The 57,671-nt window shown below is 35.8% G+C and carries 56 protein-coding genes and 1 rRNA gene (1 of these 57 running past the window's edge); 8 read left to right on the top strand and 49 right to left on the bottom strand.

Annotated elements, in window-relative coordinates; genetic code table 11:
- The 11 genes from BMY85_RS02655 to BMY85_RS02605 all read right to left on the bottom strand — a co-directional run.
- Positions 1 to 322: the 5' portion of a response regulator transcription factor gene (locus BMY85_RS02655; RefSeq protein WP_092476099.1), read on the bottom strand. The gene continues 407 nt to the left of window position 1, outside the view; 322 of the gene's 729 nt are visible here — the first part of the coding sequence; it begins with the start codon at positions 320 to 322; its stop codon lies off the left edge, out of view.
- Positions 323 to 450: 128 nt separating this feature from the next.
- On the bottom strand, positions 451 to 2,256 hold the full coding sequence (locus BMY85_RS02650; RefSeq protein ID WP_092476096.1) for a hypothetical protein: 1,806 nt from the start codon (positions 2,254 to 2,256) through the stop codon (positions 451 to 453).
- 251 nt (positions 2,257 to 2,507) lie between these two features.
- Entirely contained in the window at positions 2,508 to 3,026 is a 519-nt protein-coding gene (locus BMY85_RS02645; protein ID WP_092476093.1) for a hypothetical protein, read from the bottom strand.
- A complete protein-coding gene (locus BMY85_RS02640; protein WP_092476090.1) occupies positions 3,016 to 5,229 on the bottom strand; it encodes a peptidase domain-containing ABC transporter in 2,214 nt (737 codons plus the stop codon). Before BMY85_RS02640 ends, BMY85_RS02645 begins: the two co-directional genes overlap by 11 nt.
- Before the next feature lie 89 nt (positions 5,230 to 5,318).
- Positions 5,319 to 5,534, bottom strand: a complete 216-nt coding sequence (locus tag BMY85_RS02635; RefSeq protein ID WP_092476087.1) for a hypothetical protein — start codon at positions 5,532 to 5,534, stop codon at positions 5,319 to 5,321.
- Positions 5,535 to 5,761: 227 nt separating this feature from the next.
- Positions 5,762 to 6,496: a sensor histidine kinase gene (locus tag BMY85_RS02630; protein WP_092476084.1), complete on the bottom strand. Its 735-nt coding sequence runs from the start codon at positions 6,494 to 6,496 to the stop codon at positions 5,762 to 5,764.
- Positions 6,493 to 7,233 carry a LytR/AlgR family response regulator transcription factor gene (locus BMY85_RS02625; RefSeq protein ID WP_092476082.1) on the bottom strand — a complete coding sequence of 247 codons (741 nt, stop codon included), beginning with the start codon at positions 7,231 to 7,233 and terminating at the stop codon, positions 6,493 to 6,495. Before BMY85_RS02625 ends, BMY85_RS02630 begins: the two co-directional genes overlap by 4 nt.
- 37 nt (positions 7,234 to 7,270) lie before the next feature.
- The gene (locus BMY85_RS02620) at positions 7,271 to 7,432 is read right to left on the bottom strand and encodes an AgrD family cyclic lactone autoinducer peptide (RefSeq protein ID WP_092476079.1); all 162 of its coding nucleotides are present in this window, start codon (positions 7,430 to 7,432) and stop codon (positions 7,271 to 7,273) included.
- Positions 7,429 to 7,974 carry an accessory gene regulator B family protein gene (locus tag BMY85_RS02615; protein ID WP_092476076.1) on the bottom strand — a complete coding sequence of 182 codons (546 nt, stop codon included), beginning with the start codon at positions 7,972 to 7,974 and terminating at the stop codon, positions 7,429 to 7,431. Before BMY85_RS02615 ends, BMY85_RS02620 begins: the two co-directional genes overlap by 4 nt.
- A 133-nt stretch (positions 7,975 to 8,107) precedes the next feature.
- Positions 8,108 to 8,752 carry a hypothetical protein gene (locus BMY85_RS02610; RefSeq protein ID WP_143066306.1) on the bottom strand — a complete coding sequence of 215 codons (645 nt, stop codon included), beginning with the start codon at positions 8,750 to 8,752 and terminating at the stop codon, positions 8,108 to 8,110.
- 143 nt (positions 8,753 to 8,895) lie between these two features.
- Complete coding sequence (locus BMY85_RS02605; protein ID WP_092476070.1) at positions 8,896 to 9,606, bottom strand: LytR/AlgR family response regulator transcription factor; 711 nt, start codon at positions 9,604 to 9,606, stop codon at positions 8,896 to 8,898.
- Between the two features lie 175 nt (positions 9,607 to 9,781).
- Between BMY85_RS02605 and BMY85_RS02600 the strand changes: the two genes are divergently transcribed.
- Positions 9,782 to 11,083, top strand: coding sequence for a sensor histidine kinase (locus BMY85_RS02600; protein ID WP_092476067.1), 1,302 nt, complete (start codon positions 9,782 to 9,784; stop codon positions 11,081 to 11,083).
- Positions 11,084 to 11,202: 119 nt separating this feature from the next.
- Here the strand turns inward: BMY85_RS02600 and BMY85_RS02595 are convergent, their stop codons facing one another.
- The 17 genes from BMY85_RS02595 to BMY85_RS02510 all read right to left on the bottom strand — a co-directional run bounded on the left by BMY85_RS02595 (position 11,203) and on the right by BMY85_RS02510 (position 27,910).
- Complete coding sequence (locus BMY85_RS02595) at positions 11,203 to 11,487, bottom strand: hypothetical protein (protein WP_092476064.1); 285 nt, start codon at positions 11,485 to 11,487, stop codon at positions 11,203 to 11,205.
- A gap of 130 nt (positions 11,488 to 11,617) precedes the next feature.
- Complete coding sequence (locus BMY85_RS02590; protein WP_092476061.1) at positions 11,618 to 11,950, bottom strand: hypothetical protein; 333 nt, start codon at positions 11,948 to 11,950, stop codon at positions 11,618 to 11,620.
- A gap of 42 nt (positions 11,951 to 11,992) precedes the next feature.
- Positions 11,993 to 12,217 (bottom strand): hypothetical protein, encoded by a 225-nt coding sequence (locus BMY85_RS02585; RefSeq protein WP_092476058.1) that lies wholly within the window; start codon positions 12,215 to 12,217, stop codon positions 11,993 to 11,995.
- A complete protein-coding gene (locus tag BMY85_RS02580; RefSeq protein WP_092476055.1) occupies positions 12,217 to 12,966 on the bottom strand; it encodes an ABC transporter permease in 750 nt (249 codons plus the stop codon). Before BMY85_RS02580 ends, BMY85_RS02585 begins: the two co-directional genes overlap by 1 nt.
- A gap of 7 nt (positions 12,967 to 12,973) precedes the next feature.
- Entirely contained in the window at positions 12,974 to 13,888 is a 915-nt protein-coding gene (locus tag BMY85_RS02575) for an ABC transporter ATP-binding protein (protein WP_092476052.1), read from the bottom strand.
- A 39-nt stretch (positions 13,889 to 13,927) separates the two neighbouring features.
- Positions 13,928 to 14,650, bottom strand: a complete 723-nt coding sequence (locus tag BMY85_RS02570; protein WP_092476049.1) for a SagF family protein — start codon at positions 14,648 to 14,650, stop codon at positions 13,928 to 13,930.
- Positions 14,643 to 15,305, bottom strand: a complete 663-nt coding sequence (locus tag BMY85_RS02565) for a CPBP family glutamic-type intramembrane protease (protein ID WP_177180589.1) — start codon at positions 15,303 to 15,305, stop codon at positions 14,643 to 14,645. Before BMY85_RS02565 ends, BMY85_RS02570 begins: the two co-directional genes overlap by 8 nt.
- Positions 15,280 to 16,638: a YcaO-like family protein gene (locus BMY85_RS02560; protein WP_092476043.1), complete on the bottom strand. Its 1,359-nt coding sequence runs from the start codon at positions 16,636 to 16,638 to the stop codon at positions 15,280 to 15,282. The genes BMY85_RS02565 and BMY85_RS02560 overlap by 26 nt, the downstream gene beginning before the upstream one ends.
- A gap of 57 nt (positions 16,639 to 16,695) precedes the next feature.
- Positions 16,696 to 17,799, bottom strand: a complete 1,104-nt coding sequence (locus BMY85_RS02555; RefSeq protein WP_092476040.1) for a hypothetical protein — start codon at positions 17,797 to 17,799, stop codon at positions 16,696 to 16,698.
- Positions 17,799 to 18,734: a SagB/ThcOx family dehydrogenase gene (locus BMY85_RS02550; RefSeq protein WP_092476037.1), complete on the bottom strand. Its 936-nt coding sequence runs from the start codon at positions 18,732 to 18,734 to the stop codon at positions 17,799 to 17,801. Before BMY85_RS02550 ends, BMY85_RS02555 begins: the two co-directional genes overlap by 1 nt.
- 336 nt (positions 18,735 to 19,070) lie before the next feature.
- Positions 19,071 to 20,969 (bottom strand): asparagine synthase (glutamine-hydrolyzing), encoded by a 1,899-nt coding sequence (gene asnB, locus BMY85_RS02545; RefSeq protein ID WP_092476033.1) that lies wholly within the window; start codon positions 20,967 to 20,969, stop codon positions 19,071 to 19,073.
- Positions 20,970 to 21,238: 269 nt separating this feature from the next.
- On the bottom strand, positions 21,239 to 21,718 hold the full coding sequence (locus BMY85_RS02540) for a BACON domain-containing protein (RefSeq protein ID WP_092476030.1): 480 nt from the start codon (positions 21,716 to 21,718) through the stop codon (positions 21,239 to 21,241).
- Positions 21,719 to 21,898: 180 nt separating this feature from the next.
- On the bottom strand, positions 21,899 to 24,337 hold the full coding sequence (locus BMY85_RS02530) for a GH36-type glycosyl hydrolase domain-containing protein (RefSeq protein WP_092476024.1): 2,439 nt from the start codon (positions 24,335 to 24,337) through the stop codon (positions 21,899 to 21,901).
- Between the two features lie 149 nt (positions 24,338 to 24,486).
- Positions 24,487 to 25,170 (bottom strand): ABC transporter ATP-binding protein, encoded by a 684-nt coding sequence (locus BMY85_RS02525; protein WP_092476022.1) that lies wholly within the window; start codon positions 25,168 to 25,170, stop codon positions 24,487 to 24,489.
- Positions 25,170 to 26,390, bottom strand: a complete 1,221-nt coding sequence (locus tag BMY85_RS02520) for an ABC transporter permease family protein (protein WP_092476019.1) — start codon at positions 26,388 to 26,390, stop codon at positions 25,170 to 25,172. The genes BMY85_RS02525 and BMY85_RS02520 overlap by 1 nt, the downstream gene beginning before the upstream one ends.
- 3 nt (positions 26,391 to 26,393) lie before the next feature.
- Positions 26,394 to 27,464, bottom strand: a complete 1,071-nt coding sequence (locus tag BMY85_RS02515; protein ID WP_092476016.1) for an ABC transporter permease — start codon at positions 27,462 to 27,464, stop codon at positions 26,394 to 26,396.
- An 86-nt stretch (positions 27,465 to 27,550) separates the two neighbouring features.
- Entirely contained in the window at positions 27,551 to 27,910 is a 360-nt protein-coding gene (locus BMY85_RS02510) for a hypothetical protein (RefSeq protein WP_092476013.1), read from the bottom strand.
- A gap of 212 nt (positions 27,911 to 28,122) precedes the next feature.
- Between BMY85_RS02510 and BMY85_RS02505 the strand changes: the two genes are divergently transcribed.
- From BMY85_RS02505 to BMY85_RS02490, 4 genes are all read left to right on the top strand, one after another.
- Positions 28,123 to 29,442, top strand: coding sequence for a uracil-xanthine permease family protein (locus BMY85_RS02505; RefSeq protein ID WP_092476010.1), 1,320 nt, complete (start codon positions 28,123 to 28,125; stop codon positions 29,440 to 29,442).
- A gap of 144 nt (positions 29,443 to 29,586) precedes the next feature.
- The gene (locus BMY85_RS02500; protein WP_092476007.1) at positions 29,587 to 29,925 is read left to right on the top strand and encodes a P-II family nitrogen regulator; all 339 of its coding nucleotides are present in this window, start codon (positions 29,587 to 29,589) and stop codon (positions 29,923 to 29,925) included.
- 187 nt (positions 29,926 to 30,112) lie between these two features.
- The gene (locus BMY85_RS02495; RefSeq protein WP_092476005.1) at positions 30,113 to 31,348 is read left to right on the top strand and encodes an ammonium transporter; all 1,236 of its coding nucleotides are present in this window, start codon (positions 30,113 to 30,115) and stop codon (positions 31,346 to 31,348) included.
- 205 nt (positions 31,349 to 31,553) lie between these two features.
- Complete coding sequence (locus BMY85_RS02490; RefSeq protein WP_092476002.1) at positions 31,554 to 32,369, top strand: hypothetical protein; 816 nt, start codon at positions 31,554 to 31,556, stop codon at positions 32,367 to 32,369.
- Positions 32,370 to 32,427: 58 nt separating this feature from the next.
- Here the strand turns inward: BMY85_RS02490 and asd are convergent, their stop codons facing one another.
- The 19 genes from asd to rho all read right to left on the bottom strand — a co-directional run bounded on the left by asd (position 32,428) and on the right by rho (position 50,666).
- Positions 32,428 to 33,513, bottom strand: coding sequence for an aspartate-semialdehyde dehydrogenase (gene asd / locus BMY85_RS02485; RefSeq protein ID WP_092475999.1), 1,086 nt, complete (start codon positions 33,511 to 33,513; stop codon positions 32,428 to 32,430).
- Between the two features lie 257 nt (positions 33,514 to 33,770).
- Positions 33,771 to 34,997 carry a 6-phosphofructokinase gene (locus BMY85_RS02480; RefSeq protein ID WP_092475996.1) on the bottom strand — a complete coding sequence of 409 codons (1,227 nt, stop codon included), beginning with the start codon at positions 34,995 to 34,997 and terminating at the stop codon, positions 33,771 to 33,773.
- Positions 34,998 to 35,015: 18 nt separating this feature from the next.
- A complete protein-coding gene (gene dusB, locus BMY85_RS02475; RefSeq protein ID WP_092475993.1) occupies positions 35,016 to 36,002 on the bottom strand; it encodes a tRNA dihydrouridine synthase DusB in 987 nt (328 codons plus the stop codon).
- Positions 36,003 to 36,007: 5 nt separating this feature from the next.
- Entirely contained in the window at positions 36,008 to 36,775 is a 768-nt protein-coding gene (locus tag BMY85_RS02470; protein WP_092475990.1) for a type III pantothenate kinase, read from the bottom strand.
- Between the two features lie 11 nt (positions 36,776 to 36,786).
- The gene (locus tag BMY85_RS02465; protein WP_092475987.1) at positions 36,787 to 37,092 is read right to left on the bottom strand and encodes a Dabb family protein; all 306 of its coding nucleotides are present in this window, start codon (positions 37,090 to 37,092) and stop codon (positions 36,787 to 36,789) included.
- 26 nt (positions 37,093 to 37,118) lie between these two features.
- On the bottom strand, positions 37,119 to 37,469 hold the full coding sequence (locus BMY85_RS02460; RefSeq protein WP_092475984.1) for a DUF6145 family protein: 351 nt from the start codon (positions 37,467 to 37,469) through the stop codon (positions 37,119 to 37,121).
- A gap of 69 nt (positions 37,470 to 37,538) precedes the next feature.
- Positions 37,539 to 38,330 carry a biotin--[acetyl-CoA-carboxylase] ligase gene (locus BMY85_RS02455; protein ID WP_092475981.1) on the bottom strand — a complete coding sequence of 264 codons (792 nt, stop codon included), beginning with the start codon at positions 38,328 to 38,330 and terminating at the stop codon, positions 37,539 to 37,541.
- 34 nt (positions 38,331 to 38,364) lie between these two features.
- Positions 38,365 to 39,711 (bottom strand): citrate/2-methylcitrate synthase, encoded by a 1,347-nt coding sequence (locus BMY85_RS02450; RefSeq protein ID WP_242939661.1) that lies wholly within the window; start codon positions 39,709 to 39,711, stop codon positions 38,365 to 38,367.
- Between the two features lie 89 nt (positions 39,712 to 39,800).
- The gene (gene argF, locus BMY85_RS02445; protein WP_092475975.1) at positions 39,801 to 40,739 is read right to left on the bottom strand and encodes an ornithine carbamoyltransferase; all 939 of its coding nucleotides are present in this window, start codon (positions 40,737 to 40,739) and stop codon (positions 39,801 to 39,803) included.
- A gap of 200 nt (positions 40,740 to 40,939) precedes the next feature.
- Positions 40,940 to 41,869 carry an SPFH domain-containing protein gene (locus tag BMY85_RS02440; protein ID WP_092475972.1) on the bottom strand — a complete coding sequence of 310 codons (930 nt, stop codon included), beginning with the start codon at positions 41,867 to 41,869 and terminating at the stop codon, positions 40,940 to 40,942.
- Positions 41,866 to 42,318, bottom strand: coding sequence for an NfeD family protein (locus BMY85_RS02435; RefSeq protein ID WP_242939657.1), 453 nt, complete (start codon positions 42,316 to 42,318; stop codon positions 41,866 to 41,868). Before BMY85_RS02435 ends, BMY85_RS02440 begins: the two co-directional genes overlap by 4 nt.
- Positions 42,319 to 42,467: 149 nt before the next feature.
- Entirely contained in the window at positions 42,468 to 43,250 is a 783-nt protein-coding gene (gene rlmB, locus BMY85_RS02430; RefSeq protein WP_092475967.1) for a 23S rRNA (guanosine(2251)-2'-O)-methyltransferase RlmB, read from the bottom strand.
- Between the two features lie 17 nt (positions 43,251 to 43,267).
- Positions 43,268 to 43,927, bottom strand: coding sequence for a potassium channel family protein (locus BMY85_RS02425; RefSeq protein ID WP_092475964.1), 660 nt, complete (start codon positions 43,925 to 43,927; stop codon positions 43,268 to 43,270).
- 13 nt (positions 43,928 to 43,940) lie between these two features.
- Positions 43,941 to 45,314 (bottom strand): TrkH family potassium uptake protein, encoded by a 1,374-nt coding sequence (locus BMY85_RS02420; RefSeq protein WP_242939656.1) that lies wholly within the window; start codon positions 45,312 to 45,314, stop codon positions 43,941 to 43,943.
- 186 nt (positions 45,315 to 45,500) lie between these two features.
- Positions 45,501 to 46,574 carry a peptide chain release factor 1 gene (gene prfA, locus BMY85_RS02415; protein ID WP_092475958.1) on the bottom strand — a complete coding sequence of 358 codons (1,074 nt, stop codon included), beginning with the start codon at positions 46,572 to 46,574 and terminating at the stop codon, positions 45,501 to 45,503.
- Between the two features lie 19 nt (positions 46,575 to 46,593).
- Positions 46,594 to 47,424, bottom strand: coding sequence for a peptide chain release factor N(5)-glutamine methyltransferase (gene prmC / locus BMY85_RS02410; RefSeq protein ID WP_092475955.1), 831 nt, complete (start codon positions 47,422 to 47,424; stop codon positions 46,594 to 46,596).
- The gene (locus BMY85_RS02405; RefSeq protein ID WP_092475953.1) at positions 47,424 to 48,593 is read right to left on the bottom strand and encodes a DUF1385 domain-containing protein; all 1,170 of its coding nucleotides are present in this window, start codon (positions 48,591 to 48,593) and stop codon (positions 47,424 to 47,426) included. The genes prmC and BMY85_RS02405 overlap by 1 nt, the downstream gene beginning before the upstream one ends.
- Before the next feature lie 110 nt (positions 48,594 to 48,703).
- Complete coding sequence (gene rpmE, locus BMY85_RS02400; RefSeq protein ID WP_092475950.1) at positions 48,704 to 48,907, bottom strand: 50S ribosomal protein L31; 204 nt, start codon at positions 48,905 to 48,907, stop codon at positions 48,704 to 48,706.
- A gap of 130 nt (positions 48,908 to 49,037) precedes the next feature.
- Positions 49,038 to 50,666 (bottom strand): transcription termination factor Rho, encoded by a 1,629-nt coding sequence (gene rho, locus BMY85_RS02395; protein WP_092475947.1) that lies wholly within the window; start codon positions 50,664 to 50,666, stop codon positions 49,038 to 49,040.
- Between the two features lie 215 nt (positions 50,667 to 50,881).
- On the opposite strand from rho, the gene BMY85_RS02390 reads away from it, so the two are divergent.
- From BMY85_RS02390 to BMY85_RS02380, 3 genes are read left to right on the top strand one after another with little or no spacing between them, the layout of a single operon-like run.
- A complete protein-coding gene (locus BMY85_RS02390) occupies positions 50,882 to 52,030 on the top strand; it encodes an NAD(P)-dependent malic enzyme (RefSeq protein ID WP_092475944.1) in 1,149 nt (382 codons plus the stop codon).
- 24 nt (positions 52,031 to 52,054) lie between these two features.
- Positions 52,055 to 52,993 carry a TIGR01212 family radical SAM protein gene (locus BMY85_RS02385; RefSeq protein ID WP_092475941.1) on the top strand — a complete coding sequence of 313 codons (939 nt, stop codon included), beginning with the start codon at positions 52,055 to 52,057 and terminating at the stop codon, positions 52,991 to 52,993.
- A 1-nt stretch (position 52,994) separates the two neighbouring features.
- The gene (locus BMY85_RS02380) at positions 52,995 to 53,516 is read left to right on the top strand and encodes a DUF4364 family protein (protein WP_092475939.1); all 522 of its coding nucleotides are present in this window, start codon (positions 52,995 to 52,997) and stop codon (positions 53,514 to 53,516) included.
- A 69-nt stretch (positions 53,517 to 53,585) separates the two neighbouring features.
- Here BMY85_RS02380 and BMY85_RS02375 read toward each other — a convergent pair whose 3' ends face one another.
- A complete protein-coding gene (locus BMY85_RS02375; protein ID WP_092475936.1) occupies positions 53,586 to 56,447 on the bottom strand; it encodes an AMP-binding protein in 2,862 nt (953 codons plus the stop codon).
- Positions 56,448 to 57,361: 914 nt separating this feature from the next.
- Positions 57,362 to 57,671: ribosomal RNA gene (locus BMY85_RS02365) — 23S ribosomal RNA — on the bottom strand; the annotation flags it as partial.

The following is a 57,671-nucleotide window of genomic DNA, read 5'->3' as shown; positions in this document are numbered from 1 at the left end:
CAACTGGCTTTAATACATAATCAAAACCAGACTGTTGAAAAAAAGACCTGACATTTTCAAACTCGTCATACGCACTAATCATTACGAATTCACATTTTACCCCTGATGACTGCACCTGCCTAATTAACTCATTTCCATCCATCCCAGGCATTTTAAGATCACAGAATACAACATCTGGTTTCAGATTCTGTATCTTACCTACTGCTTCTTTGGGATTGGTTTCACTTCCTATAATCTCAAATCCATTATCCATCCATGGAATTTGATTAATAAGTTCTTCCAGTATAAACTGGTCATCATCCACAAGATATGCACGAAACATCTTTTTCACCTCTCATTCCATATAACACACTATACTACACTATAATTGCTAAAACAAGAAATAACTACCGCATCAAATTTGATACGATAGTTATTTTTCCATAAACCTATTGCATTATATAAAGATTTCTATCTGGTAATCTTAAATGTCTTCTTTACTTTTCCTTTAAAATCACCTTTTCCTGTAATCGTGACACTAGCCTTGCCTCTTCTTCTATTATTTGAGTAAACTAAGGTATAGTCTATATTTTTCTGAAGTGTCCTTCCATTATACTTCACTGTTACAGGTGCTTTTCTTGCGAAACCTGTGTATTTCATATTTTTAACCGTAATTTTGCACTTTTTCATGTCTACTCTAGGGTCTTTCAGCAGGACACTGTAATTCATATCCTTTTCTTCCCCTAGCTCTGGATTTCCATTTATTTTTACATAATATTTTTTTCCTTTTACTGTGGCAAAAGTCATGCTCTCCGTAAATTGTGATGTTGTCCCAGACGTAACAAACGTTCCATTGCTGTCATAAACGGATGTCCACAGATTCCAGCCATTATCCTTTTTGGAAGAAACAATAGTTGTTTTGCTTCCTGTCGCTTTAAAGAACATCCAGTCTTCTTCGTAATAAGCTGCCATGGAACCTTTATAAGTTTTTGACATGGACAATTGAATCTCAACATCTGCCATGCTATCTGTTTCTGGATCCTTTACCGTATTCAATGTAAATCCATAATAATTGTCATCACTAAGACTTGATGAACAATATACATTTACATAATAAACAGAATCTGGTTTTAACCTTTTCTGTTTTCTCTTGCTGCCTGTACTTACAGACATTACAAAATTCCCCTCTGTATCCAGAATCTGAACGGTCATGGCATCCTTCGCAACAAGCCTGTTAAATACCAGATCATAATAATAATCATCCGTTGCTTTTGTGGTAAACTGATACCAGTGCTGTTTGCTTCCTTCATTCTTATCAATTGTTGCCTGATATTCTTTGCCAAACACGATAGTTCCTGCAGACTGGATATTCGTACCATATCCATTATTGCCGTTTGCTTTTTGCGTATTCTCAGTCTTTTTCGTATTCTCTGCATTTTCTTTATTTTCTTTATTCTCATTCTTACCAGTAACCTGACTGTCTTCCTTCTCTTTTTGACTGCCAGCCAGAAGAATACTGTAATTCATATCTTTTTCTTCTCCCAGCTCTGCATTGGACTGAAGCTTTACATAATACAGCTTTCCTGGTTCCGTATCAAACGTCATACTGCCTGCAAATTGTGATACCGTACTTGATTTAATCTGGTTTCCATTGGCATCATAAATAGATGTCCATAGATTCCAGCCATTGTCTTTCTTAGCCAGATTTATGGTTGTTAATTTTGTCTCTGCATAAAATGTCAGCCAGTCTTCTTCATAATAAGCCGCCATGGAACCATTATAAGCGTCTCCAGAAATAAGCTTAATCTTGGCTTCAGCCATATTATCCGTTTCTGGATCATTTACCGTATTCAAAGTAAATCCATAATAATTGTCATCACTAAGGCTTGACGAACAATATACATTTACATAATAAACAGAATCTGGTTTTAACCGCTTCTGTTTTCTCTTGCTTCCTGTACTTACAGACATCACAAAGTTTCCCTTTGTATCCAGAATCTGAACGGTCATGGCATCCTTTGCAACAAGCCTGTTAAATACCAGATCATAATAATAATCATCCGTTGCTTTTGTAGTAAACTGATACCAGTGCTGCTTGCTTCCTTCATTCTCATCAATTGTTGCCTGATACTCTTTGCCAAACACGATGGTTCCTGCAGATTGCACATTTGTTCCATATTCCTTGGCAGCCTTTACTTTCATTTGATTTGCAAAGAACATGAATGCTATCATAACCACTGGCAATAATACCCGCAACTTACTCCATTTGCTTTTCATAAAAGCCCTCCTTGTTTTCTGCCTTCTTTTTACCAAATTTCGGTTTATTATACTATATATAATCCCCTCAAAACATATACTGGGTTAAGATGTTTATATAAAATATTATGATTTTATATAAACATCAAAATAAGGTTTTATAAGTTACAAATCCTCTACTTATAAAACCTTATTTTAGACATTTCCTAAAAGAAATTCTATATTTATCATTATTCTGAACAATAAAACCAGTCTTTCCTTCTAAATTTCCACTACCTTAACTTATCTAGCAGATACGCAAAATACGTGGTCTTTCTGCAGATAATACTAACTCTGGCATCCATCCCATTTTTAAGTTTGACCTGCTCGCCAGTTTTACTTGTCATACTCTTTTTTTCCAGAGGACACATCGCTGTATAAAACTTTCTGCCACTACCCGAATCTGTTATCACGTCATCACTAACCTTTGCAATCTTAGAAGTCAGCACACCGTATTCGTTTCTTGATAAAGATACTACTTCTAAACGAGCTTCTTTTCCAGCTTTGATATTCCCAATATTTGTATTTTCAATATAGATTTCACATACTTCATTTTTGGCATCTATCACACCAAATGCATGCACGACAATATCCTTTTTCGCAAACCGTGACCAGATGATAAGCGTACCTAAAGTCAATATAAACAGATACATACTATATTTTAAAAGTTTATAGGAACAGGCTGTTTTGTACTGGTGCATAAAGCTTTTTGTATCTTCTATATCTGCTAGATTTTCTATCTTATACCGCACGTCCAAAGCCCTCCTTTCCCTCTGTTACTCCACTGTCTTCGCCGCTTAGACACTGCTCGGACCAGAGTTTATAGTAGTAGCCTTTCTTATGAAGAAGCTGGCTATGGCTGCCTTCCTCAATAATCTTTCCTTTATCCATCACGAAAATCTTGTCACATTTTTTTATTGTACTTAACCGGTGCGCAATGATAATTGTAGTAACATTTTCTGTACATTCTTCTAAAGTCTTCTGAATAGCACTTTCTGTTATGGAGTCCAGATTGGAGGTTGCTTCATCCATAATTAAAATCTCAGGATTACGAATCAAAGCTCTTGCAATCGCCAAACGCTGTCTTTGACCGCCTGAAAGATTGGAACCTTTTTCTTCTAATGGAGTTTGAAAGCCCATTGGCTGGCTTTTGATAAACTCATAAATATGTGCTTTTTTACAAGCATCCATCATTCTTTCCTTCGTTACTCCCTCTGCTGCAAACTCCAGATTTTCCTGAATCGTTCCTGAAAAGAAAAATGGATGCTGGGAAATGTAACTGATCTTGCTTCGCAGCACTTCTTTGCTTATCGTATTGATATTATCATGGTTCACCGTAATCTTTCCTTCTTTTACATCATAGAATCCCATAAGAAGTTTGGCGATTGTGGTTTTGCCTGATCCACTTTCCCCTACTAAAGCAATCTTTTCACCAGCTTTAATATCCATATGAATATCATGTAAAATATTTTCCCGAAGCCCATAGGCAAAATTCACATGTTCTAAGGAAATATCTCCATATAAGGTATCTGGTTTTATGTCATCTTCACTGGCTTTTTCTAATTCCAGATCCAGAATTTCCCCTAACCGGTCACTGGCTACAATGGCTTCCTGCAACTGTGGCTGCAAGTTAATTAATCGGCTGACTGGCTCAATAAAGTATGCTAGTAACGCATTAAAACTAATTAATTCTCCCATGGAAAGTTCCCCTTTTAAAACAAGGCTTCCTCCGAACCATAGGATAGCAATGCCAAATACGCCACTTACTATGCTCATAAAAGTTCCTTGCACGTTATAAGTTACTCCATGTTTCAAACAGCATTTCATAAATTTCAAAAACTTGTTTTCTGTTTTCTGCTGCACGATTCCTTCACCGTTAAATGCTTTTACCGTTTCAATTCCCTCTAAAGATTCTACTAAGTAGGAAGAAAGCATGGCGTTAGCTTCCATAACCTCCTGGTTGACTTTCTTTAACCTTTCTTTGAAGCCAAATACTAAACCAAGATATAATACGATTGGAATAAAGCAGGTAAAAAATAATTTTGCATTTTGTAAATATAAAATCACTCCGCCCGCAACTGCCATAATAATATCAATCATTAAGGTTAAGGTAACCGACGAAATGGCATTTCGTATTTTATCTCCATCATTGAATCTGGAAATGATTTCTCCGACTTTTCTTGTACCAAAAAAATGCATTGGAAGTTTTACAACATGATTATAATATCCTAGAAGCAGTGGTACATCAATGTTCTGTGCCATATAGATAAATAAAATCTGCCGGAAGAACTCGGTAAATATCTTGAACAGAAGCAGAACCAGCATTGCAATGGATAGGGAATGAAGGTTTGCACCTAAGTTATTTGGCAAAATATCATCTATTAAAAATCTATAATAAAAAGAGCCTGCAATTCCTAAAAATGTAATAAGGAACGATGCAAGAAAGATATTGATTAAGAGGCCTTTCTGAACTTTTATCAGTCCCCAGAATCTTTGAAACAAGCCCTTTGTATAGTCCCCTTTTTCAAATTTTGCAGTTGGTGTCAGCAATACTAAAATGTCATCCCAGATTTTGAAGAATTCCTCTGGTTTGTATTTCATCATGCCCCTGCCTGGGTCTGCTACCAGAATGCAGTTTTTTGTTATTTTATGTATCACTACGAAATGAAGCAGCATTCCCTCCATGATTACATGAGCAATGCATGGAGTAGGAAGGTTATCAAATATTTCTTCCTTTTTTTCTACCTGAACAGCTCTGGTACTGAATCCTAATTTTTCGGCTGCTTGAACAATGCCATAAACGGTAGAACCTTGCAAGTCCGTTTGAGCTAATTCTCGAATTTTGGAAATTGGCATCTTTAGGCCATATTGTTTGGAGATTGTAGCAAGACAAGCTGGACCACAGTCTTGGATGTCTTGCTGTCTGATACAGTAGTATTGCTTGAACATACTCATTTATCCTATCCCTCTTACTCTAATTTTTGAAACTTAAAATCAAGATAAAGCCAGTCCTGAAACCAGCTTTATCTCGATTTTCTTAATTTTTAGTCTTCAGAATTATACACTTCTTCTCCTGTATTCATATTAAAAATAAATTTATGATATAAATACTTACTATATGGCGATAAACCTGTTTTTGCATAACCATATGTATCAAAATCCCACTCAAAAACTAACTGATGTGTTTCATATGACCAAGCTTGTGCACGATATTTTCCACCTGCAATCCTTTTCTGTTCCATAACGGATAAATTCTTCATAATTCTTTTCCTCCTAAAATTATATGTTTCTATTTTTGTTTTAATAGCGCTATTTACAAATACTATTATAGTAGTGAAATGTGTATCCTACAATTCACCCAAGCCTCCATCCCTTCCCTTAAAATGACCAAGTATTCCTTCCTCTTATGCAGATTGTCAAGAATGTCAAAAAATAAAGGTAACTTTATCCTCTACCCCAGATAAAGTCACCTTTCTCACAATTTCTTCTATGCCGTTTTTCCCGCCTGAACTCTCAAACTACACTTGAGCTGGAACACTCCATTCTCAACCCTATAGCTTAGTATTCCATCGTATTTCTTAACGATTTCCTTTATATTCTGAAGCCCAAATCCATGCTCCTCCCGGTTTTTTTTCCTTGTAAGCAGACCTCCATTTTCTTTTTCCGTCACACCGGCACATGGATTCTCAAAATAAAAATTCAAATATCCCATCTGGACATTTACAATGCACCGGATATACCGTTCTCCCTCTGGAAGCTTCTCACAAGCCTCTATTGCATTATTCATAGCATTATTTATAATCACAGAACTATCATACTCATCCACAGGAATATCCTGACATAGTACGATTTCCCGAGAAGTACGAATTCCCCTTTGTTCTGCCTCTTCCATCTTATAATCCAATAGAAGCTGAACAAAATTGCCACTCTTACGAATCAGCTGATCCATATGGGTATTTTGCTCTAATAATTTTGCCATGAAACACTGGGCTTTTTCCACATCATGTTCTACAAGTAATGCATTAATATTCCCAATATTATTCTTATACTCATGCTGTTTTTTCCGAATCCGTTGAATGGCTTCCTTCTGCTTATATAGAATCTGCCTCTGCATATTCAGTTCAGCCCGAACCTGTAAAAATCCCTGTTCCTTCTTATGCAGATACCATATAAAAAAGAGAACTACTGGCACAAATAGCTCCAACACAAACATCGCTTTCATAACACATTCTCCCACAAATGCTTTTCTAACATATTTACCACTTTAGAAATATTGGCCTTGCTGACTGGAATGCACATTTCCTGCTCTCCTACATACACCTCTGTTCGACGATAAGAAACAATACGGTTAAGATTTACAATAAACCCATTATGGCATCGAGTAAACTTCTCTGGATCCAGTCTCTTTTCCAAATCCTTTAAATTATCCGTATATTCATACTCAGAATCATCGGTCACCACAACCACATTTTTTCCTTTCTTCTCTATATACAGAATATCTTCCTGTCTAATACAACTAGTTGTTCCTTTGTACTTTATTTCCAATTTTGCTCCACCATAACGTTCTAAAAGCTGTTCTTTTTGCCTTGCCACAAAAACTTTATCTAATTGCTCATACAGTTTCTTTTGTTGAAGTGGTTTGAGCATATATGCAAATGCCTCGATTTCAAATGCGGAATATGCAAATGAATCATAATTTGTAACAAATATGATTTTACAAACTGGATTTTTCTTCAGAATTTCCTTTGCAACGTCAATCCCTGATTTCCTATCTATTTCAATATCCAAAATGGCTAGATCTACTTGATTAACAGCAACATACTGTAATGCATCTTTTGTAGTCATTGCCGTATAGATCCGGAAAAGTGCCTGCTTCTTCTTGGCCTGGTAATCCAGAACTGCTTTTTTTTCTAAAATAATCTGCTTTCCTGAATCATCACAAATCAATACATTTAACATCCTGTCCCTCCACTCTTTCTTTTATTGTTTGGTTACTCTATGAAAACAAATCCTTTTTATCTGCGTTCTTTAATCCCTTAGGCCTCTTTGGCTCATAAAGAAAAAAGGTACAGCCAGCAGATAAATCTTCATCTATCGCCGCACAAGTCAATGCTGCTAATAAATTCAGCACAGTTCTCTTCGTAAATATTTTTTTCATTTTCCTTCACCTCTTATTTTTATTCGCAACAACACAGTCTGTGTAATCAAAGCAAAGGTAGCACAAATTCCATTGGTATAGCTCCCACTTACCAAATTAAGCCACAAAAGTACTACTATTGATGCCACAAAACATGCCACACTTTTCACTATACTTGCATGCTTTCCATCATGATAATTTATGAAATTAGCGACTATAACAGCAATCCATTCTATTACTAGCATAATCCCTGTAACGGGTATCTTCCTAGCTACATAAATGTTCACAAGCATGCTCACAGCAAATGTAGCAATACATCGTACATGTGTTTTTGCATGAATTCCCCCAAATAAGAAACGGTAAGGGAGAAAAAAAAGGATATACCAGAATACATTGCTTTCTATCCCTAGAACCAGTGCCAATCCAATGCTAATCAAAAAATTGGCTACTGTGGAAAGAATGATTTCCATGCTATAGTCATAAAATTCCCTATATTTTTTCTTATCCTCATTCTGAAGCAATAACCAGTCTACCAGACGGATAGACAACGTATGAATTTGCATGATTTGATTCTCCCCCTTTTGCCTTTCTTTCTTTTTTATTTTACATCAATCCCATAATAACTGCTATATTTCCTATTTATCTTACCCAAAAATCATACTATTTGTACTTTTCCTAACACTTTGTTCAGTGAACTCACTTATTTTCTTCATTTTCTGTATCATAAATTACATCTGCTAATGCTTCTAATTGCTTCCTGTTGGTAGATAGCAGCAGGCCGATTCCCTTTTCTCTTTTAAACTGCTCGAAAACTCTTTTCAAATCCCTTGCTTCCTTGCTATTTTCAAAAAAAATTTCATTCTGTGCAATAAGTAACCGAATCCCTATTAACTGATCCGCAATACATCTTATCATTACTTGAAAACCGAATTTTAACTCCTCCAATTTCATTTTGCTAAGATATTCTATATGCAGCTCCTTTAACCGCTTCTCAAACTTTTCTCCTATTTCATTACAAAATTCATTACGAAGCATGCAATACATATACACATATTCCTTACAGCTTAAACTGGATTCTATTTTTTCTTTTGGCAACACATCCACTTTCCTTTTGTATTCCCTTAAGTTTTCTTTTGCACGTATCCCATCCAATTCCACACAATTGTCTTTCACAATGTCTAAAAATGCACTGATCATTTTCTTATCAGAAAAATGTACCCCTATTAAAACTCCTTCCTGAACAGCCATTACTATATTTCTTAATTCTAACGGAACTTTATCCATTGAACTGATATCAATAAAAAGGATACCCCCCACCTTCTTTCTTATAATAAAGTCCAATTTTAAGACAATTCCTCTATAAAAACAACAAAGTTTCATTACTTTACATAATTATTTGATTATTTGTACAGATTTTTGCAGATAATAAGGAAAATGATTTGCTCTTCCCAAATAGCATTTTTCATTTTCCTTATTCTTTTCGATTAATTATTAAAATATGTATTCATTACAGATTTCCGATACGTTCGGCCTATTGATATGCTCTTTCCACTTTTTAGAATCACGTTATTCTCCCGTATTTCCTCAATTTCTTTTACATTTACAATTTCGCTTTGATTCACTCTCAAAAACGCAGGACTAAGGCGGCCACATAAAGAAGTTATTGTTTCATAAACTTTATAATCCCGATCTTTTGTATGTATAATACTTTTTGATAACTGTCTTTCCACCGTAATAATATCTTCTTCTGGAACCTTCTTTTTTATATTTTCTTCTGTGATGACAATTTCATGAGAAGCACTTTGCCCTTTCATCGCCATCACCTGCAGCATTGCCCTTTTTAGAACCCTTTTCATTTTCTGTTCCTCTACTGGTTTTACTAGATATCCGATTGCTTCTACATCAAATGCTTCACAAGCAAATTCCCTATGGCCAGTTATAAAAATAATTACAAGATCTGGATATTCTTTCATCAGTTCTGCTGCCAGAAGAATTCCTGAATCACTTCCTAAATCTACATCTAAAAACAGAAGATCCAGCTTTTCCTTTCTTAAATACTCTTTCAGCTGATTCGCCTTTGTAAATCCTGCTACCACAATGTCATAATTTTCCCGTTTCGCAATTTCTTTCACAAAAACTCCATTTATTTTTACATGCAATACTTCGTCATCGCATATTCCGACCTTATATTTCATAAAACCACCCTATTCTGTGTAATTACTACTTTTTTTATAATACAATACCTGAACCATTTTCGCAATAAGACAAAGACTATTTTTACACTATATCTTATTGACATTCTATGTCTGCCCTTGTAAACTGAATTCAGATTCATTAATCTTACATTTGCATACGAATGGAGGCTTTTTCATGAAATTATTAGTAAATATTATTTCACTTTTAATTGAATCTTTCTTAGCTTTTCGCATTACAGATTCAAAACTAGTCTTTAAATATAATCCTAAAAATCATGTCATTCCATTTTTTTTATTTCTTATGATTAATTCCATTCGATATCTTGCCATTCGGAATATTACGTTCCTTTCTTCTACCGCTATGCGTATAACTGCTTTATTTTTGATTTTTCTTGTAATAATGCTTTTTTACCAAGATAAACTCTATTTAAAACTCTGGTGGTATAGTTATAACTATTTACTCAACATTGCACTAGAAGTAGTATCCATACTAATCGTATCCACACTCCTTAGAGTAAATCAGGAATACATATTACAAACCTTTTCCACCTATACCTATTGTCTGATTATTAGTAAGTTTTTAAATATCTTAATTGTGGAATATACAGCACGAAAGTTTCAGTATGCTGTTATTGTACCAAAATCCTTTAAGTTCGAGCTTATCATCATTTTATTGCTGGATTTTATGCTGATTCTCTTTAGCCTGCTGTTTACAACGAAACCGTCTATGCTTCAGCTCCACGGATCCGATTATGTAACTCTGATACTTATCATCATTTTATTTGTATCTGCCCTAATGATTTTGCTTTGCTATAAACTTACCAATCTGGCCAATCAGGAATTAGAAAACCAGTTAAAACTGCAACAGGTTGAATTAGAAAATAAATTAAATGATGATTTAAGTGCTGTAGTCCAAAACCTTCGCTCTCTTAGACATGACATGAATAATCATATTGGAATTATCAAAGGTCTAGCAGACACAAAAGAATATGATTTGCTAAATCAATATTTAAACGATATTTGTGATACGGTATCAAATGCCAATGATTTTATATTTGTAGAAAATCAGCCTTTGCAGATATTATTAAACAGCAAAATCAGCAAGGCACAACAGAAAGGCATCCACATAGAAAGCGAAATTGAAGTCAATGAAATTAAAATTCCAGATAAAGAAATGTGTACTCTATTGGGAAATATCATTGATAATGCGCTAGAAGCTGCTGAAAAAGCCTCCTCTGCTAAATTTGTACAGCTTATCATAAAAGAAAAAGGAAACGCCTGTTTTATTTCCTGTAAGAATACATTTCAAACAGCACCTGTTATTGTTGACGGAAAATTTCTTACTACGAAACGTACCTCTATTGATCATGGTATTGGAACAGAAAATATAAAATCAATTGTAGCTAAATATAAAGGAAGTATCAACTATACCATCACAGAAAAATTTTGTCTAAGCATTGTGATTCCTTATAAATAAAAAAACACTCTTTGAACTATCAGCTTCAACAGCGAAAAGCAAAGTAGACGCGTTTGTCATTTTTCTGATCCCCTTTTTTATTCCTTAATTGTTTCTTCGTGTTTCCTGTTGTCTTTACTTTACCATAGCCCTACCTCCTGTATTGTAAAAAACGATACAGGAAGTAAATTTTCTTTATTCATAATAAACAGTTCATTGCAATGCACACCCCTTTCTTCTATAAATCTCATAGAACCTTCTTGTGTAATCATGTGAGCATTGGGCTGCACTGCTCGACTGCTTTTTTCATATTCCATCTTAGCTAACTCAATCATTCTTCCAATAGAATTACAATTGATTTCCTTATCCAGATTCAGATTTTCCAAGACCGGATGGTTTCTTAATAGATTCAGTCCTTGTTCCATCTAATGTAAAATCCTTATTCTTATGCACCGAGTCTGGGATTATAGATCTTCCTTCCTTTTCCATTCTTCCTGTTCAAAAACAGTTTACCTAAAAATGGGGCGAAGAAAAACACTTCTCCCCATTATCTTTTTATATGATTTTTATTTCTTTAATTTTCGAGTCAATCCAGTCAATCTGTTCGTCTTCTGTCATTTCTTTTGGAACATCTATAAAATGTAACTCAAAATCATGAATAAAGCCATCTTCTGTTCTAGTATCGTGGACTAATCCCAAAACACAGTTCACATAGTCACTATCTCTTTTTACCCCTTCATAGATTGAAAAAATATAAATGTCATTCTGACGGTTTCCAAATGAAACAAAAACAGTATCATCCCGAACAAATTTACCTTTTTCAGATCCATAGCATAACCATTTTTCAGAATCCTGTAAACGTAAAATTCTTTTTAACGTATATTCCATCGTGAGAAATCATCCTTCTTTAATATTTTATACAATTTTAGATCAAATGCTTTTTGCCATTTTCACCATTTTTTCCACTGAATCAAAATTCTCTATCTCCAGTACCGGGTCAGGAAATGCAATTCCAAAATAATCTTCTAGCATGATGATTAAATAGGTAAAAAACTCTTGTCCTATCTTTCCAGACGTAAAAAGCAGTTCCTTATCCGACTCTATTTTTATTAACGTCTGTTCTTCTATAAACTTTCTGATATCCTCTCTTTCCATTATTCCCACCTAAATGCTACAATCGAGATTCCAAAACAGATAACAGTTATTGCCAAAAGAACTATAATGTTTACTAAGTAATCGTTTATATCTTTATTTAGCCATGCTCCCTGCATTGCCTTTACAACATGCGTTACAGGAAAAAATTTTGATGCCTGCTGCATGCCCTTTGGCATGATTTCTAAAGGTACTGTTGCTCCTGTCATAAATAGCATTGGGAAATAAACAATATTGGCAATTGCACTTCCTGCTTTCATATTAGGAGCTAAACTTGCAATTAAAAACCCAATGGAAAATACACTAAATACAGATAATACAAACACTAGGATAACTGCAGGATAAGAACCTTGAAAGTTCAAATGAAATACAATTCTGGAAATAACAATCAATAAAATCATTCCCACAATAGTCATAAAGAAATTTACTGCCAGCTGTGCACTTATCACGTTGCTAGGACTAACTGGTGTAGCCTTAAATCGTTTTAAAATTTTCTTTTCACGGTACTCACATAAAGTAAGAGGCAGATTCATAAGCCCTGTTACTGAAATAATCATTCCTGCATAGGCTGGAACCGACACATCTACCATTCCAAACCCATGATAAATATCCTGAGGCTTATTGCCATAAATTCCTCCAAACATAAGAATCATCATGGTTGGAAACAGCAATAAGAAAAATACATTTATAAAATTGCGAAAAAACAGCTTAAATTCAAAAGTCGTTAATTTTAAAAGAGCCTTACGTTTCATTTAGTTCTCACTCCATTTCTTCATTCTCAAATGTTCTGCCAGATAAATATAAAAATACTTCTTCCAGATCCGGCTTTTGAATATCCAGACTGCTATATTCCATCTTCTGACTGTCTAACCAACTTACTACAGAAGCAACAAAGTCATCTCCCTTGCCATAAACAGTACATTTGCCAGCCTCCTGCTCCACTTTTTCAACTGCTGGAAGCTTTTCCATTTCAAAAATCTGCTTACTTTGACACTGAAAATGCATCCTTTGGGTTAAATTATACTTTTTCAGAATCTCATCTATAGTCCCTACAATTAGAATTTTTCCTTTATCCATAATTGCGATTCTATCACATACTGCCTGCACTTCATCCATAAAATGCGAAATCAGTACAATAGTCATGCCTTGCTCTTTTAATTCTTTTAACAAGTCCCACATCTGATGCCGTGAATTCGGATCTAATCCCGTTGTTAATTCATCTAAAAACAGTACTTTTGGTTTCCCTATCATTGCTAGTACAATAGACAGTTTCTGCCTTTGTCCACCTGACAGTTTTGCAACCATATTCTTTCTCTTTTCCCACAGGCCCATTTTCTCAAGCAGCTGTTTATATGGAACAGGTTCCTTATAAAAAGACGAAAATAATTCACATAATTCATATACTCTCGCATTATTCTGATAGCTCGTATCCTGTAACTGAATTCCTATTAATTCATGAACCTTTTTTCTGTCCCTAATAGGATCCAGCCCTCCAATTCTTATTTCTCCGCTTTCGTATTTTCTTAAACCTTCTATACACTCTACAGTAGATGTCTTACCAGCACCATTCATTCCTATGATGCCATAAATCTCATTCTCTCTAATATGTAATGATATTCCATCGACTGCACAAAAATCTTTGTATTTAACATAGAGCGAATCAACTTTTATCATTCAAACATCCTCCATTATGAAATACTTTCTCTTATTATACTATTTCTTTCCACTTGTGTAAAACCCTGCAAAGGATGCATGCATAATCATAGACGGAATAATACTGCCACATGCTAGAAATGCTATGCTGCCTATTGCTGAAATTGCGAAACTTGATATTCCTAGAATCAGCTTTTGTACTTTCGTATCTGCAAGAATACACTGATTAATAACAAACGCAGCCGTCACAATACCCACTGCTGCTAACGTATTCATGCCACTTACCATTAACCCTTTTAAAAATGCTCCCCGAAAAAATACTTCTTCGAAGCATGCACTGCACATAGGCAATAGCCAGGCAACTTTTGCAGGTACCATAAAAATACCTTCAATCCACTTTATTTTTGACATTTCTTCTTGAATATTCATTTTTGGTTTTATTGTTAAAATCACCATCAAGAATACTGCCATCACCGACATTACACCAATGACCGCCATCATAATTACAAGAAGAAGCATTCCTCCATAGGAAAAAGAAAATAGCTGTAAAAAATGGAAACCAGCAGTTTTACCAAGAATAAAGCAGCTAATAAGCGGAAGAAGACAGTAAATAATTGTTGCAAATATGGAATATGCATAAGAAACAGGCAGACCAAATGCCGAGGACATAAGTAATGTCAGCTTATTTTTTATATACATGTTGGAATAAGATAACATGTAAAGAAAAAGCCATATTGCAAGGCAAAGTACGCCCACCAGCAATACTACAAGACTTTTACTCAATTTTTCTGCTCCTTCCCATAATAATAATCAATACATTCTGCAAAACATGTGCCAGAACAGGAATTAAAATAACTTCTCCGCTAAACACATATAATAGTGCCAAAATAAATCCTGTTATCAGCTTTTGCAGAAAAGTTTCAATACCAAAATAGAGATGGTTCATTGCATAGAACACACCGCTTAACAGTACAAATATGCACACTGGAAGTCCTATCTGTTCCACTAAAGTCTCGTTCCAGACTAGTCGGAAATTCCATTCTTCCAATACTGCCAGCACGATAGTAGAACCCGTTACAAAAGCACTTGCATTCTGCCAGCTGGAATTGACAGCAAAGCCCTTCACCTTTTTCCCTTGAAGCATCATAATTCCTTTTCCTATCAGATACTCCAGGTAAATCACCACAGCACCTGTTATGACTGCCGCCAGATACCATAGTGCAGAGGCAGGCAGCAAAACAGGTAATCTTTTTGGCAGTACCATCAAACTAATTACACATAATATGACATACAGAATATTACACATACATAAATAAATTGCATTGCCCCTTTTTCCTGCATATCTAGCCAGATATGGAAGCATAATCTGTGGAATTGCAGTTGGATAACAAGTTGCAGTAAGTAACAAGACATTAAGGCAAAGGATGTGGATACTCATTGACAACACCACCATATTTCTTTAATCTTGGATGATTCTTAAACGGAAACCCTGGCAAACACATAGCACACAACTCTGGAACCAAGACTCTCATAACACTCCAGCCCTTTTCCATTACCTCGGGAGGTGTAATATCCAGATACACTGCATATTCACTTACTTTTGAGATTTCTTTTACTAAGTGTGAAATCTGTCCTTTGGTATCATGTTCAAAACGAGATGGAATTTCTGAAAGCAAAATGGTCTGATCCATTAACTGATCCAGAAGATTGTTAATCTCATCTGCTTTATCTGGAACTCCATAATACAATACATTGGTATCCAAATCAGAGAAAATGGATTCTTTATTAGAAAATTCTATTTTTTCTGGATCAAATAGTGCATGAAACATATGCATGAAAATAATTGCAGTTGCCTCCATAGTTCCTCTCAATACACCATTTGGTGCATTCAAATCACCTTGGGTCCCAACAATTAAATACGGAAATTTATCATCTTTTCTTCTTAATACAACCGTATAAATCGGAAAATCCATATCTGGCAATGTAACATACAATGGAATAATCTCATATGGTGAATCTTTTCCAAAACCACAACGTTCCAAACATTCCAGTACATCTGGATTGTCAATAATTACTCGCTTAGACTTTTGCATGGTATACCATGAGATAACAAATGAGTCAATCTGCACATATTCAATTAATGCATTTAACAATGCCTTTTCAACCGATTTATGCGAAGCAGTACCCGTTGAGAATGCTGGTGCAAAATACTTTTCCCCCGCTTCCTGGTTTTTGATAAAACCAGTAAGAAGAAGCTGCATTGGCACATAAGTATTTTCTCCAGGATGCACTAAAGATGGACAGCTTATCCAGCCAATAATATCATCCTCTGTCGCCATTTCACTTGAATAAGAGGGCATAATCTGTGCAATCATTTTCTGCTGCTCAGGTGCAAATATATTCAAATATTCCAAAGGCATCGTTCTTCCCTTTTTGGATATTTCCTTATAACTTGCATACTCGACCTTGTCACGAAACAGTTTTTCAATTCCAATTGGTGCGTAACGTTCAACACTTTCTCCCATTAAACGGATCATGGCTTCTTCATTAAAAATACCATAACCACTTAAGTGATACTCTACATTCTTTTCCGGGTCATGAAATGTTTCTTTATGATAATGAGGCATCCTGCCTGTCATAGACTTTAAATTAGGTTCTGGTGGCATATGTACCATTGGTGCAATTACACCATGCATAAGTCCTGTAAGGTTGCCACCTACATATTTGAATTCATTCATAATATGATCGAATGATGGATAAAACTTAAGCATATCTTTTCCCCATTTCTATTTGAACCAAAAGTAAACTTGTTTACTTTTGGTTCTTATTTACATTGTCAATGCGTTCTTTACCATTTCATCTACTAATGCCCTAGATGAAACATTTTTCTCCTCCAATGCTGCTTTCGCTATAGCTCCACATGCCGGACAATAAGGTACTCTTAATAAATCTTGTACCTGAATTTCCATAGTAGGCATGTAAATGGTAAGCAGTCTTCCTGTAAATTTGGAGACACCAATGCGCTTAAATGTATACGCTTCTGAAACTGCAATATTTACAAGCATATTAAGCAGTGGTATTTGGCCAATATTGGTCTTTTTCTTAGTTTCTTTTGCTTTTCTTTGTATTTTTACAAAATTATGATAGGATACATGATCCTCTAATCTTGCCAATGTTCTTAATTCAAAACACTCAAGACAGCCCGTATAGTAAGGATTTGTAGCGAGGGCACCTATAACTGGTCCATCTATAAATGTATAGATGACTGGTATCTTGAATTCTACCGAAATACGGTTTATATTACGCATATTTACTACATTTAAATTCTTTACGCACATAATAATTGCATCATATGGCTTAAACCTCTCTCCAAACCGATTAAGAGCCTGAACCGTAGACAGACCATCTAAATTAGAAGTTAAATCCGCTTCCTTAATTGCCTGCATTTCGCTTTCTTCTAAAATATCCATAGACATTTTAATATCTGCTGCAAGGGTTTTTGCTGACTGGATAGCGTATGCATCATCAGAATAAAAGATAATCTTTTTCTTTTCTGAATCCTCTTCCGATTCTAATTCATCTTGTTCTAAATATCCTAATAAAGATAATGTTAATTCTTTTCCTACACTATTTTCATGTGGTGTTACCAAATAATTCGTTTCATGGAGCTCATTTATTATAGTTTCCACAACTTCTTTCTCATATGGTTCTAAAAGTTCTTGTGAAAGGCTTTCTAAATCATATCCTTCTTCCGTCTGTAACTGTTCCATTACATCCCTTAAATAGTCAGCTGTTGTTTCAGAAACTGTAGACATATCTAATGATACTTCCTCAAAATTGAATACACCCATACGAATTCTGATTTCATCTGAACCATTATCCCATATTCTTACACTATCTCGAAACGCATACACTCTATCTTTGTTTCCCATTAGATAACTCCTCCATTTCCAAATACAGTAAAATGAATAACTTGTTTGCTAACGCCGTCTAATCCCAGCAATTCTTCAATAAACTGCTTATCATATCCTCCAATATCACAGGCTCCATATCCAAGTCCTGTAGTCGTAAGCTGTGCATTTTCTGCTATTTCTCCTGCTTCAATAAACGCATATGCCATTCCAGCATCTCCATATTTATGGGAGTTTAAATACATATCATATACATAAGCAGCACAGAACGCACTTGTAGTAATATCCATATCTCCAAATCCAGCTAAACTTTCTAAATCTTCCTGTTTAAACCCTTCTGATATAAGTCTAAGTGTATGATGGTATGGATAATATTCATATATTCCTCTTTCTAATCCAGTTACATTCCAGATAATCAAATAAAGCTTTACAGAATAAAAACCTCCACCAGATGGATTCGCATGCAGTTTTATCTTATCCGCATCTTTTTCTCCGTCCCGTAATGTCATATACCCTGTAATTCCATTTGATAAATATAAAATGGTAGACAAATCTTGCAATGGAATTGGCCCATCAAACTTTCGAACACTTCTTCTTGCCTGTATTACTGTACTAAAAGCTGTACGGACTTTTTTCGGTTTTGGAAGTTTTATTGTCTCATATGCTTCTTCCTTTTTTTCTTTCATAGCAAATGATAACTGTGCATCTCTGGCACGGAATCTGCTAATACCAATTCGAAAATCAAGCCTTGCACCATAAGTTCTAAAATTAAGTAAATATTCTTCTCCTAAAAAACGATTTACTCTTGAATGATAAATCCCCTTTAAAACCACTTCAGGTGTTCGAACGACCGTCGTATCTGCATATGGCGAAATTAATGTATATTGAGAACTCATATTAATCGTTTCACGATAATGCATATGTTCATCCAAGTACTTTTTTGCCTTTTTATCCAATGCTTAGCCTCCCTCTTCTCCTTTAAACTTCATAAACGAAAATAAGTTGATATAACTCAACCTATTTTCGTCTTATTTATCCTATAAAATGAATGGGTATATCAAAATCCATTGAGTTTGTGTTACAAATCCAATGATGAAAAAAGTATTGCTATGTAATTTCTATAAAATTAACAGCATGTGCAGCTGCAGCATGAGCATGCAGATCCTGTACATGTTGAACTTGCTCCAGGGCTAACCTGAACTGTACCTGTTACTACGCTAGTAGCGCAATTGTGACTTGTATGTTTTAACATAAGCCTCTCCTCCTTTCCCGTACCCATTCATTTGTAGGCATTACCCAGCCCATTTCTGAAAAATTTTATAAAACATATGGGTTGTTACGATAAATACAAGCAGCATATCGGTGGTGATAGCCATATTTCTATCTTCTAATAAATCTTTCACTAACTTATAATCAAACAGACCACATTCTTCACAAGCTGCTTTCGTAAGATACTCTTCAAAAAATTCAAATTTATTATGTATTAATTCCCTTCCTGGTGTGGAGTATTGAAATTTATTACGCCTTACAATCTGTTTTGGCAATATGCCTGAGAAAGTCTCTTTTAAAATATACTTTTCATTATACCCATGTAATTTTAAGTAATCCGGAATGGAATAAGCCAATGATATAAGCTCATTATCCAAAAATGGATACCTTCCCTCTACTGAATTGGCCATTAATACCCTATCCCCCTGTATAGACAAAAGATACCCCGCTAATAAATTATCCATTTCAACTTTCTGGCATTGCTTCAGCATTTTTAAAGAATTTTCTGCTTTATAATGTGTTTTAATAGCCTTGTCCAGATTTTCCCTGTCTATTTCCTTCCTAAGCTCTTCATTAAAATATTTGTATATAATAGAACTAGCTTCAATTCTAGGCCTGATACAAAACAAGGGATCATCCAGATTCACTGAACTAGCAGCATAATACTGCTCATAACCCTGCATCATATATTTATTATTTCTATTTTGCGGTGGTACAACATGTTTTATGTCTTTTAGTCGAATTTCAGAATAATTATTTTTAGAAAGATATTTTCTTAATAAAGTTTCTTTATAAATGTCATATCCATAGAAGATTTCATCCGCACCCTCTCCACTTAGAACAAACTTTGTCCCATCCTTTCTCGCCTCTTTTGACAAGATATACATAGGAACTGCCCCAAATTTATAAAGTGGTGCTTCACAATGATGTAACGTATTTTGAATGTTATCAATTAATTTATTATCATCTATTTCAACTACATGATAATTTTGAATCTGATTAGAACATGCTAGTTTCTGATATGCAGATTCATCAATTCCTTTTCGCTTAAAAGAAATAGAATATATAGGAAACTTTTTTATATCCATAGAGTCAAGCAACTTAAATATAATGGTTGAATCTAATCCCCCACTCAGATACATTCCCCACTTTACTCCCGAGTCACACATAATTCTTTTGGAAATTGCTTCCTTCATACTTTTTTCTATAACTTCTTTTATTTCCTCTATATTTTTAAATAAAATAGAATGGTCATAATCAGAAAATTTCTGATATTGATAAATTTCATACTGTCCATTGCTATTGATTTCTACATAACTTGCCTTTGGTACCTGACATACATCCTTAAATATACTTCGTTCCTCTAATGTTGTCCAATATGTAAATTGTTCATATAACGACTGTGGATTTATCTCCATTTTCCTTTGAACCATGGATGCCAAAGCTTTTATCTCAGAAGCAAAATAACATGCACTACCTTGAATTAAAAAATATGCTGGACAGATTCCAACGGAATCTCTCCCAATATATAATTTTTCCTCTTCGGCATCATATATTGCCAAGGCAAACTGTCCATCAATACGGCAAAACATATCCATTTTGTATTCTTCATAAAGATGAAGCAGAACTTCCCCCTCACAATTTAACCGAAAATGATATCCTGCCGATTCAAGTTCCTTCTTAAGAATCTGATAGTTATATATCTCTCCGTTGAAAACCAGCTTAATCCCCTTGTCATCAGAAAAAAAAGGTTGTTTTCCACTCTCTATACCAACAATTTTTAACCTTTGGCTTCCCAGCGCAACATGCTGGTCTATATATAATCCAATTTCATCAGGACCTCTATGCTGAAGACTTTTTCCCGCCTTCATTAACTGTTCATTTGAAAGTCCGCTATTCACTGCTCCAAATATTCCACACATAGTAACTCCTTTGTGATATAAACAAATTCATAATAAAGTATATCACATTTTTCCAAATTGTACAATATGTAAGATAAAGCAATCCTTTTTATTGTTAAAAACGTATACACTAAATATATATTTTTACTCTTTCCTAACAGTCTTTTTCTACTACTAGTTCAAAATGCACAATTTCTTCCTAAATTATTACGTTCAAAAAGAGCATGTATCTTCCCAAATACATGCTCCTCTACTACCTGTTACTTAATAATACTTAATTCTGTACGACTTTATAAGTATAATTCTATAGTTCCACCGTCTTCCCATGGTGCTATTGAAATTGTTGGATTTTCTTTTGGTTTCTGATTTTCTTTTGGTTCCTGGTTAATAACAAATTCACCCCTATATCCTTCTCCATAAATAATAACCGTACCAGTTCTCATTGTTGTACCGTTATTCTGAGTTAATTCATATTTTACTATAGAACCTAATTTTGTAATGCGAATCCAGCCGGCTGTAGCAACTGCATGCCAAGTCTCATCAGAAGAAACATAAACTGCTCCAGACTGCTGTGCATACGAAACCGTTATTGAAGCTGATCTAATTGTTGTTGAACCATCTGATGAATCTAAAAACAGTGGAAATACGTCCTCTGTTATAACCATTGTTCGTCTTCGATCAATTTTAGCATTTACTGTTTGTGGCATCACCCCAATACAAAGTGCACAAACCATAACAACCCCTATAACTTTTTTTAAATAGTTTTTCATAAATATTCCTCCTTTTTTCTTTTATCATAACATATTTTCCAAATTATTGTTAGTCTTTTTTGCATAATTTTATTATATATATTCCAAAAGAGCATGTGCTCCCAAACAAGCACATGCTCTTTTATCTTACAAATCTTATTTATTATTGGTTTTTTATTATTCTTTTCACGTATAAAACATTTATCCCATAGTCGCAACAACAGTATGTCTCTTGCCATCGTTAAACATAGGAATTACATTTCCAGCAACTTCTTTTCCATCAACAACTAAAGAACTTACACCTTTTGATACATGGTTCGGGTTCTTCACTTCTACTTCAAAGATATCGCCACGGAATTCTCTTGTTACTTTATAGCCATCCCAAGCCTTTGGAATTGCTGGATCAATCTTAAGGCCATCGAAATCTGGCTGAATACCTAAGATGAACTGGGAAATTGCTACAAAATTCCAAGAAGCAGTACCTGTAAGCCAGGAGTTCTTCGCTTCCCCAAAACGTCTTGCATCTTTACCAGCAGCCATCTGTGGATATACATATGGCTCTAATCTATGAATTTCACTAATATCTTCTAAGAATGCAGGAGCAATTCTTGTGTAGTAATCGTAAGCTTTATCGCCACGTCCAACGCAAGCTTCTGCACACATAATCCAAGCATTGTTATGGCAGAAGATACCAGCATTTTCTTTATAACCAGCTGGATATGTTGAGATTTCACCGTATTCTACAACGTATCTTGTAAATGCTGGATTGTTAAGAACTAAACCGTATTTTGTTCCTAATCTTTCTTCAACAGAGTCAAGTGCTTCAATGGCTTTGCCATCTTCGATGCCACAGCCACCCATTACACAGAAGCCTTGTGATTCGATAAAGATTTTACCTTCTTCACACTCTTCACTACCAACTTTTTTACCAAAGTCATCATATGCACGGATGAACCATTTTCCGTCCCAGCCATCCTTCATGATAACCTCTCTCATTTTATCTACTTCACTGTCCGCACGTTTTGCCTCATCCATATCTCCGACTTTTTCCATTAATCTTGCATACAATCCCCCAATGTATGTAAACATACCAGCAATCATAACAGATTCAGCCACTCGACCATCTTTACTTGTTGTTGTCTGGAAAGATTCTCCTGGTTCTGTTGAGAAACAGTTCAAGTTCAAGCAGTCATTCCAGTCAGCACGTCCAATAAGTGGAAGTCCATGAGGTCCTAAGTTGTTGATGACATGATCAAACGATCTCTTTAAGTGGTCTTTTAATGGTGTAGCAACACTCATATCATTATCAAATGGAGTCATAACATCAAGGATGCTGTAATCTCCAGTTTCTTTTACATAGGCAACAACAGCAAGGATTAACCATAATGGGTCATCATTAAAGTTACCACCGATAGCATCGTTCCCTCTCTTCGTTAATGGCTGGTACTGATGATAAGCTCCACCATCCTGTAACTGTGTAGATGCAATGTCAATAATTCTTTCTCTTGCTCTGTCTGGAATCTGATGTACAAAGCCTAAGATATCCTGATTGGAATCACGGAATCCCATGCCACGGCCTACACCTGATTCAAAATAAGAAGCACTTCTGGATAAGTTAAATGTAACCATGCACTGATACTGGTTCCAGATATTAACCTGTCTGTTCAGTTTTTCTTCGCCAGACTCTAAGATATATTTCGATAATAATCTGTCCCAATCTGCTTTTAATTCCGCTAAAGCTTTGTCAGCATCAGCAGTTGTAGCAAACTGAGCAATCATAGCTTCTGCTTTTGTTTTATTAATTACGCCTTTGGATTCCCATTTATCTTCTACAGGGTTTTCTACATAACCTAAAATAAATACATATTCTTTAGTTTCACCTGGCTGTAATTCCATTTCTAAACAATGGGAAGCACATGGAGACCATCCGTCTGCTACAGAGTTATTAGACTGTCCTGCCACCACAGCTTTAGGAGCATCGAATCCGCCATATGTTCCGATGAAACTTTCTCTATCACTATCAAATCCTGCAATAGGTGCATTTACAGAGAAGAATGCATAATGATTTCTTCTTTCTTTATATTCCGTTTTATGGTAAATAACAGAACCTTTGATTTCCACTTCACCTGTTGAAAAGTTTCTCTGGAAATTTCTATCATCATCATCTGCATTCCACAAACACCATTCCAAGAATGAGAATAATTTTAATGTTTTTGCTTTATCGCTTTCATTTTTGACAACAACTTTATGTACTTCCCCATTAAAATTCAAAGGAACGAAGAAAGTTACTTCTGTAGAAACGTCATTTCTCTTACCTTTAATTGTTGTATATCCCATACCATGACGGCATTCATAGGATTGAAGTTCCTTTTTAGCTGGAGCCCATCCTGGTGACCAGAAATCACCTTCATCATATAAATAATAATAACGTCCGCCACCCAAATCTAAAGGTACGTTGTTGTAACGGAAACGAGTAATTCTTCTTAATTTTGCATCCTTATAAAAAGAATAACCTCCTGCTGTATTAGAAATCAAAGAAAAAAATTCCTGTGAGCCTAAATAGTTTATCCAAGGATATGGTGTAGTAGGCGTTGTGATTACGTATTCTTTGTTCACGTCATCAAAATAACCAAATTTCATCTTTATTCTCCTTTTCTGCTTGTCAATAATTTACTATGAAATTTACGAAACTTTTTCGTAACCCATATATGCAAGATAGGTTTATTATATAATAAATACATTATTTTTTCAATGTATTTATTATATACTTTACCACTAAATCCTTTTCGTTAATTTTTATTTTCTTCTCGTTCCACTAACTTTCCATCCGAAATATCAACAACCCTATGGCACATATCTGCAATCACTGGATCATGCGTTACTATGATTACTGTTTTTCCCTCTTTATTCATCTGCTTAAAAAGCTCCATGATATCATTACCTGTTTTTTTGTCCAAAGCACCCGTTGGCTCATCACAAAGGATTATTTTAGAATCATTTACTAAGGCTCTCGCAATGGCTACTCTCTGCCTTTGTCCTCCTGAAAGATGCAATGCCATCTGGTTTTTCTTTTCAAGCAATCCAACTTTTTTCAGAATACTCTCCACCTTCTCTGTCCGCTTTCTTCTTGGAACAGTTCCATAATATAATGGAAGCATTACATTCTTCGCTACTGTATAACGTTCAATTAATGCAAAATCCTGAAGAACAAAGCCAAACACATCATTTCGTAAATGTGCCATTTCCCTTTCTGAGTAATCGGAAATTTCTTTTCCATCTAACAGATAGCTTCCTCCAGTTGGTATATCAAGACACCCTAAAATATTCAGCAAAGTTGATTTGCCAGATCCAGAAGTTCCCATAATCGCCAGTATTTCCCCCTCTGGAATATCTAAATTCACATCACACAATGCATTTACTTGAAATCCTGCCCCTTTGTAGACTTTACTTATATTCCTTAAACGAATTAACATTATTCATAACTCCTCCTTATCATTGTAGTAATCGTCTGTCTTTTTACCCAATACACTGGATACCCCATAACGGCAATCGTAAGCACAGCTGCAAAAAGCACCGTCAAGCAAAAGCTTTTCGTAAATCCAAAAAGGAAAAACACCGTCAGAATTCCCAGCACCATCATTACCAGAATCTGTAATAGTATACGAAAAATAATATCTGTCCGATTTGCTCCACAAAGAAGATTTATCGCAAATTCTTTTTTATTATTTGTGATAAACTGAAGAAGATTTCCTATGATTCCAACACACGTAAATAGTAAAATAATAAACATAAATACGGAATTTATAAAGATTTCATCCTCCGTATCTGATATTATGCAATCTAACTGATAGGAAAAATTAATTACTGATAAATCAAATAATCCTTTGCTTCTGGAAAAATCCACTATGTTATCTGCAATCTCTCTTTTATCTGACATGATATACAAATTCTGTATATATCTTACTATATTAAGAGAATCTGTCTTGTCAATTATCTGTGGTGTAATGATAACCTTATCCAGACTTAACAATTTCCGTGATTCATCAGGTGCAACATAATTAGAATTTTTCTTTAAAAAACCAATTACTCTATATGGTAATCCATCTCTATCTTGGATAATAGCATTTTTTTTGTAAACCGTTCTAAAATCCGCCCCTAAAATTACAGGAATTTCCTGTTTTTCTTTATATGGAAAATCAAATGCCTCCACATCTTCTTTTTCCACTTCATCTAAATCAAGATGAAATATTTCAAAAAAGTTTGCTGTTACGGAAAGCTTTAAGGAATGATAGGTACCAGTTATGGAATCATACTCCGCAACATGCTTTGGAATGCTTGCGTCTGCAGAATAATAGAATTTCATGCTAGAATCAGCTAAATAAAAACCAGAAGAATTCCTTGCATTATTTATTTCCTCTTGGATATACTCATAAAGCTCTCCTAACTTTTTCAAACACACTTTTTCATTTATGATTGTATCAAACTTCTTATACGAGGTATCATCTCGAAGCATATAGATTTCGGTATATTCCGTAGCCTGTCGTATTTGATTCTTTACAATACGAAAATCGTGCCATATTGTCAAAACATAACAGCAGAGAATCAGTCCTGCCGTCAATTGCATGAAATTAATGCAGAAATGAAATAACGTATGTTTCATATCTCCAAAAAGGAATCGCACTTGTCTGTTCATCTTTTACAATTCCCTCCTAATTACTTGAATAATTTCCTTTTCCAGCTGCCATTTTAAGGTACATAGTATAATAAGCAATCCAATTCCCAAAATCATAGCCAGTGTCACAAAAATCCCACTCCAGCTTAAGGAATCTCCAAACATAAGAACCATAGATGGGGATATGTCCCATGTATTAATCACGACTAAAATTAATTTTACCAGAAGAGCCCCTATAAAAACAGAAAGAATTACTAATGACAGAAAACTGCCTGTAAGCCATACGTAAATCTGTCTTTTGCAAGCTCCTACCATTTTCCTGATTGCAATCTCTTTCTGTTTTCCACTGAGCCAATTGCTTGTTGCCAAGAATACATTTAAAAATACAAGCATTGCAACCCCTATATAGAGCATAAGCATGAACTTCAGATTATCCACAACATCAGAAAAAACATCTCCTTTTTCACTTTGAACGGAATAATACTCCAGTTCCAGCTTAGAAAACGATTTTAAATTTCCCAATACCTGCAGACTGTCTTCTCCTGTATCAAAAAAACCAGCACTCCACTCTGTAAATTGCCCTAAAGATTTTGACCAGAGATTAAAAATGCACTTTGCACTTGTAATATCACTATGTTTTCTATCTTTGTATATTCCCACAACCCGAAACTCTGCCCCATTATAACGGTAGTATTGCTTCCCTTCTCTTGATTCACATAACGTTTTCATATCTTCCCGAATCAGAACGACATCCGCTTTTGTTACATAATCGCTTTTTTCAAAGATCCTGCCACTTGCCATTGGAAGCTTTTCTAATGTTTTATCACTTGAATACAAGGCACGATTATGACCATCCGAAAACAGTACCCCTGACGTATATCCTTTTTCCATGTCCTCAAAAGCATCCCTATATTTGCTTAACGGAATCGTTTCATTTCCTGAATTTTGGATTACAGCATAGTGCTCTGACAAAATAGGAAGTATTTTTTCTATATGTCGATTATTTACGATTGCAATACTGCAAAGGGAAAACAGCATTGCAACCATAATAAATATCGCAAACAGCAAACCTGTCCTATGAAAATATTGCCGCATATCTTAATTCCTTTCCTGATTTCCTATCACAATATAAAATATCCAAGCAGTCTCCTCTGGCATACTTGGATATTTTATCAAAAATACTAATTATATTTCCATCCCCATGTTAATGTTGCATCAGAAAATGGATTATTAGTTTTAGATAATTCTGCCTTTCCCTGCTTGGCTTCTGCTCTTGTAAATGCTTCGCTATACTCAGTCTGATCGTAACTACCTTCCTTAATTCTAACCCAGCATTGTTTTATGTATTTATTGGCCTGAACACCATACGTGGCATCACTACTTGTTGTCTTATAACCCGAATTGAACCAAGCAACAACTCGTAATGTTACTCCTCCAGTTTCTCTATTTGCGTACGGTGTAATAGTCATTGCAGAAACGGTTATTGACGCTACTATTCCAGCAGCAAGTATCATTACACCTAACTTTAACTTATTTTTCACTTCTTTATCCTCCTTAAATTAATTAGAGTCCTAACTAATAATTCCCTGCTTTTATACCACTTTTTTACCTTTTTGTCAACTTTTGCTATAAAACTACAATTCTCTAATGGAACTTATACAAAAATAGTTTGACAAATATTTCGCTTTCCTTTATTTTTAATTTGAAACATTTTACATGAACGAATTATCTTTCTACTAGAATGGAGGTTATTATGAAACACACAAAAAAAAGAGATACTTCAAATGAAATTTATGATGTCTTACAGCTAGGCTGGCCTAAAGCACTGGTTTTAGGTTTACAGCATGCATTTGCCATGTTTGGAGCTACCGTAATGGTGCCAATGATTACAGGTTTAAGTGTTACCACCACTTTATTTATGGCAGGTTTAGGAACTCTTCTTTTCCATTTTTTAACTAAAAGAAAAGTACCTGCATTCCTTGGCTCTTCTTTTGCCTTTATAGGTGGATACACTGCTGTTGCCCCTAAATTAGAAGGCGGCCTGCCTAATAACGAAATGCTTCCATATGCTTGTGGCGGTGTCTTGGCTGCTGGTTTTGTATATGTATTATTAAGTGCATTTATAAAATTGTTTGGTGTAAAAAAAATAATGAGGATTTTCCCACCAGTAGTTACTGGACCTATTATTATTTCCATTGGACTTATTCTTGCCCCTAATGCCATAAACAACTGTTCCCAAAACTGGGTTCTTGCTTTTATTGCCTTAGCTACTGTAATTATATGCAATATCTTTGGGAAAGGAATGATAAAAATAATTCCGATTATTTTAGGTATTGTTGTTTCCTACATTGCTGCATGTTTTATGAAACTGGGTGGACTGGATGTAATTAGCTTTTCTTCTATTCACTCTGCGAAACTCCTTGCCATTCCATACCCTGATTATGGGCTAGCAAAATTTGATTTTAGTGCAATTGTCACCATTGTACCAATTGCTTTAGCTACTATGATGGAACACATTGGAGACATTTCTGCTATCAGTGCTACTACGGGAGAAAACTATATCTCCAGTCCAGGACTTCATAAGACGCTTCTTGGAGATGGCTTGGCAACAAGTCTGTCTGCACTTTTTGGTGGTCCTGCAAATACAACTTACGGTGAAAACACAGGAGTTCTTGCATTAACAAAAGTATACGATCCTCTTGTTATGCGCATTGCAGCATGCTTTGCTATCTTTTTATCATTCTTCCCAGTGGTTGGAGCATTTATCGGTTCTATTCCACTTAGCATTATTGGTGGTATTTCTTTTATCCTGTATGGAATGATTTCTGCCATTGGTATCCGCAATCTGATAGAGAACCATGTTGACTTTACTAACACTCGAAACCTTGTTATTTCTGCTGTTATTTTAGTCAGTGCTTTAGGCTTTAACACCATAGGCGGTATTACTTTCACGGCTTTTGATACCAAAATTTCTTTATCTGGCTTAGCCATTGCCTCAATTGCTGGAATTCTGCTAAACATCATACTTCCAGGTAATGATTATGAATTCGGCATACCTTCGGAAAACAAATAATTTTAAATTTAGTATTGACATTCTCCAATTCCGTCGTATAATAAAATACAACAAAGGCGTTTCTTAGTGATAAGAAGCGCCTGTTTTTTTTAATCTAGATTAATATTAATTAAGTGGTAAATCCAGCAAAAGGAGGTATTTCATATGAAAAAACTTGAAATTATAATTAAACCAGAAAAGTTAGAAGATTTAAAGTCCATTCTGGATGAAAGTGATGCAAATGGCATTATGATAACAAACATTATGGGATATGGAAACCAGAAAGGTTATAAACAGGTTTACCGTGGTGCTGAATATAATGTTAATTTACTTCCAAAAGTTAAAGTAGAATCGGTTGTAGAGAATGATGTGGCAGAAAAAATTGTCACAAGAGTTGTTGCAGAAATCAATACCGGCAGCTATGGAGATGGTAAAATTTTTATCTACGACGTAGAAGATGCCGTACGTATCCGTACTGGTGAACGTGGAGAAAAAGCTTTGTAATACATACTTTGTAATAGAATATGGAAAATAAATTATCAAAGAGGATAATGCTTTTTAGAAAGTGTTGTCCTCTTTCTCTTTAGCATTCAAATGCTAGCTACAATATTAATCGGAAATAAAATTATTTATCATGCGTGCTGATTCCTAATCGAAATACAACATCAAACGCATAGAAAGAGAGGTTATTATGCAGGATACACAATTTTATTTAAATATCGTCTGGACAATGCTTGGTGCATTTCTGGTCTATTTTATGCAAGCAGGTTTTGCAATGGTCGAGGCAGGTTTTACAAGAGCCAAGAACTCTGGAAATATTATTATGAAGAATATGATGGATTTTGTTATGGGAACTCTTTTCTTCTTCATTATAGGTTTTGCCCTTATGTTCGGAGGTGACAATCCTGTTATTGGAACAAGCGGATTTTTCAATCCTTCTAAATTAGCAGATGCTGATGGATTATATAATGGCTTGCCACTTGGAGTATTTTTAATTTTCCAGACAGTGTTCTGTGCTACTGCTGCTACTATCGTATCTGGGGCAATGGCAGAGCGTACGAAATTCTCTGCATACTTAGTATACAGTGCTTGTATTTCTATCTTTATCTACCCCGTTACAGGTCACTGGATCTGGGGCGGAGGCTGGTTATCTGACATAGGCTTCCACGACTTTGCTGGTTCCACTGCCGTTCATGCAGTTGGTGGCTGGTGTGCCTTAGTTGGTGCTAAAATTCTTGGACCTAGAATTGGTAAATATGGCAAAAATGGAAAACCACAGGCTATTCCAGGACACAACCTTCCAATTGGTGCATTAGGAGTATTTATTCTCTGGTTCTGCTGGTTTGGATTTAACTGTGGTTCTACTGTTGAAGCCAACTCAAGTCTTGGTGATATTGCAATTACTACAAACTTAGCCGCTGCAGCTGCTACATTAGTTGCTTTAGCTCTTACTTGGATTCGTTATGGAAAACCTGATGTTTCCATGACACTAAATGGTTCTCTTGCAGGTCTTGTTGGTATTACTGCTGGATGTGACTGTGTTTCTTATTGGGGTTCTATTATGATCGGTCTTATCTGTGGTGCCGCTGTAGTATTGGTAATTGAATTTGTTGACCGTGTTCTTAAAATTGATGACCCTGTTGGTGCAACTGGTGTTCACTGGGCATGTGGTATTATTGGTACACTTCTCACAGGACTGTTTGATACAGAAAAAGGTGTTTTCTACGGTGGTGGATTTAAATTTTTTGGAATTCAGTGCTTAGGTGTTGCTGCTGTTGGAGCTTTTGTATTCATTAGCGCTTACATCATCTTTACTGCAATTAACAAAACAATTGGCCTAAGAGTAACAAGACAGGAAGAAGAAGATGGACTTGATGTTCATGAACATGGATGTAGTGCATACGCAGACTTCCAGTCTAATATCTAGTGTTTCGTAAGTCGTATAGACTTGACATACATATCGTAATACCCTTAATTAATCTAGCAAAGGAGCCCTCACATTGTGGGGGTTCTTTTGTATATGCTTCCACTGTCTGAAATCATTTATAAAGATTTCAGAATATATGAGTTTATTTATACATGCCTCTATGATACACTATATTAAGTAAACTACATACAAAAGGATGGGTGTTATGGAACAGAAAAAACAGCAGGAAAACGAAGTTAAAAAAACAGTTTTAGATGACGATGCTTCTATTTATAATAACAGGCAAGAAGAACCCAAGGTAAAAGAAACTTGGAAAAAACTTAGTACAAAAGAAAAATGGGAATTTATCAAAGACTATTATCTCTTAAAATCTGCGATAATACTAGTAGTTGCAGCATTTGTAATCTACTTAGGAACTGTAGTATTTGGTCCTCATAAAAAAGAGATTTTATACGTTGCTGTCCTTATGGATGAATTAAATGACGATGCAGTCAACCACATGCACGATGAATTGGCAGAACAGTTCCATGGGGATAAATACCATCTTGTGAATATTGATGATAACTTTTATTTTCAAGCAGGTAACGGCTCTCCAATGTCTGGTGATGAAAAACTAACTACGCTTATGTATACGGGTGCTATTGACGTTATCGTTGCATCTCCAGAAGACTTTAGGAGACATGCTTATTACGGGAATCTGAAAAACCTGGAGGTTTATCTTCCAAATGATATAAAATCCGCTTTATCTGATAAACTGATTCTGGCATCCACCAATGCAAACAGTGACGATACCAGCAAAGACAACCAGATCTCATTTGATGAAATCATGAATGGTACAGACAGTCCTGCTTATGAATCCGGTGACCCATATTTATTTGGCATTGATTTATCGGATTGTAAAAAGTATAAAGAACTGGGCGGTTACGAGGATCATCCCGTATTAACTGTTACCTTTAATTCACCTAATAAGGAAAATACGATTGCATTTATAAGATATCTATTCGATCTGCCTGAAAAATAAAAGGAAAGCATTCCATTGAAAAAATATGGAATGCTTTCCTTTTTATCAATATGTTTTATTATTTCTTCTCAATAAAGCCTTTTGCTTTTAATAACTCTGCATATAATACCGCACCACCTGCAGCACCACGGACTGTATTGTGGGATAAACCAACGAATTTGTAATCAAATACACTGTCTTCTCTTAATCTTCCTAAAGAAACACCAAATCCATTTTCATAATCCACATCTAATTTTACCTGTGGACGGTTGTCTTCTTCAAGGTACTGGATAAAGTTCTTAGGAGCACTTGGTAAACCAAGTTCCTGTGGAAGTCCACTGTAATTTCTCCAGCATTCAATAATCTGCTCCTTTGTAGGTTTCTTTTCAAAATTAACAAATACTGCTGCTGTATGGCCATTTAAAACTGGTACACGGATACACTGTGTTGTGATAACTGGTCCTTCTGCCTTTACGATCTTGCCATCTTCAATATGGCCCCAGATTTTAAGAGGTTCCTGTTCACTCTTTTCTTCTTCTCCACCAATGTAAGGAATAACATTTTCAACCATTTCTGGCCAGTCCTTAAAGGTTTTTCCTGCACCGGAAATAGCCTGGTATGTTGTTGCTACTACAAGCTTTGGACCAAATTCCTTTAATGCATCTAAAGCTGGTGTGTAACTCTGGATAGAACAGTTCGGTTTTACTGCCACAAAACCTTTCTTAGTTCCTAGACGCTCTTTCTGATATTGGATAACCTCAACATGATCTGGGTTTACTTCTGGAATAATCATTGGAACATCTGGTGTCCATCTATGTGCACTGTTGTTAGAAACAACAGGTGTTTCTGTTTTTGCATAAGCTTCCTCAATTGCCTTAATTTCATCTTTAGACATATCTACAGCACTAAAAACAAAATCAACCGAACTGCTTACTTTTTCTACTTCATTTACGTTCATTACTACTAAATTCTTCACTGCTTCTGGCATTGGTGTATCCATTTTCCAACGTCCGCCAACAGCTTCTTCATAGGTTTTTCCTGCACTTCTTGGACTTGCAGCTACCGTAACTACTTCAAACCAAGGATGATTCTCTAACAGTGCAATGAATCTTTGGCCAACCATTCCTGTTGCACCTAAAATACCTACTCTTAATCTTTCACTCATAATAAAATCCCTCTTTCCCTTATGATGTTGTATGTAATATAAATATTCTCGCATACAAACTTTCCTCTGCTGTTTTTCATACGCGAACATTTGTCTTTGTATTAAGTATATTACTCTCTTTTCTTAAAAAAATCAAATAGAAACCTTGAAAAACTTAAAATTTTGTGAAATATGAATAAGCAGTATTTGCTTATTCATATTCCTTTGTTTATATCTACTAGTATGCAATCTCGTTTGCTTTGTTTTCTAGATCTCATCTAGAGCTTTATGAACAGGTAACTTGGCAGTCCATTTTGATACGTTACAAAACTTTCCCCTTGAATCAACGGCTTCAGATAAGTTACCATTTCTTCTGTAACATCATTGCCAGACTCATTGATCCATTCCTGTGGCACTCTTCGTTCTTCATTGGCAATTTTATCAATATCTTCAATGCTATACTCTACTGTATATGGTTCCTCACAAGTACGAAGCAATCTGACCATATAGCCTGTAGCACCTTCCATAGCGTAGTCTACTCCACGTTTTCCTAACTCAAATGCTTCTTCTAAATCAGTGCGTGACGCAATATGGGATGCACATCTTTGCAATACACTTAACTCCACAGAACGGACCTTGCATCCAATAGTATCATGAATCAAGTGTTCAAGGTACTTTCCTGTTCCACTTAAACGAACATGTCCAAACTGATCGGTATTGGCCTCCTGTGAAGAAACATAGGTTCCTTCTACATCACAGATCCCCTCTGAAACAGCAATGATAATCTGCTTTTTCTTTTTTAAAAGCTGGCGCACGTCATTTACAAAACTTGCTGTGGAAAATGGTCTTTCTGGAAGATAAATTAAATCTGGTGCTGTGGAATACTCTGTCCTGGCTAACACACTAGATGCCGCAAGCCATCCTGCATTTCTTCCCATAATTTCAACAATAAGAACACTTTCCATATCATAAATAGCTGTATCATGTGCAATTTCTAAAATGGATGTAGCAATATATTTCGCCGCACTTCCAAAACCTGGTGTATGGTCAATTGCCCTTAAATCATTATCAATTGTTTTTGGAACCCCCATAACATAAATTTCATCGTTCATATCTTCTGCATACTTTGAAAGCTTTGCAACCGTATCCATGGAATCATTTCCACCAATATAAAAAAAATACTTTACATTATGCTTTTTTAATACTTCGATAATTCTTAAATAATCGGATTCATCTTGATGCGGATCTTTTAACTTATAACGGCAAGACCCAAGATACATTGATGGCGTATGTTGTAAATCTTTTATTTTCTCCTCATTATCAAATATGTCAGACAATACAATAAGCTCTTCTTTCAATACTCCTTGTATTCCGTTTTTTGCACCGAAAACTTTATCAATCTTTCCACTTGCCATTGATTGGCTAATTACGCCTGCAAGACTTGCATTGATTGCGACAGTAGGTCCTCCTGACTGGGCCACTAAAAGATTTACTTGATTAGACATTCCATAATTCCTCCTGATTTAAAACGTTTGTGTCTTCTGGTTCATATCCAAAAACGTATACATGACTTTCTCTAAATCTGCATACGTATTAATTTCATTTACTTTGCTTCTTAACTTTGCTGAATTTTTATACCCCGTTGTATACCATGCCACATGTTTTCTCATCTCTTTAATACCAATATTTTCGCCTTTCCACTTCACTTGAAGCCTTCCATGACGAAGCACCATTCCAACTAATTCTTCACAGCTTGGTTTTGGAATCAATTCCCCATGTTCCAAATATGCTTTAACCTCTTTAAATAACCACGGATTCCCTCGAACGCCCCTTGCAATCATAATCCCATCGCACTCGGTCTGTTCTAACATTGCTTTTGCATCCTGTGGTGTGAACACATCACCATTTCCCAGAACTGGTATGGAAACTGCCTTCTTTATCTGTCTTATGATATCCCAGTCTGCAGTCCCACTATAATATTGTGCCCTTGTTCTTCCGTGAACAGCAATTAATTTTGCTCCACTTGCTTCCATTCGCTTTGCAAAGTCTACAATATTTTCATCTATTCCTTCAAAACCAATTCGAAATTTAACGGATACTGGCTTTTTGATTGATTTTGCAACAGCTTCCACTACTTCTCCTGCTAACTTAGGAGTCTTTAACATAGCGGAACCTTCTCCATTGTTCACTACCTTAGGAACTGGACAGCCCATATTAATATCTAGAATATCAAAATTCCTATACTCAATCTGTGCTGCCATACTCCCCATTATTTCAGGATCTGAACCGAAAAGCTGCAATGCAACTGGTCTCTCACTCTCATCAATTTCTAACAATGCATCTGTGTTTTTATTTTTATAATATATGCCTTTCGCACTTACCATTTCCGTGTAAATCAGGTCTGCCCCCTGTTCTTTACATAACACACGAAATGGCAGGTCTGTTACGCCTGCCATAGGTCCTAGTGCTAAGTTTCCATCTATTTTGACATTTCCTATCTGTAAACTCATTCTAACTACCTTTTATTTTTATCGTAAATTAACTTCAATCCGTATAAGGTCAGGTCTGGGTCATAAACATCAATTAAGTCTGTTTCATCCACTATTATTTTTCCTAACCCGCCAGTTGCTACGATACGAAGTTCTTCTACATCTAACTCCTCTTTCACCTTTTTTATAATATACTCAGTTTGTCCAATATATCCATAAACTAATCCAGCCTGCATACTTGTTATTGTATCTTTCGCTAAAATAGAAGATGGCTTCTTGATTTCCACTTCTGGAAGTTTTGCTGTTCCAGACCATAATGCATTAGCTGCCAGCTTGATTCCCGGACAGGTAATCGCTGCAATAAAAGCACCTTCTTCTGAAACCACATCAAATGTAGTTGCTGTTCCAAAATCAATAACAAGAACTGGACCACCGTATAAATCATATGCTGCCACTGCATCTACAATACGATCTGCCCCTACTTCGGAAGGATTTCTGGCCTCTATACGAATCCCTGTTTTTGTTCCAACGCCTACACAGATTGGCTTTGTATTCAGGTATTTGATAATTCCATTTTCAAAAGAATACATAATCTTTGGCACAACGCTTGAAATAATGACACCTTCTACATCACCATCAAATCCTTTTGCACGAATAACATCTTTTATGAAAATGCCATATTCATCCGATGTTCTTACGATGTTTGTGGTCATCCGAAATGTTCCAACTACTTTATTTCCTTCAAACATTCCAATTGTTATATTTGTATTTCCGATATCTACTGTTAAAATCATATGCTCCCACCCTAAATTTCATAATCCACACAGCTTCTCCGTGTTTTTACCTTTCCAATAAAGCTTCCTACTTTTAAGTGCTCTGGATGTGTCTGATAAATCTGCAGATCTTCTAAAGAGTCAAAATCACAAGTCAGGCTTAACGTATAATTAGTTTCATCTGCACCTTGTTCATTAATCCCAACTTCCATTCTTCTAAGAACATGGATCTTATCTTGCAATGCTAACAGCATATCTTTTGCAATCACTGCATTTTCAATAGCTGTTTTCCCTTCTGCCTCTTTGGCAAAATCAAATAAAACGATATGTCTAATCATGACATTTCTCCTTTCAGATTTTGATTTCAGTCTTCCTCTATCAAACTTGATAAATCCTGTTTTAATATAAAAACCTTGTAGTAAGTTTCAAGTGCTTCAAACAGCTCATTCTTATTTCTCTGCATTTCTTTTATCTTTAAACCACTACCGATTTCATCATAAAGCAGATCCCCTTCATCTGCTGCCACGGATAGTGATAAATTACCTTCTTCATCATATTCCAGACTTAAAATTCCACCAACTTCCGATGTGAATGTCACACACATAATCTGCAGTTCTTCCTGAATTGCTGTTGGAATTCCTGAATAAAACTCATTAAAATAATATTTTTCCTCATACGCACTAGACGCACATAACACTCTATTTTCTAAATCCATCTAAATACCTCCACAAGCGGATTTTGCATAGTCTACTCATAATCTTGCCTGTTCTGTGCTTTCAAAACATTAGACATATCCATACAAACCACGAACGGACACTTCTCCTGATATAATGGTTCGTTCTTCTCCATCCTCTGTCTGCACTTTAAGTCCACCTGTTTCATCAATTCCAAGGGCAATTCCAATGTCTGTCTTCACAGCTTCTACTATTTTAACTTTTTTCCCTTTATTGATCAACAGCGAATTATAGTAATTTACAACACTCCTTAAACTTCCACTTGCACAAAACTCATCATAGTATACTTCAAAGCTATTTAGCAGTTCTGCAATGATCTCTTCCCGTGAATAAACGATTCCACCTTCTATCCTTAAAGATGAAGCTGTTTCCTTAATTTCTTCTGGAAACCACTCTGTATTTACATTAATCCCAATTCCTGCAACCATGTACTGCACTTGTCCATCACAAGCTCCCATTTCCGTTAAAATACCACAGACTTTCTTCCCATTGAGAACAAGGTCATTAGGCCATTTTATTCGACAATCCTGCTTCGTTGCCTGCCGAATGGCATCTGCTGCTGCAAGTGCCGCTAAGAGTGTAACCTGAGACGCTAATTGGGCATCGAAATCTGGTTTTAACAAAATGCTCATCCAGATTCCTGTTTCCTTTGGAGACACCCAGGTCCGTCCCAGCCTTCCTCTGCCCTGATTCTGCTGCTCTGCCAAAAACACCATTCCATTACTATCCACTTCTTCTTTATGTTTCTTTGCTTCCAGATTGGTTGAATCAATCTCATCAAAATAAAATATCTTTTTTCCTATAGCCTTTGTTTTCAATATAGCCTGTGGTATCTGATTCATGCTTTTTTCTTCTTTCCTACACGTTATATCTATCCTATTTTCTTTCGTCCATTGGACAATACGCCTTGTGGGCTGATACACTCTTATAACCTGGTCTTATAATTTTACCATCATTAATAATTTCTTCTATACGGTGTGCTGACCATCCTGCAATACGTGCCATCGCAAATATTGGTGTAAACAGCTCTGTTGGCAAACCAAGCATATTATATACGAATCCGCTGTAAAAGTCTACATTGGCACTAACGCCTTTATAAATGCGTCTCTCTTTTGCAATTACTTCAGGTGCAAGCCTTTCTACCATAGAATACAGACCAAATTCTTCTGTCATGCCTTTTTCTACCGATAACCGTTCCACAAAGCTTTTGAATACTCTTGCTCTAGGATCTGATATGGAATATACTGCGTGACCCATTCCATAAATCAGGCCAGCCTTATCAAATGCTTTTTTATTCAGCAGGTCTGAAAGATACTGTTTTACTTCTTCTTCGTCTGTCCAGTCTTTTACCTTCTGCTTCATATCTTCAATCATATGCACCACTTTAATATTTGCCCCGCCATGTCTTGGCCCTTTAAGAGAACCTAAAGATGCTGCTACTGAAGAATAAGTATCTGTACCAGATGAAGTAACTACATGAGTAGTAAATGTAGAGTTATTGCCTCCACCATGCTCCGCATGCAATACCAATGCCAAATCCAATATCTTCGCTTCTAATGGAGTAAAGTAACTGTCTTGCCTTAACATATGCAGAATATTTTCTGCAGTAGAAAACTCTCTTACCGGCTGATGAATAAACAGACTGTTGCCATCATGATAGTGGCTATATGCCTGATATCCGTATACGCATAACATTGGAAAAAGTGCTATTAGCTGCATGCATTGGCGAAGAACATTTTCAATCGAAGTATCATCTGCATTATCATCATAAGCATATAGTGTTAAAACACTTCTAGCTAATGTATTCATCATATCCTTACTCGGTGCTTTCATAATTATGTCACGAACAAAACCAGTAGGCAATGTTTCACGATAAGAAGATAATAATTCACAAAAAGAAGTTAATTCCTCATTCTTTGGAAGATGGCCAAATAAAAGAAGATAAACGGTCTCTTCAAATCCTAAACGATCTTCTTTTATAAAACCATGTACAATATCTTCAATGTCAATCCCCTGATAAAACAGTTTTCCATCACAAGGAACTATCTCACTGTCTACTATGGTATAAGAACGGATCTCCGAAATATCCGTCAGTCCTGCTAACACGCCTTTTCCACTAATATCCCGTAATCCTCTTTTTACTTCATACTTTGTATACAATTCAGGATCAATTTGAAATGTGTTTTGGCAATAACCAGCGTATTCCTTAATTAAGCTATCCATTTTCTTGTCATTTTCAAGCATTCTACGTCTCCTTTCAAACAAGTATCTTCCGACACAAAATTATGCAATAATAAAACAGAACTAAACTATTATTGTTCTCCTAATGTAGCTACCATAACAGCCTTAATTGTATGCATTCTGTTTTCTGCCTCATCAAATATAATATCAGCAAATTGTTCAAACAGATCTTCCGTCACTTCTTTTCCTTTTACAGCCGGAAGGCAATGCAGGAAAATCGTACTATCCTTTTTGGTTTTTGCAAACATTTCTTTATTTACCTGATATGGCTGTAAAAGAGCTATCCGTTCTGCTGCTTTATCTTCTTCCCCCATAGAACACCATACATCTGTATAAATTGCATCTGCACCTTCTACCGCATTAAGATCATCTGTTATTTCAATTTTGCTTCCAGATTCTTTTGCATATCCTTCACAGAGCTTAATTAACTCTTCCTTAGGCCATAATGATTTTGGTGCAATATTCGTAAAATGTATTCCCAGTTTAGTTGCCCCGATCATTAAACTGTTGGCCATATTATTTCTTCCATCACCAACATACACTAATTTCAGCCCTTTTAACTGGCCAAACTGTTCTTTTAATGTTAAACAGTCTGCTAAAATCTGTGTTGGATGATAATCATCTGTCAAGCCATTCCAAACTGGAACACCACTGTATTTTGCCAGCATTTCTGCATGTTCCTGCTTAAATCCACGAAATTCAATTCCATCAAACATTCTGCCAAGGACACGTGCTGTATCTTCAATGCTTTCTTTATATCCCAACTGTATATCATCTTTTCCTAAATATTCAGGATGCCCACCTTCGTCAATACATCCGATCGTAAAAGAGCATCTTGTTCTTGTAGATGGTTTTTCAAAAATGAGTGCAATATTTTTTCCTTTTAAGCTATTACCTGTAATTCCTTGCTTTTTCTTAGCTTTTAAATCAGCTGCCAAATCAATTAAATATGTAATCTCCTCAGGCGTAAAATCCTTTAATGTTAAAAAACTTCTTCCTTTTAAATTCATATGCGTCCCTCCTGTATAATTATTCATTTTGTGTTTTAATTATACGATATGATACTTTATCCATTTCGTCAATATATAAACGGTAAATAATTGAAACATTTTTATAAACTGTTCCTAAAATAACTTTCTGAACAGAAACAGAATACGGCAGGGAATTTTATTCCCTGCCAATATTTTACCTTATAAAAACTAATTCTCCTTTATTCTTTTCCAACTTCAGTAAGTGACTTCACCATTCCAGCCATATTCTGAATCTCGGACGGAATAATAATTTTTGTAGATTTGCCATCTGCTACCTTTTCAAATGCCTCTAAGCTTTTTAACTGAATAACCGCATTACTTGGTTTCGCTTCATTTAAGAAACGGATACCATTGGCATTGGCTTCCTGAACTCTGGCAATTGCTTCTGCTTCCCCCTCTGCCTCACGGATCATTGCTTCTTTTTTGGCTTCTGCTCTTAAAATAGCAGCTTCTTTTTCCGCTTGGGCTTCCAGAATAACAGACTGTTTCTTACCCTCTGCAACAAGAATAGTTGATTTCTTTTCCCCTTCTGCAATCAGAATAGCTTCTCTTCGTTCACGTTCCGCTTTCATCTGTTTCTCCATGGATTCCTGAATTGCCTGTGGCGGAATAATATTTTTTAGTTCCACACGATTTACTTTAATTCCCCATGGATCCGTAGCACTGTCTAGATTTGCACGCATCTGGGCATTAATTGTTTCTCTAGAAGTAAGTGTCTGGTCTAATTCCAAATCACCAATAATATTACGTAATGTAGTTGTTGTTAAATTCTCAATAGCTACAATGGGATTTTCTACCCCATATGCATAAAGCTTTGGATCCGTAATCTGATAAAATACAACCGTGTCAATACGCATTGTAACATTATCCTTTGTAATAACTGGCTGTGGTGGAAAATCTACTACCTGCTCCTTTAAATTAATCTTTTTCGCAACCCTCTCAATAAAAGGCCATTTCCAATGCAGGCCTACATCCCAGGTTTTCTGATAGCCACCTAATCTTTCTAAAATATAGGCATGTGCCTGAGGTACAATCTTCACACAAGATGTAACAAGCAATAATACTAGTACAATAGCAACAATTCCTAATACCAATGTAAGCTCTTTCATACTATTTTTTCCTCCTTCATTTCTCTTACAATTAACTTAACACCCTTAATTTCTACTATCTGTGCAAACTTTCCTATATCAACAATTGCATCATTTTCTGCTCGAGCAGTCCACTCCAAGCCATTAATAAAGACAACTCCTGTCTCATTAATATTATCTATTTTCTCAACTACACGGGCACTTTTTCCAATTAAGCTTTCACAATTCGTTTTAATCCGTTCACTAGTAAATTTTTTAGCAACATAAGGCCTCACCGTAAATAAGGAAGCTAGCGAAACGACGGTAAACAAAACAAATTGTGCTTGCACATTAACACCTAGCAGGCTTGCAACAAATGCAGCTAATGCACCGCAGGCAAACCATATTGTCGCTAAACCTAACGTTATAATTTCAATTACAATAAATATTGCCAATGCAATCAGCCATATAAGTGTTAAAGATTCCATCATTCTCACCTCACATTTCTATTTTTTATGGTCTCATTTTACTCTAAAAAATTTGCAAAAACAAGCGATTTGCAGGTATTTAAGACAAACGTAAGGATTCCTTAATCTATAATATAAATCTTAATTTATACTACAGATTATTAAAATTTTTTTCAGCTGTTTCTTCTTTGCCTGTATACCTCATACATTATAATCGAAGTAGCAACTGCTGCATTTAATGATTCCACTTGGCCACTCATCGGAATCTTAATATAACAGTCCGCCTGATCAGCGGTTTCTTTCGTAAGGCCATTTGCTTCATTTCCGATAACAATCCCTACTTTTTTTTCATATGTTACTTCATCATAAAACTTTCTCCCTTTCAAATGGGCAGCATACAAAACAGTTCCTGCTTCCTGAGCCTTTTTCATTGCCATTCTTATATCATCTACATATAAAACAGGCATACGGAAAATAGAACCCATCGTAGATCTGACTACCTTTGGATTATAAATATCAACTGATTCTTTACTTAAAATAATCGCTGATATCCCTGCTCCTTCAGCTGTACGCACAATTGTGCCTAAGTTTCCTGGATCTCTTAAATTTTCCAAAAACACAAGACACATAGATTCTGTATCAAATAAATCATCCAATTGAATCTTTGCCATACGTACAATTGCAACAACTCCCTGTGGTGTAATCGTATCTGAAATTTCTCTAAATACCTTGTCGTCCACTACTTCATAATCAATTTCCTTAAAATTAATGTCCTGTACCCAGTCTTTAAAAAGGCTCTCTGAAAAATACGCTTTTACAATTAATCCAAGTTTTTTTGCTTCAAGAAACATTTTAATGCCTTCTACAATAAAAACGCCTTTTTCTTTTCTTTCTTTACTGCTTTTCAGAAGCTTGCTAATATTCTTTATCCGGCTATTGCTGGTACTGCTTATCATGTAAAACCTCCATGCTGTTATTTTACTTTTTCTTTTATCCTGTTTAATGAATCATTATCTCCGATTACAATAAGTACATCTTCTTTTGACAGCTTCTCATCTGGTGCTGGATTAATATTCATTTCAGATGCTTTCTTAATTCCGATTACATTTAAACTATGCTTTGCACGAATATTTAACTCTTTTAGAGAATGCCCATCCCATTCTTCTGGAACATCCAGTTCCAGAATACTGAAATTAGAAGATAATTCTATGGCATTGAAGAAATTGCCCATCACTAAATTGTGGGCAACACGTATTCCCGTTTCCTTCTCTGGAAATACAACTTGATCCACACCTACTTTTTTTAATACTTTTGCATGCAGCTCATTCTGTGCTTTTGCCATGACATAAGGAATCCCCATTTCCTTAGCTAAAATGGTTACCATAACACTAGCCTCCAGATTTTCACCAATTGCAACAATTGCACCGTCAAAATTGCTAAGTCCAAGAGATTCCAGCATTTCTACATCTGCTACATCTCCTTTTACAGCATAAGTAACAATATCCGCAAGCTCTTGAATTTTTTCCTGGTTACTATCTACAACCAGTACATTGCAGCCACTTTCTGCTAATGTCGCTGCTACGCTTTTTCCGAATCTGCCTAACCCAAATACTACAAACTCTTTCTTTGCCATTTCATCATCCTCTTTATCCTACAATAATTCTTTCTTCCGGAAGTGTCCTTCCACCAGTTTTTACTTTCTTTGTATTAAAAAACAGTGCCATTGTAATTGGTCCTATTCTTCCTAAATACATAGCACAAATTACTATAAGTTTTCCTGCTGTCGATAATGTACCCGTTATATTTCTTGTTAAACCAACCGTACCAATTGCCGAAGCTGCTTCATATAAAATGTCTAAAAATGGTTTTTCTTCTATTATAAGAAGCAGCATGGCAGTCACCATCATTGCCGTAAAACTGATCAATACTACTGCAAGTCCCTTTTTAATGTACCAGCTCTTTATTTTCCTATGGAACACTTCCGTATCTTTTCTTCCTTTTACAACAGACCAGGCTGCTAAACAAAGCATAGCAACCGTTACTGTTTTTACTCCGCCAGCTGTACCAGATGGTGAACCACCAATAAACATCAGAATTAAAAATACAAAAGAACTGGCATCGTGAAATGCATTTTGTGGAATTGTAAAGAATCCTGCTGTTCTAAGAGTAACCGACTGAAACATAGCTGCTAATCCTTTTTCCCACCATGAAAGCTTTCCTAACGTATCTGGATTATTCCATTCAATAAGAAGGATTAAAACAAATCCGCCTAGTATAAGAAAAGCCGTTACGGTAAAAACTATTTTTGAATGTAACTCAAATTTTCTTATAAGTTCACCTATTGGCTTTCTCTGCTTTCTCTGATAGCGTGCAATACGAATACAGTCCCACCATACTGGAAATCCCAGTCCCCCTAAAATGATCAATGTCATAGTCACAACATTTATTAATAAATTCCCTCGATAAAATTCCAGACTATTATTTCCAAGCAAGTCCATTCCTGCATTGCTAAATGCTGATACTGACAAAAAAACGGACTTTTGAAATCCATTCACAAACTTAAACTGTGGAACGAATGCAAAACAATATAAAATTGCTCCTATCCCCTCTACAATAAACGTTCCTTTCATAATCTTCTTTGTCAGTTTTACAAGTCCTCTTAAAGTATCTAAATTATATGCATCTTGAATTAACATTCTTTCACGCAATGTAATACGCTTTCCTAATATAAGAAGCATTGCTGTTGCAAATGTTACGATACCTAATCCACCAAATTGAATAAGTACCAGAATCACCAGATGTCCAAAAAAATTCCAGTGATCTAATGTACTAACCGTAGTCAAACCAGTTACACAAACAGATGTAGTAGCAGTAAATAATGCATCTACCCAGTTCGTCCATTCCCCACTCTTAGATGAAATAGGAAGCATTAAGAGCAATGCCCCAATAATTATGGTAATAAAAAAACCATAAGCAATAATCTGTGTAGTTGTTAAAATTTTTTTTCTAAAACGAAACACTTCCCCTGCCCTCCGAATCTTTTTCGGTTTGTGCATCCGAAACTTTTGGAAATATAGTATCACATTTATAATATTTTCTCAATTAGTTTAGAATTTTATTTTTCCATATTTAACAGGGCAAAAGGCCTTCCCTCCACTTTACAAGTGCAGGAAAGGCCTTATTTTATACTGGGCATAGACAGTATTTTAATTTTCGTTCATTTTGGCAAGTTTTGCTGCCTGATCTGCTCCAATAATATTGTCAATTATTTCAAATAAATCCCCATCTAAAATTTCTTCTAATCTATGAGAAGTAAATTTAATTCTATGATCTGTTACACGGCCTTGAGGGAAATTATAAGTTCTGATTTTTTCAGAACGATCCCCGCTGCCTACCTGGCTTCTTCTTGCCTCCGCTTCTGCATCATGTGCTTTCTGCTGTTCTAAGTCATATAATCTGGAGCGAAGCACTTTTAACGCCTTATCCTTATTCTTTAACTGGGACTTCTCATCCTGGCAGGAAATAACAATGCCTGTTGGAATATGTGTTAAACGGACAGCAGAGTCTGTTGTATTGACACACTGTCCACCATTTCCAGAAGCACGAAATACATCAAATCTGCAGTCATTCATATCAATCTGTACATCCACTTCTTCTGCTTCTGGCATAATTGCTACTGTAGCAGTTGAAGTATGGATTCTGCCGCCTGATTCTGTTACTGGAATACGCTGTACACGGTGTACGCCACTCTCATATTTTAATTTAGAGTAGGCTCCCTGTCCATTTATCATAAAGATAACTTCTTTAAATCCACCAATTCCATTTTCGTTCAGGTTCATTAAGTCCACTTTCCAGCGGTTACGTTCTGCGTAACGGCAATACATGCGATATAACTCGGCTGCAAATAAAGCAGCTTCATCACCACCTGCACCGCCACGAATTTCAACAATAACGTTTTTATCATCATTAGGATCCTTTGGAAGAAGAAGAATTCTAATTTCCTGTTCTAAAACAGAAGCACGTTCTTTACAGTCATTTAATTCTTCTTTCGCAAGTTCTTTTAACTCTTCATCCGATTCTTCTTCTAACATTGCTAAGCTGTCTTCAATACCAGCCTTAGCTTCTTTGTACTCTAAATATTTTTCTACAATAGGCGCTAAGTCTGTCTGCTCTTTCATAAGCTTACGGAAACGAGCCTGATCATTTACTACACTTGGTTCATTTAATTCATTTACTATTTCTTGTTGTCTTCTAACAATCTCCTCTAACTTATCAAACATTTTATATGTCTCCTCTTACTTATCTCAATCTACCATATACTACCCGATCTAAACCTGCAAGATCCTTACGCACCTGTGCATAAGCAAATCCAGCTGCTTTCAGTATATTTGTTACCGCCTCACCTTGATTGTATCCTATCTCAAAGAAGATTTCTCCTTCTTCTGTCAGATACTCAGGTGCAGCATTGCTGATTTCTCTATAAAAATACAGCCCGTCTTCCGTTCCATCTAACGCAAGCACAGGTTCAAACTCTCTTACTTCAGGCATTAAAGTTTCTATTACCTTACTTTCAATATAAGGCGGATTAGAAACAATAATATCATACTTTCCTGTTACATTCCCAAAAAGATTGCTTTCCACAAATTCAACCTGCACTTGATTATGATCCGCATTTTCTTTTGCCACCATTAGTGCTTCTCTGGATATGTCCACCCCATGAACTTCTAAAGCATTTCCTAACTTAGCAAGACTAATTGCAATACATCCAGAGCCAGTACACATATCCAGTACCTTTTTTCCCTTTGCACTGTTTAAAACGCCTTCTACCAGAATTTCTGTATCCTGTCTTGGAATCAGAACATTTTCATTCACTTTAAAAGACAGTCCCATAAATTCCTGTTTTCCAAGAATATACTCCAAAGGATAACGGGTTGCCCGTACTGCTATCCAGCCAAGATACCGGCCTGTTTCTTCCACACCGGCTTCTTTTCCCCTGCTAAGAAGATAAGATGCCCTCGTAATGGAAAAAGCTTCTGAAAGAAGATACCATGCATTTAAACTGGCTTCCTCCACTCCTGCTGCTTCCAGAGCCTCTGTTCCTTCTGTCCATAACTGTTCTAACGTTGCCATTATTTCTTCTCTTTTCTTTCAAAATAGCGATCTAAAGCATCCAGCACATCATCCTTCTCTTCTTCTAGGAAACCAGGCATAATATCCCCACAGTCATTAAATAACTGCTGTCCCCCAGAATCTGTCACTACTGCCATTTCTTCGTCTGCCTGTTCTTCTTCATAGATTTCATCAAGGTCATCCTCTTCAGTAACTGGATCATCTTCAAGAAAACCTCGCCTCTTGGGTTTTACTTCATCTGTCTGCCCGTTAAACCCTTCTACAAATGTTTTCCAGTCAAAAACACTATCTACTGAACGGATTGCAACTTCTATCATGGCATCATCTGGTTCCTTGGTTGTCAATCCTTGCACCCACATGCCAGGACGACTTAAAATATGCATGATTTTAGAATTGCTCTTTCCCGCAAAACGAATGAACTCGTACGATACTCCTGCTATCACTGGAATCAAAAGCAGACGAAGAACCATTTTCAGAAAATAATTTTCCACCTGGATGCAAGTAAAAAATACAATACTGAAAAATAATACATAAACCATGAAACTTGTGCCACATCGTTTGTGTTCTTTGGACTGTATTCTTACATTTTCTACTGTAAGCTCATAACCATGTTCGATACAGTTGATAGTCTTATGCTCTGCTCCGTGATACATAAAAACTCTCTTAATGTCATTCATCTGTGAAATCAAAAGCACATACACAATAAATAATGCCAAACGCAGTGCCCCTTCACAAATAGACAGAACTACCGCTGATTCTATTAATTTATCTAAAAAGTTAGCACCAACAAAAGGTACTAGTACAAAAAGGCCTATCGTAAGCAGGATAGAAAACAGCACTGCTAATGCCATCATAACCGCATCTGCCTTTTCTTTAAAAATCCGGTTAAATGCTGTTTCAAACTTTGTCGGTGATACCTCATCCTCTTCATAAAAGCTAGATGAATACGCCAACGCTTTCATCCCAGCCGTCAGAGATTCTACAAAGGTAACCATGCCTCGTAGAATTGGAATTCCAAAAAACTTATTTCTTTGCGTTAAACTGCGAAATGTATCCTGTTTTATTTCTATTTCACCATCAGGTTTTCGAACGGCTATGGCTACTTTGTCCTGATTCTTCATCATGACGCCTTCCATAACCGCCTGTCCACCTATGCCTGACATCTTCATCCTGTAAATGCCTCCATATTCAGATTCCTGTCATTCATCTATATGCAAAAGAATATTCTTTTACATGAAAAAATAGGCTGAGATCTGACAACCTCAACCTACATTCTTTTTTATTTATTTAAGCCATACTTACGATTGAACTTATCAATAGCTCCACGAGCTGCTGCCGCTTTCTGCTGTCCTGTATAGAAAGGATGGCATTTGGAACAGATTTCAACATGAATATCTTCTTTTGTTGAACCGGTCACAAATTCATTACCACAGTTACATGTTACTTTTGCCTGATGATAATCAGGATGTATTCCTTCTCTCATATTTTCACCTCTTCAAATTATTAATCGGTTCCAACCGATCTAGTTGTGTGCAACAAATCGTACATCACACACACAGCTTGTTCATTATATCACAGCTTACATTTTTATGCAAGCAGTTTTACTGTAGCTTTTATATTAATTTTACTTTCTTGATCATTTCCACAAATTCTTTGTTATTTTTTGTTTTTACAAACAAGTCAATGATCCTTTCCACTGCATCATCGGAACGCATGCTATTCAATGCTTTTCTCATTAGGTAAGATGCTTCTAGTTCACTTTGGTTTAACAGAAGATCATCTCTTCTTGTACTAGATTTTGGAAGGTCAATTGCTGGGAATATTCTTCTTTCTGACAAATTCCGATCAAGAACAAGTTCCATGTTACCTGTTCCCTTAAATTCTTCAAACACAACATCGTCCATACGGCTTCCTGTGTCTACCAAAGCAGTTGCTAAAATAGTAAGGCTTCCGCCTTCACGCATATTTCTAGCCGCACCAAAGAATTTCTTTGGCATATATAATGCTGCTGGATCCAGACCACCAGATAACGTTCTTCCACTTGCCTGAACAGTTAAGTTATAAGCTCTTGCTAAACGAGTAATGCTGTCTAACAGAATCACGACATCCTTCTTATGCTCAACAAGACGTCTTGCACGCTCAATCACCATTTCCGATACTCGTTTATGATTTTCTGGTAATTCATCAAACGTTGAGTAAATAACTTCAACATTTTTACCTTCGATTGATTCTTTTATGTCTGTCACTTCTTCAGGACGTTCATCAATTAAAAGAATTAAAAGGTTCATCTCTGGATGATTCGTTGTAATGGCTCTTGCAACCTGTTTTAATAACGTGGTCTTTCCAGCCTTTGGCTGAGATACAATCATTCCTCTTTGTCCTTTTCCAATTGGACTGATTAAATCTACCATACGAAGGCCAACTCCTCCACCAGGAAGCTCCAGATGAATACGCTCATTTGGGAATATTGGTGTCAGGTCTTCAAATTTCTTACAGTGCATGGCTTCTGATGGATGCAGTCCATTGACACTCTTTACATATAAAAGAGCACTGAATTTTTCATTCTGATTACGGATTCTTGTATTTCCAACTACAATATCTCCCGTTTTTAAATTAAATCTGCGGATCTGTGCAGGAGATACATATACATCATTTTCTCCTGGAAGATAGTTATCGCACCTGATAAAACCATATCCATCAGGCAATACTTCCAGAATACCTTCTTTTGTCTCACCACTGTCTAACTGTTCAATGTCACTAGGCACTCCAAAACCTCTTGTTTCTTCTCGTTTTGGACTTTCTTCTCTTTTTACAAATTCTCTTGTTCCTTGACTGGAGTTCATCATTGTATTCCCTGTATTTCCATTATTAGCAGTCTGACGGGTAAATTCATCTCTTCTTTGGTCATCACGTACCGCCGGATTCTTTCTTACTTCTGTTTTTCTTCTCACATCAGCCTTATTTTCACTGGCCCTTCTGTCAGCCCTAAAAGCAGGTCTTTCCTGCAAAACATTGTGTGCTGCTGGAGCAACAGGCTGCGCTGCTGGAGCGGCTGCTTTCACCGTATCCTGATTCAGTGCCTGTTCTTTTATTTCACTCTTTTCTTCTTTATTAGGCTGTTCTATCATAGAAAGCTTGTCTATAAGCTCTTGTTTTCTCATTATTGTTACGTTTTTCAAGCCTTTTTCTTTAGCTATCTTTCTTAATTCTACTAAAGAAAGTCCTTCATATATATTACTCATAAATTTTAAACTCCTTCTTTATAACGGATACATGAACAGATTTGTTTTAGATCAAAGATGTTAAAAAGATATATTTATGTATCTTACTATTATACACCAATTATTTCCTAGTGTGAAGACCTGTCTTTAAATTTCCTTGATTTACACAAATTCTAGTGTTATGATTAAGCATAGTTATTATAATATTCCAAATACTAGCACACGGAGGAACCAGTATGACAAATGATATTGCACTAAATTTACATGAAAAATGGAATGGCAAATTAGAAACCACATCTAAATGTACAGTGAAGTCCAGAGAAGATTTAGCACTGGCCTATACACCTGGAGTTGCAGAGCCTTGTAAAGTAATTGCACAGGATCAGGAAGCTGCATATAAGTATACCATAAAATCCAATACTGTTGCAGTGGTTTCTGATGGAAGTGCCGTTCTTGGTCTTGGTAACATCGGACCATATGCGGCCATGCCTGTAATGGAAGGTAAGTCCGTTCTTTTCAAAGAATTTGGCAATGTAAATGCCTTCCCTATCTGTCTTAATACACAGGATACCGAAGAAATAATTAAAACGGTTATCAATATTGCACCAGCATTTGGCGGTATTAACCTGGAAGATATCTCTGCTCCACGCTGCTTCGAAATTGAAGAACGTTTAAAGCAGGCATTAGATATTCCAGTATTTCATGATGACCAGCATGGTACTGCTATTGTAGTATTGGCTGGAATTATCAATTCTCTTAAAGTTGTAAATAAAACAAAAGAAGATTGTAATGTCGTAGTAAACGGAGCTGGATCAGCTGGAATTGCAATTACAAAACTGCTTTTAAACTACGGATTCAAAAATATCATCATGTGCGACAAAGTCGGTATACTATCTCAGAATACACCAAATCTGAACTGGATGCAACAAGATATGATGAAAGTTACAAATTTATCTAATAAAACAGGGCTTTTAAAAGATGCCTTGGCAGGTGCTGACATCTTTATTGGAGTTTCTGCTCCTAATATTGTTACATCTGAAATGGTTGCATCTATGAATAAGGATGCGATTTTATTTGCAATGGCTAACCCAGTTCCTGAAATCATGCCAGATGTTGCGAAAGCTGCTGGTGCAAGAGTTGTAGGAACCGGACGTTCTGATTTTCCTAACCAGGTAAACAATGTTGTAGCTTTCCCTGGCATTTTCAAAGGAGCTTTAGAAGGACGTGCAAAACAGATTACAGAAGAAATGAAATTAGCTGCTGCATTAGCAATTGCAGGCTTAATTCCAGACGATCAGGTAAGTGATGTAAATATCCTTCCTGAACCATTTGACCCACGTGTATCACAAGTTGTTAGTGATGCAGTAAAGGCTCACATAAAATAAGATTTGCTAGAAAGGTATTAAAACATGAAAATTTGGAACGATAAACGCTATTACTCTTTAGATTATTACTTAAAACAGACATATGGTGAAAAAGTATATAAGATTTCATTAAACGGTGGGATGACTTGTCCCAACCGTGATGGAAAAATAGGAGTAGGCGGCTGCATTTTCTGTAGTACAGGTGGTTCGGGAGATTTTGCTGCACCAAAATCTGATTCTGTGACTGCACAGATCGATAATGCAATTGCTGGCATATCCAGATCCAAATCTGTCGGTTCAAAATTTATTGCATACTTTCAAGCATTTACAAATACTTATGCACCTGTCGCATACCTTGAGAAACTATTTACGGAGGCTATTGCCCATCCGAATATTGTAGGATTGTCCATTGCAACCCGTCCTGACTGCCTTCCAGATGATGTACTAGAATTATTATCCAGCTTAAATAAAAAAAAGCCTGTATGGGTAGAATTAGGTTTGCAGACAACAAATGAACAGTCTGCTGCATTTATTCGCCGTGGATATCCTCTCTCGGTATTTGACGATGCAGTTTTGAAACTATACAACTTAGGAATTGAAACTATTGTTCATATTATTGTAGGCCTCCCACACGAGACAGAACGAGACATTTTAAACAGTGTAACCTATGTAAGCCAGTTACCAGTCCAAGGAATTAAACTGCAGCTTCTCCATGTCATAAAAGGAACAGATTTAGCAAATCATATAAATGAGTTTCATATTTTAACCATGGAAGAATATGTGGATCTGGTTATTCACTGCTTGGAAATCTTGCCTGAACATATTGTAGTCCATCGAATTACTGGTGATGGTCCCAAAGACTTGCTTCTGGCACCAGCCTGGAGTATGAGAAAAAGGGAAGTCATGAACAAAATAAATCAACAGCTTGCCGTACGCAGCACCTGGCAAGGCCGTTTATTCCAACCAGCTAGAAAGGAGATATAATTTGCAGTCAGATGCTTCAACTTTATACAAATTAATTATTTTATATATGCTAGATAAAGTCGATTTTCCATTAACCAATGCGCAAATTACGGACTTCATTCTAGAAAAAGATTACACGAATTATTTTAATGTCCAGCAGTCTATCTCTGAAATGAAGGATGCTGACTTAATTACCTCTGAAACAATCCGTAATAGTTCTTACTTTAAAATTACACAAGCAGGCAGGGAAACGATTCATTTCTTTGATGGTGATATTTCTGAAGCCATACGAAATGATATTGATACTTTTTTACGAGATAATAAATACAAACTCCGTGAAGAAGTTTCTATTCTAGCCGACTATTACGAAAAGAAAAAGGACGAATTCGTAGCAACCTGTTATGTAAGAGAACAAGGCTCTAAAATAGTAGAAATCAATCTTAGTGTTTCTACTGAACAGGAAGCCAAAACGATCTGTAACAATTGGAAGAACAAAAGCCAGAAGGTCTATGCATACTTAATAAAAACATTGATGGCAGAATAATATAGAGAGTACATTCCTTCCTAATGAAATGGACTGTACTCTCTTTTTTATTTAATTTCGCAAGGACTATTAACCAATGAACCCTTGTATATATTCTTTTGTACTGATTCCCCACTCAAACCCTAGTTTTTTTAGTTCTTCTACAGTCTCTTTGTTATCTATGCGTAACGGCTTTGAACAAGCAATCATTTCTGTATAAAATGATAATGTCGCTATCTCCTCATCATCCAGCTGTTTTCTTACCTTCTCATGAAATTCCTTTTCCGAGACGCTTTGAATATTTACTCCATACAGTTCTCCTATCTCTTTCATTGTCACTGTATTTGGATTAAACATATGATAAATATGATTTACCTTTCCTGAGAAGATTAAACGCACAAATGCATCTGCACACTCATCTACAGCTGTAAAATCAACTGGCGTCCACTTCATATTCTCCTGAAACACTCTTAATTTCAGTGCACCTCTAAGACGCTTTAACAGACCATTTTCCTCTCTATTTATCTGAAATACACCATCTTTTCTCCGGCTAGTCAAACACCCCATTCGATAGATATTTGCCTTTAATCCTTTTTCCCTTTCTTTTAATATTTCCACTTCAGACAAATACTTTGTATGGGCATAAATATTCTGTTTATAGTCTTGTCCTATGTATAGCATCTGCTCTGTAAATACGGAAACATCTGAATGTATTGGAACAACTGCAAAACCACTTGAAACATAGGATGAAGCAAAATGGAGTACCGCATCTGCCTGTTTGCAGAACTCTATTATTCGTTTTGTTCCATAATAATTAGTATTCATAAATGCTTCACTATCCCCAACATGATGAACGTTTGCCGCAGCATGAATAACCGTATCAATTTTATTCACCATGTTGTCATATAATTCTGAAGTTATTCCCATTCTCTCTTTTCCAATGTCTCCAGTTACTAGAACCACCCTATTGGGCAAGACTTCTCCAAAGTAATATTGATAAACCTTCTCTATCTTTGATTTTGAACGAACAAGACAATAAACTCTGACATTATCTTTACGAACCAGTTCCTGTAATATATGTGCCCCCAAATAACCAGTTGCACCTGTAAGCAGAATATTTTTTATCTCCTTTTCATTTACAGAGTATTTTGTATGGGTTATCAAATCATTTACATAACTTTCATCCTGTAAAATATCTGATTTTTTTTGTTCAACTGCCTTTGCTAAATCACGAACATTAGGATGTTCATATAACATTTGCGGATTTATTTCTAACTTTGCTGCTACTGCCAACGCAGTCAAACTATTTCCTCCTAATGCAAAAAAATTATCTAGTGCTCCGATTAATTCATCACAGACTAGAACTTGCGAAATTGTTTTAGCAATTAGTTTTTCTTCCTCTGAATTAAGAGGCACATACTTCGTCAGATTTGCCTTCTTAAACTCCTCAATTAACTGGTTCTTATCAATCTTTGATGACCCCGTCTTAGGAAAAGGCTTCTCACGAAAATAAACTTTTGTTATTCTCTTATATGCAGCAAGTTTTTTATTAAGCCCAGTAACTCCTTCTTTTATTTTTTCATGATTTAAAGTGCTATCTGGATAAATCAAGGCCGTAATCTGGTTTTCCCATTCAAATACAGATACCTGCAATACCCCTTCTATCCCCTTAAGCAATGCCTCTAACTCTTCTGGATAGACATTTTCTCCATTACTTAATAGAATTATATTTTTCTTTCGGCCAATAATATGTAAATCTCCATCTTCATCTATACATCCCAAATCTCCAGTTTTTAAAAAGCCATCTTCCGTAAAAGCTTCACTTCGATCCATGTTCCGATAACCTAGCATCAGATTAGGTCCCTTAATAAGTATCTCCTGATCTGGTGCAATTTTAATTACCACATCATTTCGAAACGGTATTCCCACAGCACTAGGCTTCTCTAGTGTATGAATATTATTGCATATGTGTCCACACATTTCTGTCATTCCATATCCGTTAATTATCTGAATTCCATAATAACTCATTTCTAATACAAGTTTACCATTCAGCGGAGCCCCTCCACTATGAATACGGCATAATCTTCTTCCAAACTTTTCATGAAATCGTTCTTTTTGCTTTTCATTCATCTTCTGGTCTTCTGGATTAATTTCCTGCTCTTTGCACCAGAGCCTGAAGCTTCTCAATATCTCATCTATCTGTAACGGTACCAGATTCATTAACATCGGTTCATAGTATTTTAAATCTTCAATCACCTTATCCCTGCTCTGATTAATACATATTGTCGCCCCATAATAAAGTTCACTTAACTGCGTTCCCAATTCAAAGCAGTGATGAATAGGAAGCGCAGATAAAACAACATCATGTTCTTCCACAAATGATGCCTGACGAATCTGCACAATACTAGCCACATTCTTATAAGAAAAAGCGGCTACCTTGCTTTTTCCCGTTGAACCAGAAGTAAAAATATATTGTGCAACATCATCTTCATTAACTTTAATTTGTATTTTCTCAAAATCCTCTCTATCTTCTTCTACAAAGTCAATTATATGAAAAATGTCTTTTACTTTACTGCAATGCAAACGAATGCTATACTTCTGTCCTATATCCAGACTATCGTGAAATACATAATCCACCTCTAACTCATTTAAAATCCTTTCTTTTTGCTCCTGTATCAATTTATTATCTAATATAACTGCAATGTTGTTACTTGTCATTATTCCTAAATATGTAGCCATCCATTCATATGTAGTCTCTCCAAATATAGCAATTACATTTCGCTCTCCCCAATTCTGATTCATCCATGAAGCTATCTTTTCCACCTTTTCCACAAGAAAATGATAAGTTACCTCATGATTACTGCCTTCCCGAAAATACCTGTATGCTATTAAATTTGACTCTTCCCTCTTCATATGCTCAATCAAATCCGTCATGTTTTTACAATATTCCATATATATATTCTCCTCTCTTTTTGTGAAACTAAGTTATCAACGTACCAAATAATTCTAGAATCTTATTCCCTCAACTGTATGTTTGATTATCGTAATTTATATAGTTCATTCATTAAACTATATATACTTTATAAATATATAACAAGCCCCTATTTTTATCTGTAACAACAAACTTAACCTGCTTCACTATATTTTCTAAAACGCATACATTTTAGTCATAATAAAATTAACATAATCTTACTGTTTCATCAATGGATTTACCACTTGATAATTATTTAAACATAATTTTTTGTATTTCCTTTATAGTTATATGTAGTCAATACAGTAATTACTTAAATTTGTTATGCAAATGTTACAGTTTTATTGTAAAAAAATATACAAAAACAGGATGCTAATTTACAAAAATAAGTCATAAAATTTCTATATATTTAGAAAAAGATGTTGATTTTTTCATCAACATCTTTTTACGAGTAGGCCATCCCGTCTTTATTATTTATCTATTATTAAGTATTCTTCTTTTGTTATTGCTAATATAAAATCACAATATTGGCAGTTTAATTCTCGAGTTTCTCAATAAAAATTTTATTCTCACATTTAAGATATCTTGTTGAAATATATATCATTTTCATAGCCTTTAACTCCCTATTTGAAACTTCTGCTTCAATCAAGTCATATCTTATAATATTTTGTCGATTTATACAATAATCAAATAGTACCATGTTTGCTAAAGGATTCAAAAAACAGCCTTCTGACCAATGTCAACTATTTTTACAAAATAAAAAGACCCCTTTGCCATCTCTGGTACAGGAATCTGTAATTTCCACCTTAACTTAATGACATTGCCTTCTGGCTGTCTCTTTTTCCATTATGCCTTCAAAACCGCATACAGTACAGATTACATCCTTTCCTAATTCCTGATTAAGCCCTCGGCCTATTAGTATCAGTCAGCTCCACATGTTGCCATGCTTCCACCCCTGACCTATCAACCTTGTCGTCTTCAAGGGGCCTTACTGAATTGACTTCATGGGATATCTTATCTTGAGGGGGGCTTCACGCTTAGATGCCTTCAGCGTTTATCCCTTCCAAACTTGGCTACTCGGCCATGCACTTGGCAGTGCAACCGATGCACCAGAGGTTCGTCCAGCCCGGTCCTCTCGTACTAAGGCCAGCTCCTCTCAAATATCCTGCGCCCGCGCCGGATAGGGACCGAACTGTCTCACGACG

Origin of the sequence: [Clostridium] polysaccharolyticum (genome assembly GCF_900111595.1) — a bacterium.
GTDB lineage: Bacteria > Bacillota > Clostridia > Lachnospirales > Lachnospiraceae > Clostridium_AI > Clostridium_AI polysaccharolyticum.
The sequence above is the reverse complement of the archived record's forward strand: the minus strand, read 5'-3'. Positions and strand labels throughout refer to the sequence as shown.

Excerpts from the sequence above, each read along its gene's own strand:
- BMY85_RS02435 (WP_242939657.1), bottom strand. The coding sequence starts at position 42,318 with ATGATGGAATCTTTAACACTTATATGGCTGATTGCATTGGCAATATTT.
- BMY85_RS02390 (WP_092475944.1), top strand. The coding sequence starts at position 50,882 with ATGACAAATGATATTGCACTAAATTTACATGAAAAATGGAATGGCAAA.
- BMY85_RS02505 (WP_092476010.1), top strand. The coding sequence starts at position 28,123 with ATGAAACACACAAAAAAAAGAGATACTTCAAATGAAATTTATGATGTC.
- BMY85_RS02605 (WP_092476070.1), bottom strand. The coding sequence starts at position 9,606 with ATGAAATATAAGGTCGGAATATGCGATGACGAAGTATTGCATGTAAAA.
- BMY85_RS02385 (WP_092475941.1), top strand. The coding sequence starts at position 52,055 with ATGAAAATTTGGAACGATAAACGCTATTACTCTTTAGATTATTACTTA.
- BMY85_RS02625 (WP_092476082.1), bottom strand. The coding sequence starts at position 7,233 with ATGTTAAATGTATTGATTTGTGATGATTCAGGAAAGCAGATTATTTTA.
- asnB (WP_092476033.1), bottom strand. The coding sequence starts at position 20,969 with ATGTGTGGAATATTTGGAGCAGTGAATAGCGGACTTTCAAATGAACAG.
- BMY85_RS02490 (WP_092476002.1), top strand. The coding sequence starts at position 31,554 with ATGGAACAGAAAAAACAGCAGGAAAACGAAGTTAAAAAAACAGTTTTA.
- BMY85_RS02590 (WP_092476061.1), bottom strand. The coding sequence starts at position 11,950 with ATGGAATATACGTTAAAAAGAATTTTACGTTTACAGGATTCTGAAAAA.
- BMY85_RS02640 (WP_092476090.1), bottom strand. The coding sequence starts at position 5,229 with ATGAGTATGTTCAAGCAATACTACTGTATCAGACAGCAAGACATCCAA.
- BMY85_RS02620 (WP_092476079.1), bottom strand. The coding sequence starts at position 7,432 with ATGAAAAAAATATTTACGAAGAGAACTGTGCTGAATTTATTAGCAGCA.
- BMY85_RS02540 (WP_092476030.1), bottom strand. The coding sequence starts at position 21,718 with ATGAAAAACTATTTAAAAAAAGTTATAGGGGTTGTTATGGTTTGTGCA.
- asd (WP_092475999.1), bottom strand. The coding sequence starts at position 33,513 with ATGAGTGAAAGATTAAGAGTAGGTATTTTAGGTGCAACAGGAATGGTT.
- BMY85_RS02525 (WP_092476022.1), bottom strand. The coding sequence starts at position 25,170 with ATGTTAATTCGTTTAAGGAATATAAGTAAAGTCTACAAAGGGGCAGGA.
- BMY85_RS02580 (WP_092476055.1), bottom strand. The coding sequence starts at position 12,966 with ATGAAACGTAAGGCTCTTTTAAAATTAACGACTTTTGAATTTAAGCTG.
- BMY85_RS02635 (WP_092476087.1), bottom strand. The coding sequence starts at position 5,534 with ATGAAGAATTTATCCGTTATGGAACAGAAAAGGATTGCAGGTGGAAAA.
- BMY85_RS02585 (WP_092476058.1), bottom strand. The coding sequence starts at position 12,217 with ATGGAAAGAGAGGATATCAGAAAGTTTATAGAAGAACAGACGTTAATA.
- BMY85_RS02575 (WP_092476052.1), bottom strand. The coding sequence starts at position 13,888 with ATGATAAAAGTTGATTCGCTCTATGTTAAATACAAAGATTTTTGTGCA.
- BMY85_RS02515 (WP_092476016.1), bottom strand. The coding sequence starts at position 27,464 with ATGCGGCAATATTTTCATAGGACAGGTTTGCTGTTTGCGATATTTATT.
- BMY85_RS02560 (WP_092476043.1), bottom strand. The coding sequence starts at position 16,638 with ATGCTTAAGTTTTATCCATCATTCGATCATATTATGAATGAATTCAAA.
- BMY85_RS02495 (WP_092476005.1), top strand. The coding sequence starts at position 30,113 with ATGCAGGATACACAATTTTATTTAAATATCGTCTGGACAATGCTTGGT.
- argF (WP_092475975.1), bottom strand. The coding sequence starts at position 40,739 with ATGAATTTAAAAGGAAGAAGTTTTTTAACATTAAAGGATTTTACGCCT.
- BMY85_RS02465 (WP_092475987.1), bottom strand. The coding sequence starts at position 37,092 with ATGATTAGACATATCGTTTTATTTGATTTTGCCAAAGAGGCAGAAGGG.
- BMY85_RS02425 (WP_092475964.1), bottom strand. The coding sequence starts at position 43,927 with ATGGCAAAGAAAGAGTTTGTAGTATTTGGGTTAGGCAGATTCGGAAAA.
- prmC (WP_092475955.1), bottom strand. The coding sequence starts at position 47,424 with ATGGCAACGTTAGAACAGTTATGGACAGAAGGAACAGAGGCTCTGGAA.
- BMY85_RS02470 (WP_092475990.1), bottom strand. The coding sequence starts at position 36,775 with ATGATTTTAACAGTAGATATCGGAAATACAAATATAACAATTGGAATG.
- BMY85_RS02555 (WP_092476040.1), bottom strand. The coding sequence starts at position 17,799 with ATGGGAAACAAAGATAGAGTGTATGCGTTTCGAGATAGTGTAAGAATA.
- BMY85_RS02450 (WP_242939661.1), bottom strand. The coding sequence starts at position 39,711 with ATGGATAGCTTAATTAAGGAATACGCTGGTTATTGCCAAAACACATTT.
- BMY85_RS02565 (WP_177180589.1), bottom strand. The coding sequence starts at position 15,305 with ATGAGTATCCACATCCTTTGCCTTAATGTCTTGTTACTTACTGCAACT.
- BMY85_RS02595 (WP_092476064.1), bottom strand. The coding sequence starts at position 11,487 with ATGGAACAAGGACTGAATCTATTAAGAAACCATCCGGTCTTGGAAAAT.
- BMY85_RS02500 (WP_092476007.1), top strand. The coding sequence starts at position 29,587 with ATGAAAAAACTTGAAATTATAATTAAACCAGAAAAGTTAGAAGATTTA.
- rpmE (WP_092475950.1), bottom strand. The coding sequence starts at position 48,907 with ATGAGAGAAGGAATACATCCTGATTATCATCAGGCAAAAGTAACATGT.
- BMY85_RS02460 (WP_092475984.1), bottom strand. The coding sequence starts at position 37,469 with ATGGATTTAGAAAATAGAGTGTTATGTGCGTCTAGTGCGTATGAGGAA.
- BMY85_RS02650 (WP_092476096.1), bottom strand. The coding sequence starts at position 2,256 with ATGAAAAGCAAATGGAGTAAGTTGCGGGTATTATTGCCAGTGGTTATG.
- rho (WP_092475947.1), bottom strand. The coding sequence starts at position 50,666 with ATGAGTAATATATATGAAGGACTTTCTTTAGTAGAATTAAGAAAGATA.
- BMY85_RS02405 (WP_092475953.1), bottom strand. The coding sequence starts at position 48,593 with ATGAAGATGTCAGGCATAGGTGGACAGGCGGTTATGGAAGGCGTCATG.
- prfA (WP_092475958.1), bottom strand. The coding sequence starts at position 46,574 with ATGTTTGATAAGTTAGAGGAGATTGTTAGAAGACAACAAGAAATAGTA.
- dusB (WP_092475993.1), bottom strand. The coding sequence starts at position 36,002 with ATGAGTTTACAGATAGGAAATGTCAAAATAGATGGAAACTTAGCACTA.
- BMY85_RS02455 (WP_092475981.1), bottom strand. The coding sequence starts at position 38,330 with ATGAATCAGATACCACAGGCTATATTGAAAACAAAGGCTATAGGAAAA.
- BMY85_RS02480 (WP_092475996.1), bottom strand. The coding sequence starts at position 34,997 with ATGTCTAATCAAGTAAATCTTTTAGTGGCCCAGTCAGGAGGACCTACT.
- BMY85_RS02600 (WP_092476067.1), top strand. The coding sequence starts at position 9,782 with ATGAAATTATTAGTAAATATTATTTCACTTTTAATTGAATCTTTCTTA.
- BMY85_RS02530 (WP_092476024.1), bottom strand. The coding sequence starts at position 24,337 with ATGAAATTTGGTTATTTTGATGACGTGAACAAAGAATACGTAATCACA.
- BMY85_RS02520 (WP_092476019.1), bottom strand. The coding sequence starts at position 26,390 with ATGAACAGACAAGTGCGATTCCTTTTTGGAGATATGAAACATACGTTA.
- BMY85_RS02630 (WP_092476084.1), bottom strand. The coding sequence starts at position 6,496 with ATGAAAGCGATGTTTGTGTTGGAGCTATTTGTGCCAGTAGTTCTCTTT.
- BMY85_RS02440 (WP_092475972.1), bottom strand. The coding sequence starts at position 41,869 with ATGAAAGAGCTTACATTGGTATTAGGAATTGTTGCTATTGTACTAGTA.
- rlmB (WP_092475967.1), bottom strand. The coding sequence starts at position 43,250 with ATGATAAGCAGTACCAGCAATAGCCGGATAAAGAATATTAGCAAGCTT.
- BMY85_RS02615 (WP_092476076.1), bottom strand. The coding sequence starts at position 7,974 with ATGCAAATTCATACGTTGTCTATCCGTCTGGTAGACTGGTTATTGCTT.
- BMY85_RS02375 (WP_092475936.1), bottom strand. The coding sequence starts at position 56,447 with ATGGAATATTGTAAAAACATGACGGATTTGATTGAGCATATGAAGAGG.